Raw genomic sequence first — 55050 nt, 5'->3', positions numbered from 1 at the left:
CCGAATGAGGTTTAAAAACTGGCTGCATAATCGCTGATTTTGGTACTTAAAAATACGAAGAATCAAAGTAATAAACAAAAAAAACTGCCCGAAAATTACTTTTCGGACAGCCTCTTTGAATTTGTCAGTTATAGATTATTTATCGAACAATTAATTTTCTTGTAGCAGATGCATCATTTTCATTGATTTTAATGATATAAACACCTGAAGTAAGATTTGAAACATTTAGTTCTCTTGAACTCAGCGTTGTTTGGAGTACTTTTTTTCCTAAAACATCAAAGATAATTATTTCTTTATCTAAGTCATTTTTTGAAGTAATGTAAACTTTGCCATTACTCACGGGGTTCGGGTACAAGCTTAAGCCTTCTATCGAAGCAGTTTCTTGTGTTCTTGGCTGTTGTTTGTTTTCCTGAGCGGAAAGGCTCACAGAAAAGAAAAAAACCAATAAGATAGTCATATAAAAGTAGTTTTTCGCCATGATTTCAGTTTGTTATGTAAATATATAAAAAATATTTCAAATATTGTACCACAAAAAAAAACGCCTCTTATAAAAAGAGGCGTTTTGATGCTATTTTTGTTTTTTTTAACTAAAAACTATTTAATTAAGCTAGTACCACCAACAGTTGCCCATGCACCAGCAGTTAATGAAGCACCGGTAGCAGTTGTAGTTGTTGCAAAATTTCCAACTGGGAAATTAACTACAATACTTGAAGTTGCTCCTACAGGTACAATCTGTGAAGTTGAAGAGATGGTCACATTAGTTAATTTTATTTTTGATCCATTAACTTGATTAGTGTTTGTCGTAGCATCTTGAATTTTTACTGCTGCACCTTTGTAAACAGTTGTCCCTTCAGTATAGTCTCCGTATCCTGAGATAATGATGTTACTGTAATCTCCATTTCCTTCTTTTTTGAATTGGAAAGCATCAACTTGAACATCACCAGCAACTTCTGGTACACATCCTGCTTCTCTTTTTAATGTGATATTAATAACTTTTGGCCAGAATGCATTGTTATTGTTAGAACATTCAATTTCCATTCCGTAATTTCCTTTACCCGTTTGGTAAGCATACCAGTTAGAGTTGTTTTGACCTTGCCATCCATCTTGCCAGTCAAAAGCGTCATCATAGTTACCATAAGAAATAGCGTTTGTCATACTTACAGTTCCTCCAAAAAATTCATATCCATCATCAGCACCTTTGTAAGAAACTAAGTGGTCTAATGTTGTTCCTGAACCCACTGAATAGAATGTAAATCCATTATTTTCTTTTGTTCCATCAGCTAATTTTGCTCCAGCATATTCAACTCTTGCATAGTTTAATGAACCTCCGTTGTGAGCAGCATTTGTTCCTCCGTAAGGTAATGCATTTCCATCTTCAGAAGTAGAAGTAGTTACACCACCAATTGCTTTAATTGGAGCATCACCATAGATGATAATTCCTCCCCAAGAACCTGGAGTTGCAGATGCTTCTGTAAATACAACTGGTTTGTCAGCTGTACCGTTAATGTTTAATTTTCCTCCGTTTAAAACAACAAATGCGTTGTCTCCTGTAGTTTTGTTTGCTGTAATTGTAGAACCTGCATCGAAAGTTACTGTTACTCCTGAAGCAACTTTAACAATACCTTTTAAAGTATAATTTCCGTATGCAAAAGTTTTATTTGCAGTTATTGTACCTGTGATTTCGCCTGTTGCCGGTGGTGTAACAGGAATTGGACTGTCACTACTTGAGCAAGAATTTAGAAATAACCCTGTAGCAAGTGCTAAAGCAAAAAATTTAGTTTTCATAGTTTATTGTATTATTTATTGTTTTTTTATTTTTGTCAAAATTATAGGATAACTTCATAAGGGGTGTTAGCTGAATATTACAATACGGTTACTAAAAAACCACCAAAATGTGAAGCGAATGTTAAGGGTGTTAGGTGAGTTTTAAGTATAAAAAAAGCCCTAAATAAATTAGAGCTTTTGGTATTAAATAGGGTATGTGTTAAAAAGTGTATCCTAAGTTTATAGAGAATCCTCTTCCTTTTTTATAACTGTTTGTTATAGTTGAATTTTCAACTATAATTGAAGTCCCGCTATTTCCTTGTTCGGATTTACGTATTGGATCAAGTAGATTGTCAGCACTGAATTTTAAATCAAAATGATCTGATAATTTGCTGCTCCAAATGAAATCCAACTGTTGCACCGGCAGTTCATAAATATGGTCTAATCCCCCTGTTCCAACAGCATAAATTCTTTTTCCAAATACAGAATAAACTAATGAAACCGTGTTGCTCCAAGATTCGCTTAAGTCAAATTGGTATTTTAAATCAGAGTTGATTAGCCATTTTGAAGCTCCTTGTAGTTCTCTATTTTTAAAGGTTTCGATTGATGTTGTTATATTACCGTCACTATCAGTAGTGGTTGGCTTCACGTCTACTTTCGTATGCATTAAAGAAGTGTTGAACCCAAAAGAGAAATCAGTTAAACTTTTGTCAATTCTTGCAAAATCGAATAGAAGTTCAATTTCTGCTCCATATAAAACTGCATTGTCTGAATTTAAATAAGTTGTGATAGTTGAGTTCGCAGCATTAGAGATGAATGTTCTTTCAATAGGCTGATCTATTTTTTTACCGAACAATCCAAGTACTAAAACTTCTTTTGATGTTGGGAATAATTCATATTTTAAATCAACATTGTAGTTGCTGCTATTTTTTAAAAATGGATTTCCTTTTGTCGAAGTTCCATCAGCATTGATGTACTCGATAGGATAAGATTCCATTACTACCGGTCTTGTATATGTTTTTCCAGTAGCAAAACGCAGATTCGAATTTTCATTCAAGCCATATTTCACATTTAAAGCGGGTAAAACATACAAGTTGTCATATTTTAAAGTTTTAAATGGGTCTGAGAAAGAACCTTGAGTTCTGTACTTTGTTTCTCTCATGGTGCTTTCTAAACGAATTCCACCATTTAATTCCCATTTTTCTCCAAGCTTGTAAAGCAAGTTAGCATAACCTGCATTGGCAGTTTCCTTTAATTTTGCCTGATATGTTGCATTTGAGCTTTCTCTAAAACTAATAGCATTTGAAGCTAAATAACCATTTAGTTGCGTATCCAATGAATTTAACGGTGCTGTAAAACTGTTTGGGGCGCTATTATTTACCGGTGTAATAAAACGATAGGATGAGGTCATATCAGACATGTTTCCATTGTATCCAGCCGTGAAAATATTATTTTTTTCAGTTTTACCAAATTTCAACGTGTATTCTCCTAATCCTGAGAAATAAGAATCACCAGAAATATCCAAATACTGTTTGATAAAGTTATTTCCGGCAACAGAAACTAAAATATCGTCTGTTCCTGATCTTGTTCCTGAAAAGAATTTTCTGTCCGGTTGCGCATACTTAGTAATCGCATACGAAACTGCTGCTTTTACATTTTGAGTTTTATCTTCATTCAATGCATATTCACCCAATAACTGGTTGTTTAAATAATTAGATTCGTCTAATTGATTGGTTCTAATTAAAGTGTTATTGTTACTTGAGTTTGAATCCGCTACTCCAAATTGGTCTTTAACCAAATTTTCTGTAGTTCTGATGAAAAGGGTATTGTAAGAAAGTTTCAGTCTATCTGTAGTATAGTTTAATCCTACTAAAGAAGACAGTGATGTTTTATATCGGTATTCTGTATTTTCGAAGTCATTTCTATAAGTGAAGCCAGAAGGATTGTTAGTAAAAGTTCTTTCCACCCCGTTTCTAATCGAATAATTATTGTCAAAATTAATCGAAAGTAAATAAGAAAAAGTCTTGTCATCTTTCAGGTTAAATTTTTCGGAATGAAGAAAACCAATGCTTGAATTCAAAGGACTGTTTATTTTTGAAACATCAAATCCACTTTTAAAAGATCTCAAAGATTCATCTGCAGTAAGCGTGTAACTTGAAGGTGTATTTCCAAGTAATCCTGGAAGTTTTCTATCGTTTCCGGTCAAGCCAAATAATCCTTTGGTAGAATTAGCGTCTTTAGAAATTAAAAACTGTTCTAAATTGTTGTTTACAGTATAGCCAACTCCAACATTCAATTTGGTTACACTTTTCGAGCCTTTAGAAGTTTGTATATTAAAAGTACCTCCGGCAAAATCTCCATAAATGTTTGGGTTAAACGTTTTGTATACTTCAATAACCCCTACAATGTCAGTAGAAAATAAGTCTAACGGGATGATTTTTTTGAAAGGATTATTAGTAGGAGCAGCAAGATCGTTTATCAATAAATTGTTGTATCGATCTTCCAGTCCGCGTACAAATAAACCTCTTGAGCCTACTTTTGTAATTCCGGTTATTTTAGTAAGTCCTTCCTCTACATCGCTAACTCCTTTACGAGCCATTTCTTGTGCGCCAATACTTTGTTTTATTACAACTGCTTTCTTTTGGTCAAGTAATAATACCGTTTCTTTTTCTCTGCTTGCCGTGTTTTTTATAACAACATCTTCCAGTTTGTAACTTCCTGAACCAATCGCTTGATTTAGATTTACAGTCTCATTAGCTACTACAGTTACAGGAATTTCTACAGATTCATAACCTACGAAACTGAATTGTACCGTATAATTCCCAGGCGCCATAGCGATAGTATATTTCCCGTCAATATCAGTATTGGTTCCTATAGTGGTCCCTTTTATAAGTACATTAGCAAAAGGCAAGGATTGATTGTTCGCATCTCTATCAGTCAGGATTCCAGAAACGGTACCTTTATTCTGTGAAAAAGAAAAAGTTGTAATTAACAATACTATAAACAATATTCTAAATTTCATTTTTGTTTGTTTTATTTTTATGCAAAGTAATGCCCGTTTTGTAAAGTAAAAGTTACTTGATTATTACCATTTAGTTTCGTGAATATTAATAAATCGTTAACATATTAAATTACGGTTAATGTGATTTTTAAACGGTTCTTTTATTGTTATATTTACAATCGGAATTGAAAATCACTGAGCATTTCAGGCGTAAATTCCATCAGATTAATATAATTTTTCTATTATGAAAAAAAGAAACACAAAGATTTTACTAGTTGATGATGAGCCGGATATTTTGGAAATTGTAGGGTATAATCTTACTCAGGAAGGATATCAAATATTTACCGCAGCAAACGGAAAAGAAGCTATTATAAAAGCCAAAAAAGAATTGCCGGATCTTATTATCATGGATGTAATGATGCCGGAGATGGATGGAATGGAAGCGTGTGAAAATATTAGAAAAATACCAGAACTAAATAATGTAATTATTACTTTCCTGACAGCAAGAAGTGAAGATTATTCTCAAGTGGCCGGTTTTGATGCGGGTGCCGATGATTATATTACAAAGCCCATCAAGCCAAAACTATTAGTCAGTAAAGTAAAAGCATTGTTAAGACGCTTGAAAGAGCAAGAACAAAATAGCGAAACACTCAACGTAGGAGGAATCGAAATCAATCGGGAAGAATATAAAATAAGAAAAGACAATGTGGAGATTGCCTTGCCTCGAAAAGAATTTGAATTGTTTTACTTATTGGCTTCTAAGCCTGGAAAAGTATTCAAACGCGATGAGATTTTAGATAAAGTCTGGGGAAATGAAGTCGTAGTTGGCGGAAGAACCATAGATGTTCATATTAGAAAATTAAGAGAAAAAATTGGTGAAGATTTATTCAAAACCATTAAAGGAGTAGGGTATAAATTTGAAGTGTAATTACACCCACTTTTTTATAAGAATAACAAATTGCAAAATTCAAATCGCTTTAAAAGCGAGGTGTGAAATCGATGAAAATAAATTTTAAGAAAACCTATAAGTTCGCCATAAAATCTGCTTTATTCATTAGCCTTTTTGCTACTGGATTCGTCATGCTAATGGTGTTATTATTCTTTGGTTCCAAAGTAAATAATTTGCTGTTTTTTGGAATCGTTTGTCTCTTAATTATTTATTTGTTTTCTTTTATTGTTTTACAATATCGAGTTGAACGATTTATTTACAGACGTGTAAAAAAAATATACGATGACGTTTCGCTGTTGGAATCCAGTACTTTTATAAATCAGCCCATTACTACTGATATGGAAACCTTGACGCGAGAAGTCAAGAAGTTTGCCACCGATAAAAAACTGGAAATTGAAATGCTGCAGATTCGGGAAGAATATCGAAGAGAATTTCTTGGCAATGTTTCACATGAACTTAAAACACCTTTATTTACAGTTCAAGGTTACATTTCGACTTTGCTGGACGGAGCGATGGATGATAAAAACATCAGGAAGAAGTATTTAAAACGTGCCGAGAAAGGTGTAGAACGATTAATATATATCGTCGAAGATTTAGATATGATTACAAAGTTAGAATCGGGTGATTTAAATCTGGAGTTTTCTGAATTTGACATTGTAGAATTGATACAAAATGTTTTCGACCTATTGGAAATGAAAGCCGATAAAAAGAAAATCACCTTAGCTTTCGAAAATTATCACATACAGCCTATTATCGTGCATGGAGATAAAGACAAGATTCAACAAGTTGTTGAGAATCTAATTGTAAACTCCATAAAGTATGGTAGAGAAGGTGGTTTTACTGAAGTAGCCGTTGTCAATTTGACTAAGAAAAAAGTCCTGGTTCGAATAACTGATAATGGAGAAGGAATTGAAAAACAAAATATACCAAGGCTTTTTGAACGTTTTTATAGAGTAGACAAAAGCGGGTCACGTTCAGAAGGCGGGTCAGGTTTAGGATTAGCAATTGTAAAACATATTATAGAAGCGCATAAAGAGAAAATATATGTAGAAAGTGAATTTGGAATTGGATCTGAATTCTCTTTTACAATTGAAAAGGCCAGATTGAAAAAACCAGAATTAGATGCGGAGCAAATTTATAGTAAAAGTCTTAAAATCAATAAACTAAAAAAACAGTAAGTCTGGAAATAATTATAAATAAATCCTATAAAATAGGATTGGAGACCTTAACGAAACAATAATTTATCATCAACATAATATTGTGTTAACATTAGCTTAACATAACTGATTCACCTTTGCAAAAAAATTAATCATATAACAACGATGAAAAAAATTTTATTTGCAGTTTTAGTTATGACTTCAGTTTTGGTCAATGCACAAGATGTTAAGAGTGATACTATTAAAGCAGTACCTGTTGATTCTTTAGAAACAACTAGTATTGATTCAGTTAAGACGGTAAGCGTAGAATCTTTGAAAGAATCCCTTGATGAGCATTCCATGAAATTTTCAGGTTTAGAAGAAAGACTTTCGACTATGGACAGTGATTTAGCAAAATTAACCAAAATTAAATTTTCTGGATACCTACAAGCGCAATACGAAATGTATAATTATCAAGATAATATAGGTCCAGGGCCATCTACAACTGCTGTGCCAATAACAAATACTTTTTTTATCAGAAGAGCACGTGTAAAATTGACTTATGAGCCAGTTACTGGTGCGGTATTTGTAATTCAACCGGATTATGCGTTTGATAAAGTTACTTTAAGAGATGCTTATGTGCAGTTAAATGATAAGTGGTTGCAGACATTTAAGTTATTTTTAGGACAGTTCAACAGAACGAGTTATGAAGTTGAGTTTTCTTCTCGCTCAAGAGAATTGTTAGAAAGAAGTAGAATGTCTGGAATTTTGTATCCGCAAGAAAGAGACTTAGGAGCAAAAATCGAAATGGATTTAGAGACTAAATATGAGATTCCGTTTAAGTTTCAGTTAGCAGTTTTTAACGGAAATTATGGAGAAGGTTCTTTGACAAATAATCTTAGAGATGTCGATAATAAGAAAGACGTCATGATGAGAGGTGTTTATTCTTTCAAGTTTCCATCTAAAGGATTGGGAGTTGATATAGGAGCTCATACTTATTTAGGTAATACGGCTGTTTTACAGGCTGGAACTTTCAGCGATGCAAATAATAATAATTTCACGGCTAAAGTAGGGGATAGTTTTCAAAAAAGATGGTTTGGTGGAGAGATGAGGGTTTACTATGATTTTCTTGGTGGAATGTCTCTTAAAGGAGAATATATTTCTGGAACAATATCAGGCGAAAAATCAACGATACTATCGCCAGTAGCTAATAGTAACCCTAGTTTTAATTTTAATGGTATAAGAGATTTTTCAGGATATTATGCCACTTTGGTGAAAAACATCGGAAAAAGCAATCAAATCGCAGTTCGATATGACAGTTGGGATCCAAACAGACATTTAGCAGGAAATGCAGTGACTATTAAAGAAGATTTAAAGTATAATAACTGGTCATTTTCTTGGCAATATTTTTATGATGATAATGTAAAAATTGTTGCAGGATATAGTTTACCAATTAATGAAAAAAGTACCACAGTTGGTGGAGATTATATAAAAGATAAATTAGATAACACGTTTACAATTAGAATTCAAGCAGGATTTTAATACAATAAATTAGATTTAAATACAATAAAAAAAATAAAAATGAAAACAACAAAAATTAAATTAGCAGCTATTCTATTAGTTGTTATGGCAGTAGGATTTTCTTTTACTTCATTGGATAAAATAACAGTTAAAGGTTCTGATACCATGGTTATTTTATCTCAGAAATGGGCTGAAGTGTACATGCAAAAACATCCAGGAACAACTATTCAGGTTACTGGTGGTGGGTCTGGAGTAGGTCTTGCAGCTTTAATAAATGGATCAACTGATATTGCAAATTCAAGTCGCCCTATCAAAGCTACCGAAGTAGAAAAATTAAAAGCACGATACAGTACATTAGGAGTTGAGATTCCTTGTGCAAAAGATGGTTTGTCCGTTTATTTGAATAAAGCAAATGGTGTTTCGGAACTTACAATCAAACAAATTGGTCAAATTTTTTCTGGAAAAATTACAAACTGGAAAGAAGTAGGCGGAGCAGATGCTGGGATAAAATTGTACGGTAGAGAGAATAGTTCAGGAACTTTTGGATTTTTTAAAGACAATGTAGTGAAAACTGATTTTTCTCCAAGCTGTCAAACTTTACCAGGAACTGCTGCTATTGTAAATGCTGTGAAAAAAGATAAATACAGTATTGGTTACGGTGGAGCTGCGTATGCTGAGGGTGTTAAGGATTGTAAAGTTAAGAAAGACGATAAAAGCCCAGGGGTTTATCCAACGGCTGAGACTATAAAAAACAAAACGTATCCAATTACAAGATACTTGTACATGTATTTGAAATCTAGGCCAACAGGCGAAACTAAAGCCTTTATTGATTGGATTTTAAGCCCAGAAGGACAAAAAATCATAACATCAGTTGGTTATTTTCCTTTAAAATAAAAATATATAAAAATATCCCTCTCTTTAATTATAGAGGGATTTTTTTTAAAATATATGAATTCTTAAATAAATCAAATGAATTCCCAATTTCCAAGAAATCAAAGTTTCACAAAAGAAAGTTTGAAAAAGCAATTCAGGCTTTCGGAGTTTTTAGCCGAAAAAATTATTTCAAGTGTTGCTTTTTTATCCATCGCAATAATTTTTTTAATCTTCATTTTTGTTTTTAAAGAATCACTTCCGATTTTTAATTTTGGTAAGGACAATAAAGCAAAAACGGAAATAGGAACAACTTCTGATTCTGGTTCAAAACCAGAATCTTACGGTGCTGCACCTACTGAAGATTTAAAACCGGAATCCTATGGTAGTGAACCTACAGAGGAATTGAAGCCTGAAACCTATGGATCAGAGCCAGTAACTCAGGAAGATTTAAAGCCAGAAACTTACGGTTCAGAGCCAGTAACCCAGCAGGACCTAAAACCGGAAACCTATGGTGATGTAAAAGCAGATCCTGCTATTGCATCCTCAGAAGAAAAACCAGAAACGGTTGCGGCAGAAAATGATGGCGCTGATAAAACATGGAATACTTTCTTTACAACAGAATGGGTTCCAGTTTCGGAAAATCCTAGATTTGGTCTTTTAGGGTTGTTGATAGGAACATTAAAAGTTACGATAATAGCCATGCTTATCGCAGGTCCTATAGCAGTATTGGCGGCACTTTATACTTCTTGTTTTGCATCCAAAAGAGCAAAGGAAATTATAAAACCTATTATAGAAATGCTTGCTGCTTTTCCATCAGTGGTTATTGGGTTTTTTGCTTTGATGGTTTTGGCAACTTTTTTCCAAGACGTTTTTGGTTATGATTCAAGATTAAATGCTTTTGTAGGTGGAGTTGCTATGGCATTAGCCGCTATACCAATTATTTATACCATTTCAGAAGATGCACTTTCTGCAATACCTAAAACATTTACTGAAGCAAGTTTAGCATTAGGAGCGAGTAAATGGCAAACGGCTTTTTTCGTGATATTACCGGCAGCTACACCTGGAATCTTCGCTGCCTTACTCTTAGGTATTGGAAGAGTTTTTGGAGAAACCATGATTGCACTTATGGCAACTGGAAATGCGGCCTTATTGTCTGCAAATCCTTTTGAAAGTGTACGAACTTTTGCTGCTACGATTGGAGCTGAAATGGCGGAAACTGTTTTTGGAGAAACTCATTACAGTGTGCTATTTTTTATTGGGTCATTGCTTTTCATTTTTTCTTTTGCATTAAATGCTGTTGCAGAGTTTTATGTTAAAGGTAAATTAATCAAAAAATTTCAAGGTAAATAAATCATGGACACAACTATAAACGAAACAGAAAACTCTTTTTTTGCAAGTAAGAAAAAGGGTTCTGATATAAAAGGAAAATTTATTATTGGGATTACTCAATTAGCGGTTGTTCTAATTATTGCCGTTCTTTTTATTATACTAGGAATTATTGTTTATGAAGGGCGTGAAAAATTTTCATGGGAATTCATCAGTTCATTTCCAACAAATGGAATGACTGAAGGAGGAATATTTCCTGCATTAATAGGAACCTTTATATTGGTAATCGTCATGTCAATTGCTGCGGTGCCTTTCGGGACGATTACAGCGATTTATTTGACGGAATATGCCAAGGAAAATTCAAAATTTGCAGCCGCAGTTCGGTTTTCTGTTAGAACATTGGCCGTTGTACCTTCCATAATATTTGGTCTTTTTGGTCTTGGATTTTTCATCCAATTTGTAGGAGGTGGAGTTGATAAAGCTTTTAATGGGGGAGAACTACATTGGGGGCAACCTAATATTCTCTGGGCAAGTCTTACCATGGCGTTACTTACTTTACCTGTAATTATTGTTTCGGTAGAAGAAGCGTTAAAAACCATTCCCCGTGAATTGCGTGAGGCAAGTTTAGCGTTAGGGGCAACAAAATGGCAAACGATAAAAAATGTGGTACTTCCGGGATCTATTTCTGGTATTATGACAGGGACAATTCTGGCGGTAAGTAGAGGTGCTGGTGAAGTGGCTCCAATTTTATTTACAGGAGCAGCTTATTATTTGGCTACCTTACCAGGCTCTTTGAGTGATCAATTCATGAATTTGGGGTACCATATTTATATCATGGCTACTCAATCTTCGGATGTAGAAAAAACAATGCCAATACAGTTTGCTACAACATTAGTGTTGTTAATCCTTACTTTATCCTTAAACTTAGTTGCAGTAATTATTAGATCTAGAATTAGAAGAAGAGCAAAATAATTTTTGAAATCTACCTAATAAATTATATTTTAGACATAACAAAAAAGACATGAAAGACATAAAAATACAAGTAAATGATTTGTCATTGTACTATGGAGAAAAAAAAGCACTAAAGGAGATTTCAATGCATATTCCGGCTAACAAAGTAACTGCTTTGATTGGACCATCCGGTTGTGGTAAATCTACTTTTCTTAGATGTATTAACAGAATGAATGACCTTATTCCAGATGTTACAATAACGGGAAGTATGCTAGTGGAAGGCGTTGATATTTATAATAAAGATGTCGATGTTGTTAATATCAGAAAAAAAATCGGTATGGTTTTTCAAAAATCCAATCCATTTCCAAAATCCATTTATGAGAACATTACTTATGGCCCCAAAATTAATGGAATAAAAGACAAAACTCAATTGGACGAAATAGTAGAAACTTCATTGAAACAAGCTGCTATTTGGGAAGAAGTAAAAGACAGATTGGGAGATTCAGCTTTAGGTCTTTCGGGAGGACAACAACAACGACTTTGTATTGCAAGAACATTGGCTGTAAGCCCAGATATTATCCTTATGGATGAACCTGCAAGTGCATTGGATCCAATATCTACATCAAAGATAGAAGAGTTAGTTCATGAATTGAAAGAGCAGTACACTATAATTATTGTTACCCATAACATGCAACAAGCAGCCAGAACGAGTGATTATACTGCATTCTTTTACATGGGAGAATTGATCGAAATTGGTAAAACTAATGCTATATTTACTAAACCAGAGCAAAAACAAACCGAAGATTATATCACAGGAAGATTTGGATAAAAAACAGCAAGTTGGAACAAGCTTTTTAGTCTTGTTTTAATTTAGTAATTTATGTAAATCTTTAATTTTAAATAAAAAAATATGGCATCACACTTTGAAATAGAATTAGAAAAACTTAAAAATGTTATCCAGAAAATAGGTGTTTTAGCTGAGGGTCAAGTAGGAGAATCAGTGAATGCTTTACTTTCAGAACCTTTTGCGGAAGGTAAAGAAGTAAAAAAAACAGAAAATAAGATTGATAAATTAGATGTGAAGATTGATGAAATTTGCCAAAGTATTTTTGCTTTGCAACAGCCAGTCGCTTCTGATTTACGCTTTATTATGTCAGCGATGCAAATTAGCAATGAGATAGAAAGAATTGGTGATTTGGCGATAAGCATCATAAAAAAGTCTAAGAATATTAAAGATAAACATGACTTAATTGTTAAGTTTAATATTACGGATATAGCCAGACATGTTGAGGTGATTACTATAAAAACGAATGAATGTTTCTTGACTCGTAATGAAAGTACGATTGGGGAGATTTTCGTTTTGAACAATACCATAAAAAATGAATGTGATGAAGCGATACATAATATCATCAATGAAATGAAGTCAAATTCTAAGACGGTAGTTTCAGGAACAAATCTTGTGATTGTTTTAAAACATTTGGAACGTATTTCTGAACATTGTACAAATATTGCTGAGTATGTTTATTTTATGATTAATGCCAAAATCATCAAACACGAAAAATTTGGAGAGAAAAAATCAGAGGATTAATCCAATACTTGATAATCTTTAAGTTATAGATTTTTTATAAAAACACCCTAATTACATCCTCTCAAAGTATGTAATTAGGGTGTTTTTTGATTGAAAAATAAATTGAATTTATTGATTCTATTCAAAAATCTGAAACAATGCTTTCCAGTCTAATGTAGTATCTAATTGTGGTAATCCTTTGTATGACTTAATTTCGTCAAGGTTTTCTATTTTAAAATCATTTTGCTCCGCATATGGTACTAGTCCTTCTTTTTTTAGTTTTTTTGCGAGATATTCTTGTTCGTATTGGCCGGGAGTAGGAATGAAGAAGGCTTTTTTATCCAGTTTTGCCAAGTCCATAATGGTTGTATATCCTGACCTGCATAATACGGTCTCACTTTCGTTAAAAGTTTGTTCAAGTTGTCTCGTATTCATAAAATTATAATAGGTGACATGGTCAATTTGTTCCTTTATTTGGTCTTTTTCTATAATCCCTTTTATAAAAACCACATTCCCATTATATTTCAATACTTCTGTCTTTAGTTTATCTTCCAGCATGCCACGTTGCGGTTCTGGCCCGGATAAAATAACCATCAAATCATATTTTTTTTGGGTCTCGCGTTTGTGTAATCGACTTAATGGTCCAATGTATCTTGTCACAAAATCAGCCTTTTTTATATGCCCTAATTTGCCTGTCAAATTTGAAGTTCCTTCCAAATCCGGGATCCAACATTCGGCATATTTTTTTATAATGTGTTGGTGTAGCATACTGGTAATCCAAGTGGTATTCCCGGTCATCACATTCAATTGATGCGTCATAAATACCGAAGGCACTTTTTTACTAAATACGCCAAGCCTATTATCAGATAGTACGCCATCAATAGAATACTTCTTAATCCATTTCTTTACTAATTTTTTTTCAGCCCAAATGGCTTCAATCATTTTTGGACAATTTTGTAATAATTTCCATTTGAAATTTTTACCATTTTTGGAATATTCTATTTCGTATGAGGGTAATTCAAGTGTTTTTAAATACGGGAATTCTTTTCGCAATAATTCAAGCGCAATACCATCGGATGCGATTATTGGGATGTAATTATTGTCTTGTAGAGCCTTAATAATAGGAATGCAACGCGTGGCATGTCCCAGACCCCAATTTAATGGAGCAATCAAAATAGTCTTGTTAGTATTCAAATCCATTTGGCGATATAAGTTCGTTATTTAAATTTGAAAGTTACTCATTGAAGTGGTTTTTTATATTTCGAACGTATTACCAAACTATTAATTTATTCTGGTAAATATACTTTACTATTTGTTAAATAGAAAGAGGCTGTTCGTTTTTGAACAGCCTCTTTCTATTTATATTGAATTGGAAAATATTACTCTTGAATATAAGTCTTGTTTCCGTTAGAGTTAATATAATATTTTCCACCTCTAGGACCGGTATATACTTTTTTTCCGTTGTATTCTCCGGTAATTTTATCTGCTACTTTAGGTGCTTTTTCATTGGTTTCTTTAACTTTTGAAGCGGCCTTTTTAGTTGCTATTTTTGCAGAAGAGGTTTCTTTCTTAGCCTTTTCTATTTTTTTATTGGTCTCTGTGACTTTGTTTTTAATGTCTTTTTCTGTTTTAGTAGCTTTCGCTTCACTTTTTACTTTAGTGGCTTTTTCTTTAGCTTCTGTTTCAGTTTTTGCTGCTTTAGATTTCGCATCGCTTTTTACTTTAACTGCTTTGTCTTTAGCATCTGTTTCAGTTTTAGTTGCTTTAGCTTTCGCCATTTTTTCTTGGGCTTCCTTTTTTGCTTTTACACCTTTCTCAGTTTTTGCTTTTGTAATTTTCTTTTCAGCAGCAGTTTCTTGCGCATAAAAGTTTCCAGATAGAATAAATACTAAACAGAATAACACTAATTTTTTCATGATGTTGTTGTTTTAAAGTTTGGATTGTTAAATGAAAATTCAGAATAAATTTAATGATTTTATTCTGAATAATTGAGGTAAATGCTTAAAAATAAGCTCTCAGTTGTATATTTCCTGTGTGGATGGTTTGGCTGGACTCACTTTTTCTTCCTTGGTAATTTAAATTTATATCTAAAAATTGCGTCAGGTTTTTTTGCAACAATAATCTCCAAGTCATATTTTGCCCCGTTTGTAACCCTTCTAGCATCTGGAAACCAACCGAAGAGAATTCATTTCCGGTGAATTTATTCTGATAAAAAGAAATCTCTCCATTCATGGTGAATTTTTTATCACTCGAATAAGAAAATGAAGTTCCAAAACGATTTTGTACTAATTTCTCTAAAACCCCAATCTGATTTTCTTTGTTTTGCAATTCATAAAATAAATCCCAACTGGTGTTTTTGGAGAATAAATAGCTGATTTTTGGAGACAATTGATAGCCGCTAATGCTATAGTTTTTTTCTGTAAAATTTTCAGATTCAATAGCGGTTTGGATTGTTTTTGCAAAAAAATTGAACAACCAACTTTTCTTGTATAAGTTGGTATATTGTAGTTGATGTGAACTATTTTTTGCTTCTTGAGTTCCTATTGATAATAAATTTTTCGTTTGATTTTGCAAATAAGTATAGGTTACGGAATGTTTTTGTTTTCCTCGATTATAAAACAAACTATTTCTGAAACTGGAATTTAGTCCCAGCACATTTTCTTTGGAGGCACTAAAAGGATTTAATTCAAAATTATCGCCTTCACTTTTTATTTTTCGATCAATTATAAAAGAGGTTTGATTATAAAAATAGGACAGTAATTTTTTTAATCCAAGTTCATTTTGCCATTGATTCGGATTTATAGTTACAGACTGTGAGAACTTATTTTGATGTGTTTTTATGTAAATTCGGTTCGGTAAGAATATCCGAATGTATTTTGCCTGATCAATAAATGGAGCGATTTCAAATTCTTGTAACTCTTGAATTCCATTACTATTGTAGTCATTCCAGGTATAAACACCTTGCCCAGCCGCAACTTCAAGATAGGTGAATTCCTGTTGCGGAATACTTCCAGAATTAGTTTCATAAACAGTCGTGCTTTGAATTAATTGATTGAAAAAACGATCTGAATATACTATTCTGGAATTCAATGAGGATTCTTTTTTCTTTGTTATATCAGTAAAATCAAGCACTCTATAATTCACATAAGCGGTTAAATCACTTTTCTTTGTTTGAATTAATTTCGATTTTAAGAAATACGTTTGGGATGCATTTACACGTTGTATGAATCCATTTTGTAAACTATCATTCGCTCTTTTAAAATAGCCTAATTCTACATAAACTTTGGTGCTGTCACCTCGTCCGGTAAAAAAGCCATATTCAGTGAATCTTTGGCTTAAAGCCGAAAACTGATTGGTAGTTTTAAACTTTTCCTGATTGTCTTCTAATCTAAGATGCGTCCCAATCCAGTTTTTATTAAAATGAAATCGAGCTTGAGTTTGGTTTCTATAGAATTTAGAAGCCAATTCAATTCCATCACTTTTTAAGAAACTGCCATGATTTTGAATCGTCCAATTTTTCAGTTGAAATGCTCCGTCAATACTATGTCTGCTTCCCGAAAAGCTTTCCGAGAAATCCAGTTTTTCAAATTGATAGTTTAGCAATCCTTTGCTCTGAGGATTTTTTTTTGGATTTAATTCGAAATGTAGACCAGAGACCAACAAACTTTGATTTCCTATTGCTGCTGTGCTTAAATTCCAATCGCGATCAAATTCAATACTGTAAAGTCGTTCCACAGATTTAAAATTTTTCTGAATAAATTGATAACTGGCAAAAGCATCAACATTCCATTTTTTTGAAAACAAGCGTTGTTTGGCATTTATTTTGGTAGCCAAGCCACGGTTATCGGAATCATTTATTGAAGAGAAAAGATTTTTATCATTGTTGCTAAATCCTATTTCATAATCAAAAGCTGTTTTTTCTGTGGGTTTATATTTTCCTAAAAATGTTGCTACCTGAATTTTTGTTGGAGAAACTAGTTGTATAATCGGCTCATAATTTCCTTGGGGAACAGTATTAATTGGTTGAACAAATTCATAAATCCGACCATTAGCCGATGAGTTTTTTAAGATGTAATTTCCTTTATTTGTTCCCACTAAACTAAACCGAACATTGAAAAGTTCGTCATCTGGATTGTTCGAATATTCGAAAATTGCTGTCGAATTAAGAGTTGTTTTTCGATACAACACTTTGTTATCCGAATAAGAATCCGCATAAGCGGAAGGCGCCGTCATCAAATCGGGGTTGTCACCGGCATTGATTAAAATACGGGCTTGTTCTGGAGAAAGATTTTGTTGTAAAGGTTGGTTTTTCAAATCACTTTCGGAGTATAAATATCCTCCAAAACTCCATTTTTCATTTTCGTGTGAAGCTCCGGCATAGGTGACAAATCGAGAGTAATTTCGATCCGAATATTGGTATTCTATAGCGATTCGCATTTCGGAAGTAATAGTGAAAAGCGGTGTAAAAACAATTTCACCGGCATTATAATCAATGGTGTAATCATTATTTTCACCTCGTTTCAATAAAACCCCGTTCACATAAACCCGTTCTGAGCCTGAAATCACAAGAACATACAATTCACCATTTTGACCTTTTAATTTATAAGGTCCCTGATTGCCTTCCTGACCAACAAAATTGCTTTTGGCATATTGTCCTTTCACTAAAGCTACTGATGCAAAAACATTGGTTTTACTGTCTTCTGTTCCAAAATTGAAGTTAGTGGCAAGTCCCTGTACTTTTTTATTGAAATTAAGGAACTGTGTTTTTTTGTTTTCAAGAAAGACATCGCCGGCCCTAATATTCCATTTGTCACTAAAAAGTTCCATGAAAATATTGTCAAACTGATCTAACTTTTGAGAATAACCTCCATCCTGCAACGGAATATTGCTGTCTTGTAATGAAGCCCTGAGACTCACTTTCTCGGATAGTTTTCCTGTGATTTGTAAATCCAGATTTGAATTTAATACCGTGTTCTGATTGTTGCCAATAGTAACTCCACGCGTGATACTTCCGGAAGTGTTTAATCCGTCAAAAGGGATGTTTTTTTTGACTGGATCCGTTTCAATTTTATATAAATTTCCTGAAGCGGCTTCGTTGCTTACAATTCGGCTTGAATCATAAATATGATATTCTTTGGTTAAAATCTCAGGAAGTTTGAGATAGTGAATCGTTACAGAATCCGATGGTTGAGTGAAATTCTCATTAAAAATCAAGATTGCTTTTTGAAAATTTATTTTATAAAAAACGGTATCAATAGGTTTTTCATTGGCGTCAAGCAGCTTGAAGAAACTTGAATTGATACTTTCATTTTCAAGATGAATAGTGTCTCGGGTAGCGGGGATTTTTTTGGTTTTGTATAACGAGTTAGTTTCCTGGGCTTGCAGTCCGGAAAAACACATCATTAGAAACAAAAACACTACTTTTTTCAACATAGATAGTATAACGTCTATGCATCAAAAGTAGTGTATTCTGTAAAACAATAAGTACAAGTCGAGACTTTACGATGAAAAGATTTTCTAACTTTCTTTCGTTACAACCTGCATGGTCTCGCGACTCACTTGCTTCAATAAAACGGTTTTATTTTCTTCAACAGTTTGTGCTGCTTTATCATTGAAATGTCGAATGGTGTATAAAGTAACATTTTCATCAAAATCAACTTTGAATTTTTTCGAAAGAATGGCGTTCAAATCTTTGAAATTTTCAAATTTGTCCTCAACGCAAACAGAGAAACTAATCGCAGAATTTTGAATCAAATTCACTTTTATTTTAAATTGGTGAAACAAAGCAAAAATTTCGCTGATGTTTTCTTCCATGATAAAAGAGAAATCTATTGACGAAAGCGAAATCAGGAGTTGGTTTCTTTTGACAATAAAACAAGGTAAATAAGGTTCTAAATCGGCACCTTTGGCAACACGAGTTCCCGGTAGCAAAGGATTAATAAACGATTTTACAAACAAAGGAATTTCCTTTTTTTGCAAAGGCTGTAAGGTTTTCGGGTGAATAACCGTAGCGCCATAAAAAGCTAATTCAATTGCTTCACGATATGAAATTTGGTTTAACAAACTTGCATTTTCAAAATATCTAGGATCGGCATTCATAACTCCAGGAACATCTTTCCAGATGGTTACACTTTCCGCATTTAGGCAATAGGCAAAAATAGCGGCAGTATAATCAGAACCTTCACGACCTAAAGTAGTGGTGAAGTTATTTTCGTCAGAACCCAAAAATCCTTGAGTAATGTTTAATATTTTTCTTTTTACGTTTTTGGCAATATTCTTTTGGGTCAATTCCCAATCTACTTCTGCATCTCTATAGGTAGCATCCGTTTTTATAAAATTCCGCACATCTAACCATTGTGTTTTTATTCCCATAAAGCTCATAAAATTGCTCAGGATAGTGGTAGATATCAATTCACCATAACTTACGATTTGATCGTAAACGAAATTATAATTTGGTGATTTATTATGCGCTAAAAAATATTCTAAGTCAGAAAATTGATTGTTTACTGCAGTAAAAACTTCGTGCTTTTCTTCTTCAAACAAATCCATCAGAATTTGATTGTGGTATTTTTTTACCTCTTGAACGGATGAATTTAATTCAGCCGATTTATCAAAATAATTTTTTATAACGGTTTCAAGTGCGTTAGTGGTTTTTCCCATTGCAGAAACAACCAATAATACATCCTCATAACCTACTTTTTGCAAAACGTCATATACGTTTTTTATTCCTTCGGCATCTTTTACAGAAGCACCACCAAATTTGAATACTCTCATACTTTTTAAACAAAAAAATTTGTAATTTTATTTCAATCTATTATCTACAAAATTGTTGATTCCTGCTTCATCCATTTGTGTCACGTACCAATCTCTAAGCACTTTTGCCCCTGATTTTTCATAAAAATCGATAGCTGGAGTGTTCCAGTCCAAAACATGCCAGTCAATTCTTCGAACATTATCTCTTTTGCCTTGTTTAATAATTTCAGAATACAATGCATAGCCTAATCCAGTTCCGCGCATTTTATCTTTTACCACTAAATCTTCCAGATGAATTATTTTCCCTTTCCACGTAGAATAGCGATAATAATACAAAGCGATACCTACAATTTCCGATTCCACTTCGGCAACAAAAACATGAAATAAAGGAGTTGTACCAAAACCATCACGAACTAAATCATCAACCGTGATAAGAACTGCATCAGGCTCTTTTTCAAAGTCTGCTAATTCTTGAATTAGTCCTAAAACCGCTTCCATGTCTTCGGGATTACCTTTTCTAATATTCATATATTCTTATTTTAGATGATTGAATTGCTCAAAATAAAGCATTTTTCATTCATTATTCAACTATTTTATAAGCAAATATACAATAGTGGTAAACTAAGTAAATATTATTCAAATCATTTTCACAAAAAGAGCGATATTTGTGACTTCAAACTAACTACAACGATTTCGTAATGGAAGAACGCAACAGAACACTAGGTGAATTTATCATCGAAAACCAAAATGCTTTTCAATATTCGTCAGGCGAATTATCCCGGATTATCAACTCAATTCGGTTGGCAGCAAAAGTAGTCAACTACAAAGTAAACAAAGCTGGACTAGTAGACATAATTGGTGCCGCAGGAGAACAAAATATACAAGGGGAAGACCAACAAAAACTCGATGTATATGCTAACGACATTTTTATTCAAACTTTAATCAATCGTGAAATTGTATGTGGAATCGCTTCAGAAGAAAATGATGACTTTATTACAGTGGAAGGAAGTGACAAGAGCCACAACAATAAATATGTGGTTTTGATGGATCCGCTAGATGGATCTTCTAATATTGATGTAAATGTTTCTGTAGGAACAATATTCTCTGTATACAGACGCGTTACACCAATAGGTACTCCGGTAACAATCGAAGATTTTTTGCAGTCTGGAACGAATCAGGTAGCTGCGGGTTATGTGATTTACGGTACATCAACAATGCTGGTTTATACTACAGGGCATGGTGTCAATGGATTTACATTAAATCCGGCAATTGGAACTTTTTATTTATCGCATCCCAACATGCAGTTTTCTAAGGATGGAAATATTTATTCCATCAATGAAGGAAACTATGTTCATTTTCCACAAGGAGTAAAAGACTATATTAAATATTGCCAACTCGAAGAGGAAGACAGACCTTATACTTCGCGTTACATAGGAAGTTTAGTTTCGGATATTCATAGAAATATGATTAAAGGCGGAATTTATATTTATCCAACAAGTTCTAAAGCTCCAAAAGGAAAATTACGTTTGTTGTATGAATGTAATCCAATGGCATTCATTGTAGAGCAAGCGGGCGGTAAAGCCTCTGATGGTTTTGGAAGTATAATGGAAATTGTGCCTACTGAATTACACCAACGCGTTCCTTTTTTCTGCGGAAGTTATAATATGGTAGAGAAGGCCGAAGATTTTATGCACAAAGCAAAATTGAGCAAGTACTAAAAAACAACTATAAAAAAGCTCCCGATTTGGGAGCTTTTTTATGATTTTATTATTTATGCATATTTTGCATTTCGAAAAGGAAAGTATCTAAATCTACTTTTTTATCTACTAATGATAATGCTTTAGATATAATATAATTTACGTTATCGGCATTAAAGCCTAATGCTACTCCAATTTTTCCTAACAATAATTCTTGTTTATCTCCTAAATGATGATCAACATGAACCATTCTGGCTAAATCATACAAACGTTCCAATCTTTGCTCATGTAAATAAGGAGCATTAATAGGATATTTTAATGGGTTTTCTAAAATTTCGGTATATTCTTCTGGAGAAATTTCTAGTCTAATGGCCAGTTTGTCTAAAAATAATTTTTCTTCTGGAACAAACTTTTCATCGGCAAGTGCTACACGAACTATGGCTGAAAAATGACCTTTATTTCTTTGTTTGAATTCGCTATCAAATAAATCTGAAAATGACATAATTATTAATTTTTTATCTTACAAAGATAAATCTATTTTTAAATTATTGATTTTAATTTTATTTAAAATTATGATTTGTTAATCAAAGTATTTTAAATCCTTTTTTAAGGAATGATTTATATTTTGAAATCAATCATTTTCAAAATTAATCGTAAGTTTACAACCCCATATCAATTTAATAAATAACCTATGTCAGATTTTTGGATTTACTTTCAAATAGGATTAAAACACGTTTTGGATATTCATGCTTATGACCATGTTTTGTTTTTAATAGCATTAGCCGTTCCTTTCTCTTTCAAGGATTGGCAGCGAATAGTACTCTTGATAACACTGTTTACAATTGGACATACGTTGGCTTTAGTACTTTCCGTTTTTGGAATAATTGCCATAAAAGTGAATGTTGTTGAGTTGTTAATACCAATAACGATATTAATAACGGCACTATTTAATCTTTTTACGGCTGGTAAATCCAGTAAAAAAGAAAGTATAAATTTGGTGTTTTTTATAACACTTTTCTTTGGGATTATTCATGGTTTGGGTTTTTCAAACTATTTTAAATCAATTCTGGGAGGAAGTGCAACCTCTAAATTATTGCCTTTGGGTGAATTTGCCTTGGGGATAGAAGCAGCTCAGATTATTGTAGTTTTTGTTGTTTTGGTATTGTCCTATATTGTTCAAACGGTTTTTAGATTCTCTAAACGCGATTGGACTTTGGTGATGTCAGCATTTATAATAGGGGTAGTCTTGCCAATGATTATTGAAAATGAAATCTGGATTAGATAAAAAATAATGGAATCAAAAAAATTGAATAAGTACGATAAAGCGTATCTTAGGATTGCCACTGAATGGGGACTTTTGTCTTATTGTAAAAGAAAACAAGTAGGTGCTATCATTGTAAGAGACCGAATGATTATTTCTGATGGTTACAACGGAACGCCAACTGGATTTGAAAACTGTTGTGAAGATGAAGAAGGGTTAACGCGTTGGGATGTGTTGCACGCTGAGGCGAATGCTATTCTCAAAGTGGCGCGATCAACACAGTCTTGCGAAGGGGCTACGTTATACATTACACTTTCGCCTTGTAAAGAATGCAGTAAATTAATCCATCAATCAGGGATAAAAAGAGTAGTGTATCACAATGGATACCGCGATGACTCGGGAATTCAGTTTTTGATAAAAGCGGGAGTAGAAGTAGAGCATATTCCAGTATTAGAAGAATAAAATGAAAATCGACAATAAATACCTGCCTATAATTATTAGTGTGGCTCTTGGTCTAGGAGTTGTTGTGGGCGGTTTATTGAATGCTCCAAATCAAAGCCCATTTTTTGCTAAAAATAATTCGAAGAATAAACTCAATAAACTGATTGATTTTATTGATAACGAATATGTCGATAATGTCAATACGGATTCTATTGTAAATCTGACAGTTGATAATATTCTGGCAAAATTAGATCCGCATTCTGTATATATTCCACCAAGTGAGCAGGCTGAAGTTGTTGAAAGCATGAAAGGAGATTTTGTTGGTATAGGCGTCAATTTCTATATGTACAATGATTCAGTGGCGATAATAAAACCAGTTGAAAATGGCCCTTCGGCAAAAGCTGGAATAAAAGCGGGCGACCGAATTTTGTATGCCGATAAAACCAAATTATTTGGACGTAAATTACCTAATGACAGTTTGTTTTCTAAACTAAAAGGCACTGTGGGTTCTGAAATTGAACTTACCGTTTACAGAAAATCAGAACGTAAAAAGATTAAATTAAAAGTAAAGCGAGATATTATTCCTTTAAAAAGTGTCGATATTTCCATGCTTTTGAAAAATGATACCGGTTATATAAAAATAAATCGTTTTGCCGAAACCACTTACGGCGAGTTTAAAAGAGGTTTGGATGCATTAAAAAAGCAAGGAGCCAAATCATTAATTATCGATCTTCGGGATAATGGTGGCGGTTATATGGAAGAAGCCATTGCAATTGCCGATGAATTACTAAAAGACAAGCAACTAATTGTTTTTACCAAAAATAAAAAAGGGAATATAGATAAAACTTTTGCAACTGAAAGAGGAAGTTTCGAAAGCGGAAATGTGTTTGTTTTAATTAATGAAAATAGTGCGTCTGCAAGTGAAATTCTGGCGGGAGCAATACAAGATAATGACAGAGGGACAATCGTAGGCCGACGTTCTTTTGGCAAAGGATTGGTACAACGCGAAATGGATTTTGATGATGGCTCAGCTGTTCGATTGACTATCGCTAGATACTATACTCCAACCGGTCGTTCGATTCAAAAGCCCTATTCCAAAGGGAATGAGGCGTATTTTAAAGAATCAGACACTCGTTTTGTAAATGGGGAATTGTATGAAAAAGACAGTATAAAAGTTTCGAATGCTTTAAAATTTAAAACCAAAAAAGGTAAAATTGTTTACGGTGGCGGCGGAATTGTTCCTGATGTTTTTGTACCACTTGAAGTAGAACATGGAAATGAAAGCACGGCTTATTTGTTGCAATCGGGTGTTGTTGGGCACTTTGTATTCGAACAATTAGACAAAAATAGAAATGCATTCAATGGATTGAATTTCCAGCAATTTCTAACTAAAATGAATGAAACCGATAAGTATTTTGATTCTTTCCAAAAGTATATTTTCGAAAACGGATTGGATCTGAAATTTGGAAAAAGCAAGTCGTTAGTAAAACGTTATGTAGCTGCAGAATTCGCCAGACAATTGTATGGTGAAAAGTATTATTATGAAATTGTATTGAAAGAAGATGCAATGATTAAAGCGGTTTTAAAGAATCAATAGTAAAGAATTGACCCTATTTTTACACAGATTAAATTTATAAAATGACAGCTAATTTTCACTGTCCCAATCTTTTCTATAACGAATGAGTTCTTTGTCTATAATGTCTTTGGATGTGTTCAATAGATAGGTTGCATCTTCAGAATAAATAGGAGGGAAGAAAGTTATTTTAATCTCGGTGGTAGGTTTTCCAAAACATTTTAAAAAATGTGGAATAAAAGTGTCGTTCCCAATGAAGGCATCCGTTTTTTCTTTATAATCAATAGCAATTGGTATTACTGCAGATTCTATTTTAGTAGCCATGACAAATGAGCCATAATTGAAAGCTACAGTTGTAGGCAAATCATGAGTTGTACCTTCGGGAAAATTTATGATTGAGTATCCTTTGCTCAGCACTTCTCGAATATTTTCGGCAGTATTTTGTCTGCTTTTCGAACACTTTCTGTCCACAAATAACACCCCTGATATTTTACAGATGTATCCAATAAGTGGCCATGAAGCAACTTCTATTTTTCCAACAGGATAAGCATGGATTAAATTTACAATTACGATTGGGTCAAAATAAGACCGATGATTGGCTACAATTAATCCTTGTGCTGTGGGTTTTTCGCCATAAAAAATGGTGCGTATGCCTAAAATTGCATTGGATACTTTTATTAGAAAATCGCGTAATACGAGTGCTTTTTTAGAATTAGTTTCTTCACTCCTAAAGAAACTCATGAAATAGAAAATAATCGAGAAAAAGGAAATGAATACTATAAAAACGATGAGTCTTGTGAAGCTCAATAAAAGTGATAACATAAAAGTAGATTAATGAAAGTGTAAACCTAGCATTATTTTTCTAGAGATTTTTCACAATGAAATTCTATTTATCTTATACTATCATGACAATGCGTTTGTACGCCACCATTCCATAAAGTAAGAATATCAGTGGCAACGGCAGCGCCGCTTCCGGCAGCAATGGCCAGTTGGCTTCTCCACCCCGCTAAAGTTCCTATTGCATAAATCCCGTCAGTAACTTTGTGGTCACTATTTTTGAGTTGGATTCTTTGTTTTTCAGGAAGTGCTTTTTGGTGTGGTTCTACATAATGCATTAATCCATCTATTGCAAAAGTGTTTGCAGACCCAATGCCTATGACGATTATTTTAGTTTTGTAAGCGCTCTTGTTTGTAGTTACGGTGAATTCAGGAAAAATGCCTTCAATTTTTAGCATTTTTTCATTCGGAATTTGTGTAATGTGTGGATAGGTTTCTGAAAGATGTTGAATGCTTTCCGTTAATAATTCGGAACCTAATTTGCCTGGAATTATTCCGTAGGCATTATTAAACAATGCGTCTTGAAGTGCCGATGCTTTTTGATGGGTGAAAATACCAATTTTTTTATCAATGGCAAAGGGTTTGTTTTTTGCAGAACCCAATACAAGTGCACATGACATTCCGGAAACGCCACCGCCAATAATTAGAACATCAAGCATGTTAGAACTTATCGTTTGATTTTTCTTCTATTTTTTTTGACATTCTAAAGATAAGAAGAATCAAAACAGCACAAAAAGAGGCTGCAATCCCAATAAAAGCGACAACGCTGTCTCCTTTAAATGGATTTCTGAAATCAAGCAAAGTAACATTAAATATGATTAAAGCTATTGCTAAAAACACCAGTATGTTAGTAAAGATTTTCATGATATTTTTTTGTTTTTAATATAAAAAAAATGAGGTTTTGAACTATTTCTTTTAGAAATTCAAGACTCAAATAAAATCAAATTATTTATATTATTGCGTTATGGTGTAAATTTATGTAAATTTATTTTAGACAAACAAATCTTTAACATTCGCAGCGAATAATTTAACAGCAATCGCAAGAAGTACCACTCCAAAAGTCTTGCGGATGACTCCAAGCCCATTTTCTCCTAACATTCGTTCGATTTTTGCGGATGATTTTAGAACGATATAAACCAGAATAATATTTAGAATAATAGCAACAATAATATTGACCGTTTGAAATTCAGCTTTCAAGGATAATAAAGTTGTCATGGTTCCTGCGCCTGCAACTAGCGGGAATGCAATAGGAACAATTGAAGCGGAACTGGCGGCCTCATCACGATACAATCGAATGCCTAAAATCATTTCCAATGCTAAAAAAAACAAGACAAAAGATCCCGCTACAGCAAAAGAATGAACGTCAATTCCAATCAAATTTAAAAATTCTTCCCCTATAAAAAGAAAAACAATCATAATTGCTCCAGAAGCCAACGATGCTTTTTCGGATTCAATATGGCCAAATTTTGCTCTTAAATCGATGATAATAGGAATAGTACCGATGATGTCAATTACTGCAAAAAGAACCATACTTACGGTAACAATTTCTCTGATGTCAAATCCTATCATAGCTTTTTTTATTTACAAAGTTAAACTTTTCGTCCTATTATTGGATAAAATAGAGGGGTATTGCAATTTTTTCAAGCTATTTTTTAAGGTTGTAAAAAACAATACTTTTTTCAATGGATGTTTTATGTAAATCACTTAATTTTAGTTTGTTATTGGTAATTTAACAATCCGTTTGACTGGAAAGTTAAAGTTGGTTTTTATCTAAAAAAATACAATTTACTTTGACTATCTTTGCGCTTTATAATCACAGTACCAAAAAATAATGTTTCAATTAGGAAAAACCATCGTCTCAGAAGACATACTCAAAAAAGATTTTGTTTGCAATTTATCAGCTTGTAAAGGGGCTTGTTGTGTAGATGGCGATGCCGGGGCTCCATTGAGCGTTGAGGAAACGAAGATATTAGAAGCAATTTATCCTAAAGTAAAACCGTTTCTTCGGAAACAAGGAATTGCCGCAATTGAAGCGCAAGGAACTTGGGTAACAGGAACGGATGGTGATCTTGAAACACCACTAATTGACAATAAAGATTGTGCTTATGTGATGTTTGACGGTAAAACAGCACTTTGTGGTATCGAGCAAGCGTACAATCAGGGGATAATTGACTGGAAAAAACCAGTTTCTTGCCATCTATATCCTATTCGTGTGAAAGATTTTACCGAGTTTGCCGCGGTCAATTATGACAAGTGGGATATTTGTGACGCGGCCTGTTCTTTAGGTCAGGAACTTGAAGTTCCTGTTTACAAATTCGTTAAAGAAGCATTGGTTAGAAAGTTTGGAGAAGACTGGTATGCAGAGCTTGAAAAAGTGGCTCTGGACATGAAAAAATAAATCCAAAAAAAATTAAATTTTTCTTGTTTCCTGTTTTTAAAATCCTATATTTTACGGTGTTTCATGTTCTTTTTGTATTTTTAAAATTCTGATTTACAGTTTTTTATATTTTAAGTAAAAGATGTCCTGATTTTTCCCTTTGTTAAAAACTAACTGCTTTTGTGGATAAGTTTGGCTTTTAATTTCGGCAATATTTCACAATCTTTGTAATCCACGAAATACATAAAATTTCGTTAAATTTTCAAAAAAATAAACAATTATAATGGCGCAAGTTGAACCAATTTTACAAGAAAATAAAAATCGTTTCGTGATTTTTCCTATCAAACACCATGATATTTGGGAATTTTATAAAAGTATGGAGGCCAGTTTCTGGACTGCTGAAGAAATTGATTTGTCACAGGATTTAAATGACTGGAATAACAAACTTTCGGACGATGAACGTTATTTTGTAAAACACATTCTTGCTTTTTTTGCTGCTTCTGACGGGATTGTAAACGAGAATCTAGCGGAGAATTTTGTCAACGAAGTACAATATGCTGAAGCAAAATTCTTTTATGGTTTTCAAATCATGATGGAAAACATTCACAGCGAAACGTATTCTTTACTGATTGATACCTATGTAAAGGATGAAGCGGAGAAAGATGAATTGTTCAATGCTTTAGAAGTTTTTCCGGCGATTAAGAAAAAAGCAGACTGGGCTTTGCAATGGATTGAATCCGATTCGTTTGCGGAGCGATTGATCGCTTTTGCAGCCGTGGAAGGAATTTTCTTTTCGGGAGCATTTTGTTCTATTTATTGGTTGAAAAAACGGGGATTAATGCCAGGATTGACATTTTCTAACGAATTGATTTCTCGTGATGAAGGCGTTCATTGTGATTTTGCGGTGCATTTACACAACCACCACTTGGTTAATAAAGTTCCAAAAGAAAGAATTAGAAGTATTATTGTTGATGCTTTGAATATTGAAAGAGAATTTATCACCGAATCACTTCCTGTGAGTTTAATAGGAATGAATGCGGTATTGATGACGCAATATTTAGAATTTGTTGCAGACAGACTATTAGTGGAATTAGGTTGCGAGAGAGAATACAATACTTCAAATCCTTTTGATTTTATGGATATGATTTCGCTTCAAGGGAAAACAAATTTCTTTGAAAAGAAAGTGGCCGAATATCAAAAAGCAGGTGTTATGAATACAGATGAAGATGCTCAGAAAATTAGTTTTGATGCTGATTTTTAGAAAGTAGTTATCGCATCAGCGGGTTTTTAGCCCCGATGGAAGGGAATATCCTTTCTAGTCCTGAACTTGTTTCAGGATCCTGAAACAAGTTCAGGACTAGAAAGATTGGAATGACAGCGGGATTAGCTTCCCAAAAAAATGAAACAAATACTCAAAAACGGGAAAGGGATTTTCTGTTTTTTAAAACAATTAAGCGTATGTATGTAGTTAAAAGAGATGGCCATAAAGAGCCGGTAATGTTCGACAAAATCACAGATAGAATTAAAAAACTATGTTATGGCTTGAATGATTTGGTTGATGCCGTAAAAGTGGCAATGCGCGTAATTGAAGGACTTTATGATGGTGTTTCGACATCTGAATTGGATAATCTTGCTGCCGAAACTGCTGCGTCAATGACTATTGCGCATCCTGATTATGCTCAATTAGCCGCTCGTATTGCAATCTCAAATTTACATTCGAATACAAAAAAATCCTTCTCGGAAACGATGAATGATATGTTCAATTATGTAAATCCAAGAAACGGTCAATATGCTCCGTTACTTTCTGAGGAAGTACATAAAGTAATTATGGACAATGCGGAGTTTCTTGACTCACATATTATATACAACAGAGATTTCAACTACGATTATTTTGGTTTTAAAACCTTGGAACGATCGTATTTGCTAAAAATAAACGGTAAAATCGTAGAGCGTCCGCAACACATGTTGATGCGTGTGTCTGTTGGGATTCACTTGGACGATTTGAAATCGGTGATAGAAACCTACGACTTAATGTCGAAAAAGTTCTTTACGCATGCAACGCCAACGTTGTTTAACGCCGGAACGCCAAAACCTCAGATGTCTTCTTGTTTCCTTTTGGCCATGCAAGACGATAGTATTGACGGGATTTATGATACGTTGAAACAAACGGCCAAAATCTCCCAATCAGCAGGTGGTGTTGGACTTTCTATTCATAATGTAAGAGCTACAGGTTCTTACATCCGTGGGACAAACGGAACGTCAAACGGAATTGTTCCGATGTTGCGTGTTTTCAATGATACCGCTCGTTATGTGGATCAAGGTGGAGGAAAACGTAAAGGTAGTTTTGCTATTTATATCGAAACTTGGCATGCGGATATCTTTGAATTCCTAGACTTGAAAAAGAATACCGGAAAAGAAGAAATGCGTGCAAGAGATTTGTTTTTTGCAATGTGGACTTCAGATTTGTTCATGAAAAGGGTACAGGAAGACAGTTATTGGACGTTGATGTGTCCTAATGAATGTCCGGGATTGTATGATGTGTATGGCGAAGAATTTGAGGCGATGTACATTGATTACGAGAAACGTGGAAAAGGTAGAAAAACCATCAAAGCGCATGAATTGTGGGAGAAAATTCTAGAATCGCAAATCGAAACTGGAACGCCTTACATGTTGTATAAAGATGCAGCCAACAGAAAATCAAACCAAAAAAATCTAGGTACTATTCGTTCTTCGAATTTGTGTACCGAGATTATGGAATACACTTCGAAAGATGAAATTGCGGTTTGTAACCTGGCTTCACTTTCGTTGCCCATGTTTGTGGAAAACAAAAAATTCAATCATGATTTGTTGTACACCGTTACCAAACGCGTGACCAGAAACTTGAATAAAGTTATTGACAGAAATTATTATCCGGTAATAGAAGCGGAAAACTCGAATATGCGTCACCGACCAGTTGGTCTTGGTGTGCAAGGATTGGCCGATGCTTTCATCATGTTGCGTTTGCCATTTACGAGTGACGAAGCGAAGAAACTGAACCAAGAAATTTTCGAAACTTTATATTTTGCAGCCGTTACCGCTTCAATGGAAATGGCCAAAGAGGAAGGACCTTATTCTACTTTCGAAGGTTCGCCAATGTCACAAGGAGAATTCCAGTACAATTTGTGGGGAATGAAAGATGAGGAATTATCCGGTCGTTGGGACTGGGCATCCTTGCGAAAAGAAGTAATGGAACACGGGGTGAGAAACTCCTTGTTAGTAGCGCCAATGCCAACTGCTTCGACTTCTCAAATCTTGGGGAACAACGAAGCATTCGAACCCTATACGTCTAATATTTACACCAGAAGAGTACTTTCGGGAGAATTTATTGTGGTGAACAAACACTTGTTACACGATTTAGTGGAACGTGGTTTGTGGAACGAAACATTGAAACAAGAATTAATGCGAAATAACGGTTCGGTTCAAGACCTGAACATTCCGCAAGATTTGAAAGAATTGTACAAAACAGTTTGGGAAATGTCCATGAAAGACATTATCGACATGTCACGTCAACGGGGTTATTTTGTGGATCAATCACAATCGTTGAACTTATTTATGCAAAATGCCAATTATTCTAAATTGACATCGATGCATTTCTACGCTTGGCAATCCGGATTGAAAACGGGAATGTATTATTTAAGAACAAAAGCTGCGGTGGATGCGATTAAATTTACATTGAACAACGACAAGAAAGTGGAACCGATAGAAATTAAAGAGCAGCCTATCGCTGTTCCTGTAGTTGCGGAACAAGTAGAGATGACTACCGAAGAATACAGAGCAATGATCGAATTGTCTAAAAATGCAGGTCCAGACGATTGTGAAATGTGTGGGAGTTAATAAAAAAATGAAATGATAAAGGCCTCTTAATGGAGGCCTTTTATAAGAATACTAACTTTAAATCGAGCGCTGAGGTAAAGAAAAAAACTAATACGCATAAAAAAAGGGACATCTGTGATATCCCTAACTTGTAAAACTTAATCATTTTGGTTCCGAGGCCTAAATATTAAATTAAGATATAAGACAATGAGATTACCTCATCCGCTTATTTTATATATCAAAAGTATATAAATAGTACTGTCTTTCCAAGTTAAATATACACAGAATTTAATTTTTTATCTAAACTCCAGTAAAGCAAAGGCTTGGAGTAAAATGAATTTTAAGAAAATTCTTAACAACAAAAAAAGACAATATGGTAAATTTAAGCATTTACAGATTTACACTTGTAAATAAAGTAAAAGAACAACAAGTTTTAAGTTTTTACAATGAAGAAGAAGACTTGTTAGAAACAATGAATGACTTTTGTAGTCATATACACAGAAATGTTAAATCTTACACTGATGTTCAAGGTAAGTATAGAACCTTTTCACTTGCAAATAATCAACTTAAAGATGTTGAGAAAAGGATAATCACAGGCTATTTTGATTCTGGATATACTGGGGAATATGGGCAAATAAAGGACGGGAAAACTTCTAATCTCAAATATGACATTTTAAAAGGGGATTTATTTAGTAAAGATTTTTTCTATCTAATTCATGTTCCTAAAAATTCAAAATTTGGGTTTTTTATTTTTCAGAAAAAAGAGAATCATGGTGTGAAAGTAATATTTGAAAATGCTTTCAATTCTTTTATAAGATTGAAAGGAGTTTCAAATTATTTTCTTCAATTAAAACAGGCGCCAGCGAGATATCTGATTAATAATTTTTTAAAATTTGGAAAGCTAAAAGAATTTAGATTAATTGATGGTACAATTTCTACTATAGAAACATTAGCTGTAAATTTAGGTAGAGAGGAACGTGTAATAAAGTTGAATAGTTCAATAAATAATCAAAGTGTAAAAAATGTTTTGGTTGAATTGTTTGATAATTTTTCATCCCAAGATAAAATACCTTTTATGAATCAAGGTGCTTATGATGAGATAAGTTTTGTGATTGGCCATAATGGTGTTTCGAAAACCTTTTACATTAAAGATAAGGAGAAAATTAGGACCAGCTTTAATGTTACTTCAATGCTTGAATTTGAGGACGGAGAGGCCACATTCGAATCACTAATAAGGATTTCTTTAGAATTAATAAATTCAGCAGCTTAGCTTCTGATTTTTTATTGTTAACGGAGTATTTGAGTTTTCAAGTACTCCCTTTTTTATTTATATTCATCTATATTTTGATTAATAATATAAGAATAATTCACTATATTTGAGATAGTAATCATTTTTTATATTAACTACTATGGAAAATAAAAAATTTACTGTTACAGATGATTTATTAGCTTCCAAAAGCCAGCGTCTCCTGAATTTCCTTATCGATTTCCTGATTATATATATTATTGAGATTAGCATTGGCACTACCATAACTATAATTGGAGATTTGACCCATAGTTATGCTGCCTCGAATTGGGTTAAAGCATTGAGTCCAATTGAAAATTTCTTTTTTGGACTTATTATCCTGTTTTTTTACTACGGACTTACTGAAATGTATTTCTCGAGAACCTTCGCAAAGTATTTTACGGAAACACTAGTTGTAAAGCACGATGGTTCAAAACCTAATATGAAAAGTGTAATGATACGAACCGTATCCAGATTAATCCCTTTCGAGCCTTTTTCTTTTTTAGCCGGTGATTCGCGAGGATGGCACGATACTTTATCCGTTACGTATGTAGTCAAAAAGCATGAGTTTATTGCGAGAAAGAAATTGCTTGATCCATCCGGTGAAATTGTAATTTAAGGATAGTTTCCCTTAAAAAGAAAACCCAATAGATTTTTAAATCTACTGGGTTTTTTCAATTGGAATTATAATGTCACTATCTTATTTACAGCAATTCTCATCTCTTGAGCTGCGGCCACCATTTCGATTAAAGCTTTTTTGGTTTCGTCCCAATGACGGGTTTTTAAACCGCAATCCGGATTGACCCAAAGCTGGTCTACAGGAATCACCGCCGACGCTTTTTCTAATAATTTAACCATCTCGGAACTAGAAGGAACGCGAGGCGAGTGGATGTCATATACTCCAGGTCCTATTTCGTTTGGATAATTGAAATCGGCAAAAGCATCCAGTAATTCCATTTGCGAACGCGAACATTCTATGGTGATTACATCGGCATCCATATCAGCAATATTTTGGATGATATCGTTGAATTCGCTGTAACACATGTGCGTGTGAATTTGCGTGTCATCTTTTACGCCACTGGCCGAAATTCTAAACGCTTTTACTGCCCAATCTAAATAGGTTGCCCATTCTTCTTTGCGTAATGGCAATCCTTCTCGAATAGCAGGTTCATCAATTTGAATAATCTTAATTCCTGCGTTTTCTAAATCAATAACTTCATCTCTAATCGCCAGTGCAATTTGAGTACAGGTTTCAGAACGTGCTTGATCGTTACGGACAAATGACCATTGCAAAATAGTTACGGGACCAGTTAGCATTCCTTTTACCCATTTTGGCGTAAGCGACTGTGCAAAAGCCGACCATTTCACAGTCATTGGATTTGGGCGCGATACATCACCATAAATAACAGGAGGTTTCACGCAACGGCTGCCGTAACTTTGTACCCAACCGTTTTTGGTAAACGTAAATCCGTCGAGTTGTTCCCCAAAATATTCCACCATATCGTTGCGTTCAAATTCTCCGTGAACCAATACATCAATACCAGTTTCTTCTTGAAAACGAATCGTTTCTTCGGTTTCTTTTTGGAGTAAATCATCATATTGTTGTTGGTTTAATTCGCCTTTTTTGAACTTGGCTCTCCAGCTGCGCACTTCGGTAGTTTGCGGAAAAGAACCAATAGTTGTAGTTGGGAATAAAGGAAGATTTAATACGTCTATTTGTTTTTTTCTTCGAATGGAAAACGGATTTTGTCTTTGATCATCACCACTTGTAATGCTGGCAACCCGATTTTTCACCGCATCATTATGGATTAATTTAGATGTTTTTCGGTTTTCGTTGGCGATAGTGTTTTCTTGAAATAGAACTGATTCATGTTGAGTTATCTCATTTAAAGCAAAACTTTGAAGCAGTACTACTTCATCGATTTTTTGTTTGGCGAAAGCCAGCCATTGTTTGATTTCGGGAGTTAGTGTTGTGTCATTAGTCTCTAATTCTAAATCACATGGCGAGTGAATCAGAGAGCACGATGGCGCAATTAGGATTCTGTTTTCGCCAAGTGCATCAGCCGCTTTCTGAATAAGGGCTAAAGATTTTTTGAAATCATTTTTCCAAATATTTCTTCCATCTACAACCCCAAGCGAAAGACTTACGGTACTAGATAATTGTCCTGATTCCAGAATATCATCCAATTGGGAATGACAACGCACCAAATCCAAATGTAAAGTATGAACGGGCAAGGCAAGAACAGTTTCAAGATTTTCGCCAAAGCAATCAAAATAATTAGCAAGAATTAATTTGATTTTAGGGAAGCGTTTGTTGATTTCGTTGTAAACATAGGTTATGGCATTTCTTTCTTTATCAGTTAAATTCAAAGCCAAAAATGGTTCGTCAAATTGAATCCATTCTACTTTTTGATCCTCTAATTTTTGAATAATTTCAAAATATACCGGAAGCAATTTATCAACAAGGTCAATTCTATGGAAACCTTCTTCCTTTTCTTTTCCAAGGAGTAAATACGTTACAGGTCCTATAAGAACTGGTTTTGTTTTAATTCCTAAAGCGCTGGCTTCTTTGAATTCATCGATTATTTTTTCGGAGAATAATTTAAATTCTTGATCTTTTGTAAATTCCGGTACGATATAATGGTAATTGGTATCAAACCATTTTGTCATTTCCATGGCAACCACATCTTGTCCGTCTTTTTGCGAACCTCTGGCCATGGCAAAATACAAATCGATAGTGGAGTTTGTTTTGGCTAATTCTTGATAACGTTTTGGAATAACACCCAATGTAAGCGATAAATCCAGTACCTGATCGTAAAATGAAAAGTCGTTTGAAGGGATTAAATCGATTCCGGCCTCGGCTTGTAATTTCCAGTTTTCCTTGCGGATAGTTGCGCCTACAGTTAAAAGTTCTTCTGCGGAAATTTTTCCTGCCCAATACGATTCACAGGCTTTTTTTAATTCTCTGTTGCTACCAATTCTTGGATAACCTAGATTATTTGTTTTCATTATTTACAGTATTTTTTACTGGGCAAAGTTATTGTATTGGATATTTAAACTTAAATTAGCTTGTTATTTCAGTGAATAAAAGTATTATATGTATGTATGGTAGGTTTTAGTACTGAATGAAACTTTAAAAATGATTTTTAACAGTAAAAAATACTATGGAAAATATTGACAACATTGATTTACAAATCTTAAAACACCTGCAAGAAAACTCGAATATCAATACTAAAGAGCTAGCAAGTAAATTATTTCTGACGGTTACACCAGTTTATGAACGTATAAAAAGACTGGAACGAGATGGCTATATTATGAAATATGTTGCCTTGCTAGATAAGAAAAAATTAAATCTTGGAATGACCGTTTTCTGTAATGTTCGGCTAAAGGAACATGCTAAAAATGTGGGGAGTAATTTTGTAAAAGATATTGTTGCTCTTCCTGAAATTATAGAATGCTACAATATAGCAGGAGATTATGATTTTATGCTGAAAATTTTGGTGGAAGATATGTCCAGTTATCAAGATTTTGTAATGAATAAATTATCAACTATTGAGAATATCGGGAATACTCAAAGTGTTTTTGTGATGGGAGAAATCAAGCATAGTACCGCATTATCCATTTGATTATTTACATTTTTGATTTGTCTTTCTGTATCTTTGAAACCAAAAGCTAAAAACAAATCATGAACTGGGAACAACTTTTATCATTAAGAAGACAAGGCGACAAAGGCAAAAGATTACGTGTAGAACAAGACGATACCCGTTTGGGTTTTGAAGTTGATTATGACCGTATAATCTTCTCGTCCGCTTTTAGAAGTTTACAGGATAAAACACAAGTTATTCCCTTGTCAAAAACTGATTTTGTGCATACCAGATTGACCCACAGTTTGGAAGTTTCGGTTGTTGGTCGTTCTTTAGGGCGATTGGTTGGTAAAAAAATCATAGAAAAATATCCACATTTGAAAGAGGTTCATGGGTATCACATGAATGATTTTGGTGCTATTGTTGCCGCAGCATCATTGGCTCATGATATTGGGAATCCACCTTTTGGGCATTCCGGTGAAAAGGCGATTGGAGAATATTTTTCCATTGGTAAAGGACAGCAATATAAAGACCAACTTACCGCAAAAGAATGGCAGGATTTAATTGATTTTGAAGGCAATGCCAATGGATTTTCGGTTCTTACGGCCAGTCGTCCCGGAATAGAAGGCGGACTTAGAATTTCGTATGCCACTCTTGGTGCTTTTATGAAATATCCAAAGGAAAGTTTGCCAAAAAAACCAACCGCAGCTATTGCCGATAAAAAATACGGTTTCTTTCAAACTGACAAAGCCTTTTTTCAAGATGTGGCTTCTGATATGGGTTTGATTCCAAATAAATCAGGAGATAATATAGGTTTCGAAAGACATCCTTTGGCGTACCTTGTAGAAGCGGCAGACGATATTTGTTATACCATTATTGATTTTGAAGACGGAATTAATTTAGGTTTGGTTTCCGAAGATTTTGCTTTGGAATATTTGATAAAATTGGTAAAAGATAGCATTGATACTTCCAAATATAAGACTTTAGAAACCAAAGAAGACAGGATTAGCTATTTACGCGCTTTGGCAATTGGTAGTTTAATCAATGATGCGGTCAAAGTTTTTATCGAAAATGAAGCGTTAATTCTGGAAGGGAAATTCCCTTTTGCAATTATGGATAAAAGCAAGTACAAAGCACAAATGGATGATATTATAAAAATTAGTGTCAAAAATATTTACCAAAGCCGAGAAGTCATAGAAAAAGAAATCGTCGGTTACCAGATTATACAAACACTATTGGATAAATTTATAACTGCTTTCAATAATAAATTCAACGGAGAAGCATCTAATTATGATGCTTTAATCATGAAAATGTTACCTGAGAAACACCATTTAGAAAAAGAAAATCTTTATGGAAGATTACTTCATATTTGTCATTATGTGTCTCTTTTGACTGATGGGAATGCACTTGAATTATTTGAAACTATTAATGGAAGAAAGAAGGCTTAATGTTAAAAAACATATACGATTCCAACTCCTAGCAGTTGTTTTAGTTGTGCTTTAGCACCTTGGGTAACTTGAGTGCCGTCAACTTCTTTTTTTGATTTTATGTCGTCATCATAAACGATTCGTGTTCCTATATTTGCTTTTACATATTGGTTTACAACTAAGTCTAATAATAAATCGCAATCCACATCGACATTGCCAAAGTTATTGATGTAATCAGAGTACAAACTCAAGCGGTTTTCTAAATTAATGTTTTTAAAAATTTCTTTCTTATAAGAGCTAGTCATTAAAAAACCAAGTTCTGTTTTAGATTTTTTACCTTCAGTAATTAAAACACCGTTTGCGTCATAGATAGCTTTTGTAACTCCAAAAGCCCCTTGATTTGCCAATATTTGATCTAAAACTAATGTTGTTTTAAATGTAAATGGGGAAACATAAAAGGTTCTTTTCTTTTCTTTGTTGATATTTTCGGCTCCTATCCCCATGAAAATATAAGCTGGTGCAAATGGTTTTGAAATAGCAATTTCCTTGTTAGGGTAGGAATAACCATTGGTAAACTGGCTGTTGAAATTAAATTTTGCTGAGTGGTACCAGTTAGATAGGGTGTCTTGGCGATAACCAAATGTAGAATTGAATTGAAGTGCATCGTCAGTTTTTCTGACTTCAATTCCGTCTTGCTTATTTAAGCCATAGCGAACAATAAGCTCATTGGACCATTTGTAATTGTCTCGATTATAAACCCTTAAAAAATTGCCCTTAAAAAGTCCTGATATTGAACTTGTACCACCGGCACTCCAATTGACAAAAGCAATTTCTGAAATGTCAAAGCCCAAAGTATTTTTTTTTATCCAATGCGATAAAGGAAGGTAATATGTTTTCGTTTGTATTTTTAGTGCGACAGCCAACGGTTCGTATGAAGTCACTTTTACGAGCGTTGAAACAGGTGTAAGTTCTAGTATTGTTTTTTCTTGGGAAAAACTATTGATAGATATTGTAAGTATAAAGAAAAGAATAGCGTACGACAGTAATTTCATTATAATGTGTTTAAATTTAAGGCTGTAAAATAATTATTTTAATAGCTTGAAAAAAGTATTTCTAGACTTTTAACGTCAATTTTGCAATATTGTTGTAATTCGGTAACAGTTCCCTGTTCTATAAATTCATCTGGAATACCAAGAACAGTTATTTTTGAAGTATAATTATTCTCGGATGCAAACTCAAGAATTCCACTTCCAAAACCGCCTTTGACAACGCCATCTTCTATTGTGATTATAGTTTTAAATTCAGTAAAAATAGAGTGTAATTCATTTTTATCTAATGGTTTAACAAAAGGAAAGTCGTAATGTGAAATGCTTGTTGTATCTTTCATTTTGGCTATAGCCAAAGTAACAGTATTACCAATCGTTCCATTGGATAAAACCGCTACTTTCGAGCCTTTTTGGATGCAAATACTTTTCCCGATTTCTATTTTTTTATAGGTTCCAAGATGTTGCGTTTGCCAATTTGCGATGACACCACGACCACGTGGATAACGAATGGCTATAGGATAGTTTAATCCTAATTGTGCCGTAAATAGAATGTTTTGTAACGCTATTTCGTTCATTGGAGCATAAACAATCATATTGGGAATGCAACGTAAATAAGCCAAATCGAAAACGCCGTGATGCGTTGCGCCGTCTTCCCCCACTAATCCCGCTCTGTCTAAACAAAAAATGACCGGTAGATTCTGTATGGCCACATCATGAATCAGTTGATCGTACCCTCTTTGTAAAAAAGTAGAGTAAATATTGCAAAAAACTACCATGCCTTGAGTCGCCATTCCAGCTGCTAGAGTCACTGCGTGTTGTTCAGCAATTCCCACATCAAAAGCACGTTTTGGAAAAGCGTCCATCATAAATTTCAAGGAGCTCCCTGACGGCATTGCAGGTGTGATTCCAATAATTTTTTCGTTCTTTTTGGCTAAATCTAAAATGGTCAAACCAAAAACATCTTGGTATTTTGGGGGTAAATTTTCTTCTGATTTTATATGAATTTCGCCTGTGTTGGCATCAAATTTTCCGGGCGCATGGTATTTCACCTGGTCGTCTTCGGCTTGTCGTAATCCTTTTCCTTTAGTGGTAATAACATGGAGGAATTTTGGACCTTTTATTTTTTGCAAACGTTTTAATTCTTTAACAACGGCAAAAATATCGTGACCGTCTATTGGACCTGAATAATTAAAATTCAGGGACTTAATCATATTGTTTTGTCTTGGGTTCTTTCCTTCTTTTACGGCAGTGAGGTATTTTTTCAACGCGCCTACGCTTGGGTCAATTCCAATAGCATTATCATTGAGAATTACCAATAAATTAGCATCAGTAACTCCAGCGTGATTTAGGCCTTCAAAAGCCATTCCTGATGCTATGGAAGCATCTCCAATCACCGCAATGTGTTGTTTGTTATAATCGCCTTTCAAATTAGAAGCAATAGCCATTCCTAAAGCTGCCGAAATTGAAGTAGAGGAGTGGCCTACGCCAAAAGCATCATAAATACTCTCACTCCTTTTTGGGAAACCGGAAATACCGCCCAATTGTCTGTTGGTATGAAAATTTTCTCTTCTACCCGTCAGTATTTTATGTCCATAGGCTTGATGTCCTACATCCCATATCAATAAATCGTTCGGTGTGTCAAAAACATAATGTAAAGCAATGGTAAGTTCTACAACACCAAGACTTGCGCCCAAATGACCTTCCTTTACAGAGACGATATCAATAATGAAATCACGTAGTTCCTGAGCGACTTGCGGAAGTTGGGCCTCATCAAGCAAGCGTAAATCGGTTGGGTTATTGATGTTTGAAAGTAAATTATCTGACATGAAGCAAATGTACGAATTGAATTCTTATTTTTGTAACTATGATAAATCCTTTCACCGACGAATATTTTATGAAAAAAGCTTTGCACGAAGCCGAAAAGGCTTTTGAAAAAGGCGAAATTCCTGTTGGCGCTCTTATTGTTGTTGATAATAAAGTGATAGCACGAGGTCATAACCTTACTGAAATGCTAGTTGATGTAACGGCTCATGCCGAAATGCAGGCTATTACAGCTGCTGCGAATTATCTCGGTGGTAAATATTTAATTGGATGTACGCTTTATGTTACGTTGGAACCTTGCCAAATGTGTGCTGGCGCTTTGTATTGGAGTCAGATTTCGAAAATTGTTTTTGGTGCCAGCGATGAAAATCGCGGTTTTGTAAAAATGGGAACGCAATTGCATCCTAAAACTACTGTTGTTTCTGGAATTATGGCAAATGAAGCTTCAGAGTTGATGAAGCGATTTTTTGCCGAAAGAAGGAAATAAAAAAGTAATCTCGTTTAAAAAATCACAGTTTCTTAAAGTCGCTAGGCTTCATGTTTTTTTGTTTTTTAAAGTAATTCGACAGATGACTTTCGTCCGTAAAGCCAAATTCATAAGCAATTTGTTTGATGGACATTTGGTTGTTGGCAATTCTTTTTTCGATTAATTTGGTTCGTAAAGTATTGATGTAATCTCTATAAGTTATCGAAAAACTTCGTTTGAAATAAGTACCGAAGTAGGTGTGGGAGATATTAAAATGTCTCGAAATTGCTTTGATTTGAATCAGTTTTGGATTGTAAATGTTTTGATGGATATAAGAGGTAATCTGTTCGTTGTCAATATTTTTCCCTGTAACTTGCATATTCATGCAACGCATTGTTTCTTTGATTAATCCGAAAATTGATAAAACTTGGTAAAAAACAATTGGCGATGTTGAGACATTCGTTTTGCTTTTGTAAGCAGTAATGTTTTCTACTGTATTTTTTAAAATTGTCTTACAAGGTTCATCCAGCTTTAAAACGTTTTCTTTTAGTGATTTATCTCGCATAAAATTTTCCGGTGTATTCAATAAAAATTCATCACAAGACAGCTTTTTATTTGAATTGAAATAATTATCCGTAAATTTTATAAAGACAAACCGCGTACTTTTTTTAATATCAAAGTAGTGCTCATCGTCAGGTGAAATTACAAATAAATCTCCTGTTTTATAAGATAATAAATTGTTATTCAAGTGATGAGCCCCATTGCCTTTCATGATGTAAATGATTTCATAATACGTATGACTATGGGTTGGAAGATGAAATTTGTCTTCTTCAAATTCATCAATGACTAATGTTTCAAATTGATTTAATTTTGGCATAGCGTATAATTACAATTTTATATTGCAAATATACAACTTGTTTGAAATTGTTATAAATAAATTTGTCCTATGAAAAAACAATCGATTATTGAACACATATTAATATTTTATAAAACAAAATGAAAAAAAGTCTCATCGCACTCTCATTGGGTGGTTTAACTATAGGAATAACTGAATTTGTGATGATGGGTTTATTGCCGGACATTGCTTCAGATTTAAAGATTACAATACCAGTCGCTGGATATTTAATTTCTGCATATGCTTTGGGAGTGGTAATTGGTGCGCCCTTATTGGTTATTATTGCAAGAAATTATCCTCCTAAAAAAATACTTTTGATTTTGGCAGCAATGCTTACTTTTTTTAATGCACTTTCGATTATTGCACCAAATTATGAATTCTTATTTGCTTCAAGATTTCTTTCCGGATTGCCACATGGAGCTTTTTTTGGAGTTGGAGCTGTTGTTGCCAGCAGTCTGGCTGATAAAGGAAAAGAAGCACAGGCTATATCCATTATGTTTTCGGGATTGACAATCGCGAACCTTGCGGGAGTCCCAATTGGAACCTACATTGGACATCATTATACGTGGCGTTATACGTTTATTATAATTGCAATTGTTGGGTTCTTAACTTTTGTTTCTCTTTATTTTTGGATGCCTAACCTGAAAGCAGGCGCAAAAGAAACTATTAAAAGCCAGTTGCAGTTTTTTAAGCAAACTGAAGCCTGGTTGATCATTTCAATTACCGCTTTTGGTTGTGGTGGATTATTTTGCTGGATTAGCTATATTGCTCCACTACTGACAGATGTTTCTAAGTTTTCTGCGGAAGATGTGCCTTATATCTTAATCTTAGCAGGCTTAGGAATGGTTTTTGGTAATTTTATCGGAGGAAAATTAGCCGATAGATTTTCTCCTGCAAAAACAATTATATTACTACTTTTTATAATGGCCTTGGATTTATTGTTAGTGTATTTCTTTTCTTCAAGTCAGTATGTGACTTTAGCCTTAGTGTTTTCTACGGGTTGTATTTCTTTTGCAATTGTGGCACCAATTCAGATGCTTATGATTCAGACAGCCGTTGGTGCTGAAATGATTGCTTCGGCCGCAATTCAGGCTGCATTTAATGTCGGAAATGCTTTGGGGGCTTTCCTCGGCGGATTGCCTTTAGTGCTTGGTTTTAGTTATGCATCTCCCAATTTAATTGGTGTTGGGATGTCACTTGTGGGAGTTCTTATTGCCTTTGTGTTTCTTCAAAGAAAGAGAAGTGTCTTGAAGTTGCAAGCTGTTTAAATATTTAAAGGGACGCCTTTTATTAGTAAAAAAAAGACATAAAAAAACCACCAATCTCACGAAAGGCGGTTTTAATTTATTCTATAATAACATTTTCTTTTTTATCGAAGAAATGATATTCTAAATACGTGTAAGCGTCACGAGGTATGATTTTCACCCACTTTTTATGTTCAAGAAACCATTTTGAACGTAATGATGGAAAACCTTTGGTAAGGTATGCTGCCACAAATGGATGTACATTAAGTACGACTTCTTTGTGATTTTTTAAAACTCTTTCTAAATCGGAAGCAATTTTATCAATGATTAATATTGGAGCTTCAATTTCTCCATTTTCATTGTTTGGATCTTCTTCTCTAGTTTTAATGTTTACTTCTGGTCTTACTCTTTGTCTTGTAATTTGAACTAATCCAAATTTACTCGGAGGTAAGATTTTATGTTTTGCTTTATCGTCGCTCATTTCTTCCCTTAGGAATTCGAACAAAACTTTACGATTTTCTGGATTAGACATGTCGATAAAATCTACTACGATTATTCCACCCATATCACGAAGACGCAATTGTCTTGCAATTTCAGCAGCAGCAATCATATTCACTTCCATGGCCGTATCTTCTTGGTTGGTAGCTTTATTAGAACGATTTCCGCTATTTACGTCTATAACGTGCAAAGCTTCAGTATGTTCGATAATAAGATAAGCTCCTTTACTCATGGAAACGGTTTTTCCAAAGGATGTTTTGATTTGTCTCTCTATGTTATATTTCTCAAAAATTGGTGTATCATTTGATTGATAAAACTTAACAATTGATTGTTTGGATGGTGCAATTTCTTGCAAGTAATCCTTCGTTTGGTTGTACAACTCTTCGTCATCAATTTGAATGCCACTAAAGGTATCATTAAATACGTCTCTTAATATAGAAGAAGCTCTGTTGAGTTCTCCTAATACTTTGGACGGATGATGAGCAGTTGGTAATTTTTTACACATTGCAGTCCATCTGCTAAGCAGGTTCTGCAAATCTTTTTCTAATTCGGCTGTATTTTTGCCTTCGGCTACTGTGCGAACAATAACACCAAATCCTTTTGGTTTGATGGATTGTACCAATCGTTTCAAGCGTTCTTTTTCTTTTTTGTCTTCTATTTTTTGAGAAATAGAAACGCGGTCAGAAAACGGAACTAAAACTATAAATCTTCCGGCAAGAGAAAGCTCAGCGCTAATTCTTGGACCTTTAGTAGATATAGGTTCTTTGACGACTTGTACTAAAACAGATTGATTGGCACTTAATACATCAGTAATGGTACCATCTTTATCTATTTCTTTTTCAAACTGAAAGGTTTTTAGGGAGAAATCTTTTAATTTACCTGCGCTTACAAGTTTTATGAATTTCAGTTGGGAAGATAAATTAGGACCTAAATCGTGATAATGTAAAAAAGCATCTTTTTCGAAGCCTACATTTACAAAAGCAGCATTAAGTCCGGCAACTGGTTTCCTGATTTTAGCAATAAAAATATCACCTACCTGGAAGTTGCTTTTTTCTTCTTCTTTGTGTAATTCAATTAGTTTTCCATCTTTTAATAAGGCAAAATCTACGGCTTCAGAACTAGATCTAATGATTAATTCTTTATTCACGCTGTAAATTTTTTATCTATTCGCCGAGGCGAACAAATGGATTAAACAATATTTTAACAGGTATTGAACCCGGGGAAAATTAGCTGGCAGTTTGCAGTCTTAAGTTCGCAGTTGACTGAATACTAAAAACTGAATACTGATTACTAACTTTCAATTTCAATGAACGTTTAAAAAGAAAAAAGTAGTTTAAAACTACTTTTTCTTTTTGTGACGGTTAGCTCTCGCTCTTTTTTTACGTTTGTGAGTCGCTACCTTATGTCTCTTTCTTTTTTTACCGCTTGGCATATCTTGAAGATTTATGATTAATTAATTTATTATTTTGCTTCGTTATTTATTTTTACTCCTTCTACAAAAACTTTTGCAGGTTTGAATGCAGGAATATTGTGTGCAGGAATTTTTATTGTTGTATTTTTTGAGATATTTCTACCAGTTTTCTCCGCTCTAGTTTTTACGATAAAACTTCCAAAACCTCTTAAATAAACATTGTCTCCAGTTTCTAATGAATTTTTTACTTCATTCATAAAAGTCTCTACAGTTGCTTGCACATCTCCTTTTTCAAGACCTAATTTTTCTGAAATTTTTGCTACGATATCTGCTTTCGTCATTTTCTTTCCTATTTATTATGTTGTACTATTTTTTTGAGTTTGCAAATATAGGAATTTAAAAAACAATTATTCAAGCTAATTCATTAAATTTTAATAACATAAACTTTTACTTTTGCCAACAAATAATTAAAACATGACTTTTTCTAACTTGCTAATACAATGGTATTTACGTAATAAGCGTGATTTGCCTTGGCGGAATACTACAAATCCTTACCCTATTTGGCTCTCGGAAATTATGTTGCAACAGACAAGAGTCGCCCAGGGGATGCCTTATTTTCTGTCTTTTACGGCAGCATTTCCTACTGTTTTTGATTTGGCGAAAGCCGATGAAGAGCAAGTTTTGAAACTTTGGCAAGGTTTGGGATATTATTCTCGTGCTCGAAATTTACACAAAACGGCTCAATACGTAGCGGACGAATTATCAGGAGTTTTTCCTGCTACCTATAAAGAGTTGTTGCAATTGAAAGGAGTTGGAGAATATACCGCGGCGGCAATTGCTTCTTTTTCTTATAATGAAGTGGTTCCTGTTGTTGATGGAAATGTGTTTCGGGTTTTGTCGCGCTATTTTGATGTTGAAACTGATATTGCTGCGGCTTCCGCCAAAAAGGAATTCGCCGCTTTGGCTTTTGAGCTAATGCCAAAAGACAATCCTGCTATTTTTAACCAAGCCATCATGGAATTTGGTGCTTTGCAATGTGTTCCTAAAAGTCCCAATTGCGGCATTTGTGTTTTTAACGAAAGTTGTGCCGCTTTGCAAAAAAACAAAGTAGATCAATTGCCTATAAAATCTAAGAAACTGAAAGTGAGGAATCGTTTTTTTAATTATTTGGTTGTCAATGATGAGAATGAAAACACGATAATTCAAAAGCGAACTGATAAAGGAATTTGGCATAATTTATATGAGTTTCCTTTGATAGAAACTGAAAAAGTAGAAGATTTTGATTGTATTACGGAGCGTATTCAAAAAGAATTTTTTACTAATAATGGGATTGTTAGTATAATGGAGTGTAATGAAAAGAGTATCATTCATAAACTGTCGCACCAACATTTGCATATCAAGTTTTGGAAAGTAAATATAAAAGGTACAATTGAAAACGGAGTAGATGCTGCAGCTTTAATTACATTTCCTTTCCCAATTGTGATTCATAATTTTATTGAAAAGGATTTATAAAGTTTCTAAAAAAATGTATCTTTGAGAGAAATACGATTTAAATACCATGAACGGAACATTAAATAAGGTTATGCTAATTGGTCATCTGGGAGATGATGTTAAAATGCATTATTTTGATGGAGGAAATTGTATCGGTAGATTTCAATTGGCTACAAATGAAGTTTATATCAACAAAACAACCAACGAAAAAATTACTTCCACCGAATGGCATAATTTGGTTGTCCGTAATAAAGCAGCCGAGCTTTGTGAAAAGTACCTTTCAAAAGGAGATAAAATATATGTAGAAGGTCGATTGAAATCGCGTCAGTGGCAAGCGGAAGACGGTTCTACAAAACACACTGTCGAAATTCAGGTTACCGAGTTTACTTTTTTATCTACCAAAAAAGGAAATGAAGACAACAAATCTATTCAAAGTCCAGAATCCGTAAAAAACACTAACTTTGACCCGAAAAATAACGGTTTGCCAGTCAATGATTTACCGTTTTGATTGTTTAACTAATCTTTTTTAATTTGGACCCAGAGCCCAGTTTATTTTTTGCTTACGCCATAGACACTGACTTAGTGTTTGGTTTTGTTGGGATATTTGCCTTACTTTTTTGTTCTGCAATTGTTTCAGGAGCAGAAGTAGCATTGTTTTCGTTATCTCAAAAAGACATCGACGAAACGTTGAACGAAAATGTTTCAAAAGGAAAAATTATCTCGAATCTTTTAGAAAAACCCAAAAAGCTTTTAGCTACACTTCTTGTCGCTAATAATTTCATCAACATTGGAGTTGTAATCTTATTTTCATTTGTTGGAAAAAACCTGTTTGCAGCGGTAACTTCACCTATTTTAAAATTCATTCTTGAAGTAATTGTGGTTACTTTTCTATTGTTGCTATTTGGAGAGGTTTTGCCAAAAGTGTATGCGAGTAGAAATAATATTAAGTTTGCCAAGTTGATTGCGTATCCTGTTGCAGCACTAGATAGATTGCTTTCGCCAATAAGTTTGCCGATGCGCAAAATCACTATTTATTTGCACAATAAACTAGGAAAACAAAAGACAAATTTTTCCGTAAATCAATTGTCACAGGCACTTGAACTGACAGATTCAGACGAAACAACTTCAGATGAGCAAAAAATATTAGAGGGAATTGTAAGTTTTGGGAATACGGATACAAAACAGGTGATGAGCCCCAGAATTGATATTTTTGCTTTGGAAATTGACGAGTCATTTTCAGTTATTTGTCCAAAAATTATAGAAAAAGGATATTCAAGAATTCCTGTTTACCGAGACAATATAGATCAGATAGAAGGCGTTTTGTTTGTGAAAGATTTATTGCCATACATTAATACGAGTGAATTTGATTGGAAGTCATTAGTAAGAGAACCGTTTTTTGTTCCTGAAAATAAAAAATTAGATAATTTGCTGAAAGATTTTCAAAGTATGAAAAGCCATTTGGCCATTGTGGTTGATGAATACGGAGGAACTTCCGGTCTAGTTTCTTTGGAAGATGTAATCGAAGAAATCGTTGGTGATATCAGTGATGAGTTTGATGATGATAACATCAATTTTTCTCAAATTGATGATAAAAATTATCTTTTCGAAGGTAAAATAAATCTCAAAGATTTCTACAGAATAATCGATGTAGACGAAGAATTATTCGAAATTAAAAAAGGGGAGGCCGAAACGTTGGCTGGATTTATACTTGAGATTTTAGGAAATTTCCCCAAAAAAGATCAAAAAATTGCATTTGAAAACTGCCAGTTTACGGTAGAGGCAGTAGACAAAAAACGAATTAAACAAATAAAAGTAACGATTGAATAATCCTCCCCCTAGCCCCCTCCGAAGGAAGGGGAATCATTGTGGAATGTGTTTCTTTTGAAAAATAAAAGATTAAATAAATTTAGAATACAAATGTTAAAAAAAATGATCGCTTTTTCGGTAATAATTGCAGTCTCATTGCTGATTTTTAGTTGTAAAGAAGATGTCTTGCCAAAACCATCCAGTTATTTGCGATTGGATTATCCGGAAGCAAAATATGTAAATTTCGAAAATGAATGTCCATTTGCTTTCGAGATGAATTCGGAGGCTGTTATCAAAGGGGAGAAAGATTGCGGATTCACCATTACGTATCCAAAAATGAAAGCCACGATTTATCTGACTTATAAACCAGTAAATAATAATATCGCGAAATTATTGAAAGATGCTCAAAAATTGACTTATGAGCATGTGATAAAAGCAGATGATATATTGGAACAACCGTATTTAAATCCTCAAAAAAAGGTATATGGCATGTTTTATCAAGTGGATGGGAATGCGGCAACAAACTCTCAATTCTACGCAACAGATAGTACTAAACATTTTGTAACGGGGTCTGTTTATTTCTATGCAAAACCTAATTTTGACTCTATTATGCCAGCCGCACGCTATGTCAAAAATGATATGCAAAGGCTGATGGAGACCTTGAAGTGGAAATGATTTTCAGGAAAAATTTTAATAAAAAAATAACCATATAAGGCATTTAAGAACAAATATTATTATGCCGTCCTTAAATGGCCTTTAATTTCTGAGATGGTTCAATAAAAAAAAGCATTCGCCGATAACGAATGCTTTTTTCATGAAAATTGAATAGTCTAATTACGACTTCATATTCGAAACTTTATAGGTTTTTCCGTCAGCCGTAGCTTCGACAACTTTAGTCAGGCTCTCAGGATTTTGAACAGTTTTATCAAAAGTTACAGTTGCCAGTTTTTTATCAAAATCTACGGTAGCTTTTTGTACGCCATCTAGATCGGATAATTCGCTTTCTATAGTTTTTGCACAACCAATAGCACAAGTCATTCCGTCTACTTTGAAACTGGCTGTTTGCAAATTAGCGGCTGCGATTTCTTTTTTAACTTTTGGAGTAGTAGTTTCTGTTGAAGTCACCTTAGTCGACGGAGTTTCTTCAGTGTTTTTTTTGCAACTTATAAATAAAAGACCTGCAAGGGCTATCGCTGCTATTGATTTTGTGAAATTCATTTTTATTTAGATTTAAATTAAAGGTCTAATTATCAGCTGCAAAATTAATGAAAAAAAGAAGTCGTATTTCATAAAATTATTACAATTTTGGGGCAAAATTAGATTTATGAATGCAAGACAATTGAAATGGGTTTACTTGATGATTCTTGCCTTGATTTGGGGAAGTTCGTTTATATTAATAAAAAAGGGATTGGTTGGTTTAACGGCTTTGCAATTAGGTTCTTTGAGAATCCTGTTTGCAGCGGTTTTTTTGTTATTGATCGGTTTTAAAAGTTTAATGAAAATTCCAAAAGAAAAATGGAAATATATCGCACTTACTTCGTTTTTTGGGACATTCACTCCTGCATATCTTTTTGCCATTGCCGAAACTGAAATTGACAGTTCCATAACCGCGATTCTTAATTCCTTGACTCCATTAAATACTTTGATTTTGGGAGCGATGGCTTTTGGAATAAATTTCAAAAGAAGTCAGGTTTGGGGCGTTTTTATTGGTCTTGTTGGAAGTCTGCTTTTAGTTTTTAATGGTGCCATAAATCATCCGGAACAAAATTATTATTACGCTATTTTGGTTATAGTCGCTTCTGTTTGTTATGCGATAAATGTCAATTTATTGAAAAAATATTTGCATGATTTGAGTCCGTTGAGTATTACTACCGGGAATTTCGCATTTCTGTTGGTACCAACATTGCTTATTTTATTTTTCTCTGGTTTTTTTGAGGTAATTGATGTTGATGCCGTACAACATTCGGTTTTGTTTATCATGATTTTAGGAGTGGTAGGAACTGGAATCGCTAATATTCTTTTCTTTAAATTAATCCAAATGTCTTCTCCGGTTTTTGCTACTTCGGTAACGTATTTAATTCCAATAGTTGCTTTCTTCTGGGGATTATTAGACAATGAAATGTTGACGTCAGTTCAGTTTTTTGGCGCTTTTATTATTTTGATAGGGGTTTATTTATCGGCAAAAAAGTAGTTTTCAGGGTGCAAATTATAGGTCATGCAATTAGTAAAAAAAAAGGCTATCTTATAAAGACAGCCTTTGTAGGTTTTTAAAATAAAACGATTGATTTTATTTGTAAACGGGTTTCGCTACAGGATTTCCATAATTGTCAAAATAAAATATTGGAATGTTTAGTTTTTCCAATCCTGGAATCACTTCCGATCCTTTGCCGGCAATTATAATTCGGGTGTTGTCTAAAAGGAAATACTTGTTAGCAGCATGAAGAATATCATCTGGCGTTACGGCGTTTATGGTTTTGATGTAATTTTCATAGAAATCAGCTGGAAGATCTTCGGTTTCTATGTTTAAAGCGTATCGTGCGATTGCCTGAGGTTTTTCCACCTGCATTACAAAGCGGCCTATATATCCTGCTTTTACACTTTTAAGTAATTCAGGAGATACTTTCTCGGTTCTTATTTTTTTAATTTCTTTGATGAATTCCACAACGGCACTATCGGTAACGGTACTTTTTACTGCAGAGGCTGATCTTATTTTTGTTACGTATTTTCCGGAGCCAATAATTGCATTTGCACCGTAAGTCCAACCATTCTTTTCTCTTAAATTCATATTAAGGTAACTGTTGAAATCTCCGCCAAGAATATAAGTGGCAATTACAGCTGGGAAGAAGTCAGGATCATTCATTTTTAAATTCACGGTATTCACTAGCGAAATCTCTGATTGAACAGCATTAGGGATATCAACAAAATTGATTTGGGTAAAGGGTACATTTTGCGGTGCAGCATAGGTTAACTTTGGTGTGGGTCTTTTTTTCCATGAACCAAAAAGCTTTTCAACAATAGGTTTTACATCGTCATATTTAATATCTCCAATAATTACTAAATATCCGTTTTCGGGAACGAAATAGTTTTGATAATTGGATTCTACATCCGCAAGCGTGACGTTTTTAATGGTTTCTTCGGTCATGTATTCGCCGGAAGGATGGTTTTTTCCAAAGGCAAGCGCATCAACCACTCTGTTGGCAATTGCAGGAACGCTTTTTTCCTGTGCTTTAAGGCCTTCCAGTAATTTGGCTTTTTCTTTATCGAATTCTTCTTGGGTAAATTTTGGATGCAAGGCTCCGGAAGCCATGAGTTCTAATATTCTCCCTGAATATTTAGAAAGGGAACTGGCATAAGCGCCTTGTGAACTAAAGTTGATATTGGCGCCCAAGAAATCAATTTCTTCGTTGAAAGCATCTTTTGCAATTTTTACACTTCCGTTTCCGATCAGGTTATTGCATAATTCATCAACACCTTTTTTATTGCCTTCTGCAAATGGAGCGTTGTCTAATGCAAGATTAAAAGTTACTCGGGGTAGTTTGTGATTTTCTACAATCATTACTTTTAAACCATTCTCCAAAGTAAAGGTTTGCGGTTTTTTTATATTTACGACTGGAGAAGCTCCAGGTTTTGGTTGTGGACGATTTTGTGCTTGCATGATTCCTGTTATGAACAAAATGAATAATAGAATAGTTGTTTTTTTCATGATTGAAAAGGGCTTAATTTCGAGCCTCCGCTTTTGAAGGAATATAATCCAAAATAAGTCTTTGATTTGGATTTAAATATTTGTTGGCTACATCTCTAATTTCTTCACGTGTTATGGAATGAAATAAATCAATCTCTGTGTTAATCAAATTCACATCGCCATAAAGCAAATAGTAAGTCGCTAGATTTTCGGCAATTCCTTCCAGGTTTCCATTCTTATTCACAAAACGATTGTCAAACGTATTTTTTAATTTTTGAAAATCTTTCTCCGAAATCAATTCGGTCTGGATTTTTACAATTTCCTCATCAACCTCTTTTATTAAATCAGCTGAAGTGTGTGTTCCCATTGGTAGGCCATACAAAATATACATACCGTAATCTTCCTGACTAAAGCCAACAGCATCAATTTGTAAAGCCATTTTTTTCTCGTCAACAATTTTCTTGTATAGTTTAGAACTTTTCCCGTCACTTAAATAGGAAGAAATCAAATCCAATACTCTGGCGTCTCTTGTTTTCATCGAAGGAGTTCTGTAAGTAGCTACAACCATTGGAATCTGAATATTTGAATCCTCGTAGGTTGCTCTTATAGTTTGTGTAATAGGTTCTTCGGTGAAAATTTGTTTTTTTATTTCCTTCCCTTTTTGGATTGATCCAAAATATTTCTGAATCCATTCTTTAGCTTTGTTTTTTTCGAAATCTCCTGCAACAACTAGTACGGCATTATTGGGGATATAAAACTTTTTATTAAAGGCCTGAAATTCTTCTAAAGTGGCAGCGTCTAAATGCTCCATGGAACCAATAGTAGTCCATCGATACGGATGGTTTTTGAACATGTTTTCTTTTACAGCTCCAATAATATTTCCATACGGCTGATTATCATAACGACTTCTTTTCTCTTCTTTAATCACTCCGTTTTGAGTATCAATGCCAATTTTATTGATTACCGGATGCATTAATCTCTCGGATTCCATCCAAAGTGCCAGTTCTAAATTGTTCGATGGAAATACTTCGTAATAATAGGTACGATCATCCGAAGTATTCGCGTTGTTTACTCCGCCATTTGACGTGACGATTTTGAACCATTCGCCACGTTTAATGTTTTCCGTTCCTTCGAATAAAAGATGTTCAAAAAAATGGGCAAATCCTGTTCGGTCCGGTGTCTCATCTTTCGAGCCAACATGGTACATAACAGAAGTTACTACCACTGGCGCCGATGGATCGTTATGTAATATGACATGCATGCCATTATCTAAATCATATTCTTCGAAAGCTATTTTTTGAGCCGAAGCTATTCCTCCCAGCATAAGTGCAGTGCTTAACATTATTATTAATTTTTTCATATGGATTAATACATTTCTATTTACAATAGATAAAAACGAAAAATATTTATACTTCAAAAATACCTTTTTTTAATGATGATTGTCCGGTGATTTAAAGTTTCGGTTAATTTTAACAAATTTTGACTGGACGAATATTGTTTAGGAATGTATAAAGTATTGAAAAACAAACTTTAAAACAGATGGAGTGTTTTTTTTGCTTGAGGGATTGCGGGATAAATATTTAATTGTATATTTGCAACCTTAAAAATTATTAAAACAATTCAGTATGTATGCAATCGTAGAGATAGCAGGGCAACAGTTCAAAGTAAGCAAAGACCTAAAGGTTTACGTTAACCGTTTGACAAATGAAGAAGGTTCGAAAGTTTCTTTCGACAAAGTTTATTTGTTAGATGATAACGGTACAATCACAATAGGCGCCCCAGCTATAGAAGGTGCTTCAGTAGAAGCTAAAGTGTTACAACACTTAAAAGGAGATAAAGTTATCGTTTTCAAAAAGAAAAGAAGAAAAGGATACAAAAAGAGAAACGGTCACAGACAATATCTTACTCAAATTGTAATTGAAGGTATTACTGGTGTTGGTGTTAAGCAAGCAGCTCCTAAAAAAGCAGCAGTTGAAGCAACTACAGAAGAAGTAGAAGCTCCTAAGAAAAAAGTAGCTAAAGCTAAAAAAGAAGATACACAAGAATAATAACAATATAAAACTAATACGTCATGGCTCACAAGAAAGGTGTCGGTAGTTCTAAGAATGGTAGAGAATCAGAATCAAAACGTTTAGGTGTTAAGATTTTTGGTGGTCAAGCTGCTATTGCTGGGAACATCATCGTAAGACAAAGAGGTTCAAAACATAACCCAGGTGCAAATGTTTACATCAGTAAAGATCACACCCTACACGCAAGAGTAGATGGAGTTGTTTTCTTCCAAAAGAAAAGAGATAACAAATCTTATGTTTCTATCCTTCCATTCGAAGTTGAAGCATAATTGATTTGCTCAATTATTTAAAAACCCGTTTCGAAAGAAACGGGTTTTTTGTTTTTAATATTTGTCCCGTCCTGAAATAGCGATACACAAAAAAGATCGTTATGGAAGAAAACATAAATTATGTAAAACGCACCCAACGCGATTACAGTATGTCTTTAAAGCTTCAAATTGTTAGAG

The 55050-nt window shown here is 33.9% G+C and carries 50 protein-coding genes; 28 read left to right on the top strand and 22 right to left on the bottom strand.

Going from position 1 to position 55050, the window contains the following annotated elements; all coding sequences use genetic code 11:
- Positions 1 to 139: 139 nt before the first annotated feature.
- The 3 genes from ACM55I_RS12360 to ACM55I_RS12350 form a co-directional block, all read right to left on the bottom strand.
- Complete coding sequence (locus tag ACM55I_RS12360) at positions 140 to 478, bottom strand: T9SS type A sorting domain-containing protein (RefSeq protein WP_416847113.1); 339 nt, start codon at positions 476 to 478, stop codon at positions 140 to 142.
- Positions 479 to 594: 116 nt separating this feature from the next.
- On the bottom strand, positions 595 to 1785 hold the full coding sequence (locus ACM55I_RS12355) for a hypothetical protein (protein ID WP_416847112.1): 1191 nt from the start codon (positions 1783 to 1785) through the stop codon (positions 595 to 597).
- Positions 1786 to 1984: 199 nt separating this feature from the next.
- Positions 1985 to 4786, bottom strand: a complete 2802-nt coding sequence (locus tag ACM55I_RS12350) for a TonB-dependent receptor (protein ID WP_416847111.1) — start codon at positions 4784 to 4786, stop codon at positions 1985 to 1987.
- A gap of 223 nt (positions 4787 to 5009) precedes the next feature.
- Here ACM55I_RS12350 and ACM55I_RS12345 point away from each other — a divergent pair, with 223 nt between their 5' ends.
- The 8 genes from ACM55I_RS12345 to phoU all read left to right on the top strand — a co-directional run bounded on the left by ACM55I_RS12345 (position 5010) and on the right by phoU (position 13109).
- Entirely contained in the window at positions 5010 to 5693 is a 684-nt protein-coding gene (locus ACM55I_RS12345) for a response regulator transcription factor (RefSeq protein WP_035669540.1), read from the top strand.
- A gap of 71 nt (positions 5694 to 5764) precedes the next feature.
- On the top strand, positions 5765 to 6892 hold the full coding sequence (locus ACM55I_RS12340; RefSeq protein WP_416847109.1) for an ATP-binding protein: 1128 nt from the start codon (positions 5765 to 5767) through the stop codon (positions 6890 to 6892).
- A 144-nt stretch (positions 6893 to 7036) separates the two neighbouring features.
- The gene (locus ACM55I_RS12335) at positions 7037 to 8392 is read left to right on the top strand and encodes a porin family protein (protein WP_416847108.1); all 1356 of its coding nucleotides are present in this window, start codon (positions 7037 to 7039) and stop codon (positions 8390 to 8392) included.
- A 39-nt stretch (positions 8393 to 8431) separates the two neighbouring features.
- Complete coding sequence (locus ACM55I_RS12330; protein ID WP_416835903.1) at positions 8432 to 9265, top strand: phosphate ABC transporter substrate-binding protein; 834 nt, start codon at positions 8432 to 8434, stop codon at positions 9263 to 9265.
- Between the two features lie 75 nt (positions 9266 to 9340).
- The gene (gene pstC, locus ACM55I_RS12325) at positions 9341 to 10594 is read left to right on the top strand and encodes a phosphate ABC transporter permease subunit PstC (RefSeq protein WP_416847107.1); all 1254 of its coding nucleotides are present in this window, start codon (positions 9341 to 9343) and stop codon (positions 10592 to 10594) included.
- Between the two features lie 3 nt (positions 10595 to 10597).
- A complete protein-coding gene (pstA, locus tag ACM55I_RS12320) occupies positions 10598 to 11542 on the top strand; it encodes a phosphate ABC transporter permease PstA (protein ID WP_416847106.1) in 945 nt (314 codons plus the stop codon).
- Positions 11543 to 11591: 49 nt separating this feature from the next.
- On the top strand, positions 11592 to 12350 hold the full coding sequence (gene pstB / locus ACM55I_RS12315) for a phosphate ABC transporter ATP-binding protein PstB (protein WP_416847105.1): 759 nt from the start codon (positions 11592 to 11594) through the stop codon (positions 12348 to 12350).
- An 81-nt stretch (positions 12351 to 12431) separates the two neighbouring features.
- Positions 12432 to 13109, top strand: coding sequence for a phosphate signaling complex protein PhoU (gene phoU, locus ACM55I_RS12310; protein ID WP_416847104.1), 678 nt, complete (start codon positions 12432 to 12434; stop codon positions 13107 to 13109).
- A gap of 117 nt (positions 13110 to 13226) precedes the next feature.
- On the opposite strand, the gene ACM55I_RS12305 is transcribed toward phoU, so the two are convergent.
- The 5 genes from ACM55I_RS12305 to ACM55I_RS12285 all read right to left on the bottom strand — a co-directional run bounded on the left by ACM55I_RS12305 (position 13227) and on the right by ACM55I_RS12285 (position 20369).
- Positions 13227 to 14288, bottom strand: a complete 1062-nt coding sequence (locus tag ACM55I_RS12305) for a glycosyltransferase (RefSeq protein ID WP_416847103.1) — start codon at positions 14286 to 14288, stop codon at positions 13227 to 13229.
- Positions 14289 to 14467: 179 nt separating this feature from the next.
- Positions 14468 to 15004 (bottom strand): hypothetical protein, encoded by a 537-nt coding sequence (locus tag ACM55I_RS12300; RefSeq protein ID WP_416847102.1) that lies wholly within the window; start codon positions 15002 to 15004, stop codon positions 14468 to 14470.
- A gap of 85 nt (positions 15005 to 15089) precedes the next feature.
- The gene (locus tag ACM55I_RS12295) at positions 15090 to 18521 is read right to left on the bottom strand and encodes a hypothetical protein (protein WP_416847101.1); all 3432 of its coding nucleotides are present in this window, start codon (positions 18519 to 18521) and stop codon (positions 15090 to 15092) included.
- A gap of 84 nt (positions 18522 to 18605) precedes the next feature.
- Positions 18606 to 19862, bottom strand: coding sequence for an aspartate kinase (locus tag ACM55I_RS12290; RefSeq protein ID WP_416847100.1), 1257 nt, complete (start codon positions 19860 to 19862; stop codon positions 18606 to 18608).
- A 27-nt stretch (positions 19863 to 19889) separates the two neighbouring features.
- Positions 19890 to 20369 (bottom strand): GNAT family N-acetyltransferase, encoded by a 480-nt coding sequence (locus ACM55I_RS12285; RefSeq protein WP_416847099.1) that lies wholly within the window; start codon positions 20367 to 20369, stop codon positions 19890 to 19892.
- A gap of 170 nt (positions 20370 to 20539) precedes the next feature.
- Between ACM55I_RS12285 and fbp the strand changes: the two genes are divergently transcribed.
- Positions 20540 to 21559, top strand: a complete 1020-nt coding sequence (gene fbp, locus ACM55I_RS12280; RefSeq protein WP_416847098.1) for a class 1 fructose-bisphosphatase — start codon at positions 20540 to 20542, stop codon at positions 21557 to 21559.
- 49 nt (positions 21560 to 21608) lie between these two features.
- Here the strand turns inward: fbp and ACM55I_RS12275 are convergent, their stop codons facing one another.
- The gene (locus ACM55I_RS12275; RefSeq protein WP_039108652.1) at positions 21609 to 22040 is read right to left on the bottom strand and encodes a tellurite resistance TerB family protein; all 432 of its coding nucleotides are present in this window, start codon (positions 22038 to 22040) and stop codon (positions 21609 to 21611) included.
- A gap of 189 nt (positions 22041 to 22229) precedes the next feature.
- Between ACM55I_RS12275 and ACM55I_RS12270 the strand changes: the two genes are divergently transcribed.
- The 3 genes from ACM55I_RS12270 to ACM55I_RS12260 are packed head-to-tail and all read left to right on the top strand — an operon-like array spanning position 22230 to position 24837.
- On the top strand, positions 22230 to 22823 hold the full coding sequence (locus tag ACM55I_RS12270) for a HupE/UreJ family protein (protein WP_039108653.1): 594 nt from the start codon (positions 22230 to 22232) through the stop codon (positions 22821 to 22823).
- A 6-nt stretch (positions 22824 to 22829) separates the two neighbouring features.
- Positions 22830 to 23261 (top strand): deoxycytidylate deaminase, encoded by a 432-nt coding sequence (locus tag ACM55I_RS12265; protein WP_416835912.1) that lies wholly within the window; start codon positions 22830 to 22832, stop codon positions 23259 to 23261.
- Between the two features lies 1 nt (position 23262).
- Positions 23263 to 24837 (top strand): S41 family peptidase, encoded by a 1575-nt coding sequence (locus tag ACM55I_RS12260; RefSeq protein ID WP_416847096.1) that lies wholly within the window; start codon positions 23263 to 23265, stop codon positions 24835 to 24837.
- Positions 24838 to 24885: 48 nt separating this feature from the next.
- Here the strand turns inward: ACM55I_RS12260 and ACM55I_RS12255 are convergent, their stop codons facing one another.
- From ACM55I_RS12255 to ACM55I_RS12240, 4 genes are all read right to left on the bottom strand, one after another.
- A complete protein-coding gene (locus ACM55I_RS12255) occupies positions 24886 to 25554 on the bottom strand; it encodes a lysophospholipid acyltransferase family protein (protein WP_416847094.1) in 669 nt (222 codons plus the stop codon).
- Between the two features lie 149 nt (positions 25555 to 25703).
- Complete coding sequence (locus tag ACM55I_RS12250; protein ID WP_416847093.1) at positions 25704 to 26309, bottom strand: FAD-dependent oxidoreductase; 606 nt, start codon at positions 26307 to 26309, stop codon at positions 25704 to 25706.
- Position 26310: 1 nt separating this feature from the next.
- Positions 26311 to 26514, bottom strand: coding sequence for a hypothetical protein (locus ACM55I_RS12245; protein WP_035669579.1), 204 nt, complete (start codon positions 26512 to 26514; stop codon positions 26311 to 26313).
- Between the two features lie 126 nt (positions 26515 to 26640).
- Positions 26641 to 27219, bottom strand: a complete 579-nt coding sequence (locus ACM55I_RS12240) for a MarC family protein (RefSeq protein WP_416847092.1) — start codon at positions 27217 to 27219, stop codon at positions 26641 to 26643.
- A gap of 262 nt (positions 27220 to 27481) precedes the next feature.
- Here ACM55I_RS12240 and ACM55I_RS12235 point away from each other — a divergent pair, with 262 nt between their 5' ends.
- From ACM55I_RS12235 to ACM55I_RS12215, 5 genes are all read left to right on the top strand, one after another.
- Positions 27482 to 28048, top strand: a complete 567-nt coding sequence (locus tag ACM55I_RS12235) for a DUF3109 family protein (protein WP_416847091.1) — start codon at positions 27482 to 27484, stop codon at positions 28046 to 28048.
- Between the two features lie 262 nt (positions 28049 to 28310).
- Positions 28311 to 29288 (top strand): ribonucleotide-diphosphate reductase subunit beta, encoded by a 978-nt coding sequence (locus ACM55I_RS12230; protein ID WP_416847090.1) that lies wholly within the window; start codon positions 28311 to 28313, stop codon positions 29286 to 29288.
- A gap of 197 nt (positions 29289 to 29485) precedes the next feature.
- On the top strand, positions 29486 to 31900 hold the full coding sequence (locus ACM55I_RS12225) for a ribonucleoside-diphosphate reductase subunit alpha (RefSeq protein WP_416847088.1): 2415 nt from the start codon (positions 29486 to 29488) through the stop codon (positions 31898 to 31900).
- Between the two features lie 352 nt (positions 31901 to 32252).
- Complete coding sequence (locus ACM55I_RS12220; protein WP_416847087.1) at positions 32253 to 33149, top strand: hypothetical protein; 897 nt, start codon at positions 32253 to 32255, stop codon at positions 33147 to 33149.
- Between the two features lie 139 nt (positions 33150 to 33288).
- Positions 33289 to 33783 carry an RDD family protein gene (locus ACM55I_RS12215; protein WP_416847086.1) on the top strand — a complete coding sequence of 165 codons (495 nt, stop codon included), beginning with the start codon at positions 33289 to 33291 and terminating at the stop codon, positions 33781 to 33783.
- A gap of 65 nt (positions 33784 to 33848) precedes the next feature.
- Here ACM55I_RS12215 and metE read toward each other — a convergent pair whose 3' ends face one another.
- Positions 33849 to 36173: a 5-methyltetrahydropteroyltriglutamate--homocysteine S-methyltransferase gene (metE, locus tag ACM55I_RS12210; RefSeq protein WP_416847085.1), complete on the bottom strand. Its 2325-nt coding sequence runs from the start codon at positions 36171 to 36173 to the stop codon at positions 33849 to 33851.
- A gap of 155 nt (positions 36174 to 36328) precedes the next feature.
- Between metE and ACM55I_RS12205 the strand changes: the two genes are divergently transcribed.
- Together ACM55I_RS12205 and dgt are read left to right on the top strand one after the other, a co-directional pair.
- A complete protein-coding gene (locus ACM55I_RS12205; protein ID WP_416835920.1) occupies positions 36329 to 36790 on the top strand; it encodes an Lrp/AsnC family transcriptional regulator in 462 nt (153 codons plus the stop codon).
- Between the two features lie 59 nt (positions 36791 to 36849).
- A complete protein-coding gene (gene dgt, locus ACM55I_RS12200; RefSeq protein WP_416847084.1) occupies positions 36850 to 38196 on the top strand; it encodes a dGTP triphosphohydrolase in 1347 nt (448 codons plus the stop codon).
- A 2-nt stretch (positions 38197 to 38198) separates the two neighbouring features.
- On the opposite strand, the gene ACM55I_RS12195 is transcribed toward dgt, so the two are convergent.
- Together ACM55I_RS12195 and ACM55I_RS12190 are read right to left on the bottom strand one after the other, a co-directional pair.
- Positions 38199 to 39227, bottom strand: a complete 1029-nt coding sequence (locus tag ACM55I_RS12195; protein WP_416847083.1) for a DUF3078 domain-containing protein — start codon at positions 39225 to 39227, stop codon at positions 38199 to 38201.
- 38 nt (positions 39228 to 39265) lie between these two features.
- The gene (locus ACM55I_RS12190; RefSeq protein ID WP_416847082.1) at positions 39266 to 41047 is read right to left on the bottom strand and encodes a 1-deoxy-D-xylulose-5-phosphate synthase; all 1782 of its coding nucleotides are present in this window, start codon (positions 41045 to 41047) and stop codon (positions 39266 to 39268) included.
- A gap of 38 nt (positions 41048 to 41085) precedes the next feature.
- On the opposite strand from ACM55I_RS12190, the gene ACM55I_RS12185 reads away from it, so the two are divergent.
- Positions 41086 to 41529 carry a nucleoside deaminase gene (locus ACM55I_RS12185; protein ID WP_416847081.1) on the top strand — a complete coding sequence of 148 codons (444 nt, stop codon included), beginning with the start codon at positions 41086 to 41088 and terminating at the stop codon, positions 41527 to 41529.
- Positions 41530 to 41551: 22 nt separating this feature from the next.
- Here ACM55I_RS12185 and ACM55I_RS12180 read toward each other — a convergent pair whose 3' ends face one another.
- Positions 41552 to 42385: an AraC family transcriptional regulator gene (locus tag ACM55I_RS12180; RefSeq protein ID WP_416847080.1), complete on the bottom strand. Its 834-nt coding sequence runs from the start codon at positions 42383 to 42385 to the stop codon at positions 41552 to 41554.
- Between the two features lie 119 nt (positions 42386 to 42504).
- Here ACM55I_RS12180 and ACM55I_RS12175 point away from each other — a divergent pair, with 119 nt between their 5' ends.
- Complete coding sequence (locus ACM55I_RS12175; RefSeq protein ID WP_416847079.1) at positions 42505 to 43671, top strand: MFS transporter; 1167 nt, start codon at positions 42505 to 42507, stop codon at positions 43669 to 43671.
- A 76-nt stretch (positions 43672 to 43747) separates the two neighbouring features.
- On the opposite strand, the gene ACM55I_RS12170 is transcribed toward ACM55I_RS12175, so the two are convergent.
- The gene (locus tag ACM55I_RS12170; protein WP_039108670.1) at positions 43748 to 45292 is read right to left on the bottom strand and encodes an Rne/Rng family ribonuclease; all 1545 of its coding nucleotides are present in this window, start codon (positions 45290 to 45292) and stop codon (positions 43748 to 43750) included.
- A 314-nt stretch (positions 45293 to 45606) separates the two neighbouring features.
- The gene (locus tag ACM55I_RS12165; protein ID WP_016989051.1) at positions 45607 to 45897 is read right to left on the bottom strand and encodes an HU family DNA-binding protein; all 291 of its coding nucleotides are present in this window, start codon (positions 45895 to 45897) and stop codon (positions 45607 to 45609) included.
- A gap of 133 nt (positions 45898 to 46030) precedes the next feature.
- Here ACM55I_RS12165 and mutY point away from each other — a divergent pair, with 133 nt between their 5' ends.
- The 4 genes from mutY to gldD all read left to right on the top strand — a co-directional run bounded on the left by mutY (position 46031) and on the right by gldD (position 49528).
- On the top strand, positions 46031 to 47068 hold the full coding sequence (gene mutY / locus ACM55I_RS12160) for an A/G-specific adenine glycosylase (RefSeq protein WP_416847078.1): 1038 nt from the start codon (positions 46031 to 46033) through the stop codon (positions 47066 to 47068).
- Between the two features lie 46 nt (positions 47069 to 47114).
- A complete protein-coding gene (locus tag ACM55I_RS12155; RefSeq protein WP_416847077.1) occupies positions 47115 to 47555 on the top strand; it encodes a single-stranded DNA-binding protein in 441 nt (146 codons plus the stop codon).
- A 23-nt stretch (positions 47556 to 47578) separates the two neighbouring features.
- Positions 47579 to 48874: a gliding motility-associated protein GldE gene (locus tag ACM55I_RS12150; RefSeq protein WP_416847076.1), complete on the top strand. Its 1296-nt coding sequence runs from the start codon at positions 47579 to 47581 to the stop codon at positions 48872 to 48874.
- A gap of 102 nt (positions 48875 to 48976) precedes the next feature.
- Positions 48977 to 49528 carry a gliding motility lipoprotein GldD gene (gene gldD, locus ACM55I_RS12145; protein ID WP_465245411.1) on the top strand — a complete coding sequence of 184 codons (552 nt, stop codon included), beginning with the start codon at positions 48977 to 48979 and terminating at the stop codon, positions 49526 to 49528.
- A 159-nt stretch (positions 49529 to 49687) separates the two neighbouring features.
- Here the strand turns inward: gldD and ACM55I_RS12140 are convergent, their stop codons facing one another.
- Positions 49688 to 50071: a heavy-metal-associated domain-containing protein gene (locus tag ACM55I_RS12140; RefSeq protein ID WP_416847072.1), complete on the bottom strand. Its 384-nt coding sequence runs from the start codon at positions 50069 to 50071 to the stop codon at positions 49688 to 49690.
- Positions 50072 to 50177: 106 nt separating this feature from the next.
- Here ACM55I_RS12140 and ACM55I_RS12135 point away from each other — a divergent pair, with 106 nt between their 5' ends.
- On the top strand, positions 50178 to 51044 hold the full coding sequence (locus tag ACM55I_RS12135) for a DMT family transporter (RefSeq protein ID WP_416847071.1): 867 nt from the start codon (positions 50178 to 50180) through the stop codon (positions 51042 to 51044).
- Positions 51045 to 51140: 96 nt separating this feature from the next.
- Here the strand turns inward: ACM55I_RS12135 and ACM55I_RS12130 are convergent, their stop codons facing one another.
- Positions 51141 to 52556 (bottom strand): M16 family metallopeptidase, encoded by a 1416-nt coding sequence (locus ACM55I_RS12130; RefSeq protein WP_416847070.1) that lies wholly within the window; start codon positions 52554 to 52556, stop codon positions 51141 to 51143.
- 13 nt (positions 52557 to 52569) lie between these two features.
- Positions 52570 to 53895, bottom strand: a complete 1326-nt coding sequence (locus tag ACM55I_RS12125; RefSeq protein WP_416847069.1) for a M16 family metallopeptidase — start codon at positions 53893 to 53895, stop codon at positions 52570 to 52572.
- Between the two features lie 265 nt (positions 53896 to 54160).
- On the opposite strand from ACM55I_RS12125, the gene rplU reads away from it, so the two are divergent.
- Both rplU and rpmA read left to right on the top strand, forming a co-directional pair.
- A complete protein-coding gene (gene rplU, locus ACM55I_RS12120; protein ID WP_416847068.1) occupies positions 54161 to 54583 on the top strand; it encodes a 50S ribosomal protein L21 in 423 nt (140 codons plus the stop codon).
- A gap of 23 nt (positions 54584 to 54606) precedes the next feature.
- On the top strand, positions 54607 to 54873 hold the full coding sequence (rpmA, locus tag ACM55I_RS12115) for a 50S ribosomal protein L27 (protein WP_086453627.1): 267 nt from the start codon (positions 54607 to 54609) through the stop codon (positions 54871 to 54873).
- Positions 54874 to 55050: the final 177 nt, after the last annotated feature.

The sequence above is a fragment of the Flavobacterium algoris genome, from assembly GCF_048158525.1.
Lineage (GTDB): Bacteria > Bacteroidota > Bacteroidia > Flavobacteriales > Flavobacteriaceae > Flavobacterium > Flavobacterium algoris.
This window is presented reverse-complemented; position numbering and strand designations above follow the sequence as displayed.

Excerpts from the sequence above, each read along its gene's own strand:
- ACM55I_RS12360 (WP_416847113.1), bottom strand. The coding sequence starts at position 478 with ATGGCGAAAAACTACTTTTATATGACTATCTTATTGGTTTTTTTCTTT.
- ACM55I_RS12355 (WP_416847112.1), bottom strand. The coding sequence starts at position 1,785 with ATGAAAACTAAATTTTTTGCTTTAGCACTTGCTACAGGGTTATTTCTA.
- ACM55I_RS12350 (WP_416847111.1), bottom strand. The coding sequence starts at position 4,786 with ATGAAATTTAGAATATTGTTTATAGTATTGTTAATTACAACTTTTTCT.
- ACM55I_RS12345 (WP_035669540.1), top strand. The coding sequence starts at position 5,010 with ATGAAAAAAAGAAACACAAAGATTTTACTAGTTGATGATGAGCCGGAT.
- ACM55I_RS12340 (WP_416847109.1), top strand. The coding sequence starts at position 5,765 with ATGAAAATAAATTTTAAGAAAACCTATAAGTTCGCCATAAAATCTGCT.
- ACM55I_RS12335 (WP_416847108.1), top strand. The coding sequence starts at position 7,037 with ATGAAAAAAATTTTATTTGCAGTTTTAGTTATGACTTCAGTTTTGGTC.
- ACM55I_RS12330 (WP_416835903.1), top strand. The coding sequence starts at position 8,432 with ATGAAAACAACAAAAATTAAATTAGCAGCTATTCTATTAGTTGTTATG.
- pstC (WP_416847107.1), top strand. The coding sequence starts at position 9,341 with ATGAATTCCCAATTTCCAAGAAATCAAAGTTTCACAAAAGAAAGTTTG.
- pstA (WP_416847106.1), top strand. The coding sequence starts at position 10,598 with ATGGACACAACTATAAACGAAACAGAAAACTCTTTTTTTGCAAGTAAG.
- pstB (WP_416847105.1), top strand. The coding sequence starts at position 11,592 with ATGAAAGACATAAAAATACAAGTAAATGATTTGTCATTGTACTATGGA.
- phoU (WP_416847104.1), top strand. The coding sequence starts at position 12,432 with ATGGCATCACACTTTGAAATAGAATTAGAAAAACTTAAAAATGTTATC.
- ACM55I_RS12305 (WP_416847103.1), bottom strand. The coding sequence starts at position 14,288 with ATGGATTTGAATACTAACAAGACTATTTTGATTGCTCCATTAAATTGG.
- ACM55I_RS12300 (WP_416847102.1), bottom strand. The coding sequence starts at position 15,004 with ATGAAAAAATTAGTGTTATTCTGTTTAGTATTTATTCTATCTGGAAAC.
- ACM55I_RS12295 (WP_416847101.1), bottom strand. The coding sequence starts at position 18,521 with ATGTTGAAAAAAGTAGTGTTTTTGTTTCTAATGATGTGTTTTTCCGGA.
- ACM55I_RS12290 (WP_416847100.1), bottom strand. The coding sequence starts at position 19,862 with ATGAGAGTATTCAAATTTGGTGGTGCTTCTGTAAAAGATGCCGAAGGA.
- ACM55I_RS12285 (WP_416847099.1), bottom strand. The coding sequence starts at position 20,369 with ATGAATATTAGAAAAGGTAATCCCGAAGACATGGAAGCGGTTTTAGGA.
- fbp (WP_416847098.1), top strand. The coding sequence starts at position 20,540 with ATGGAAGAACGCAACAGAACACTAGGTGAATTTATCATCGAAAACCAA.
- ACM55I_RS12275 (WP_039108652.1), bottom strand. The coding sequence starts at position 22,040 with ATGTCATTTTCAGATTTATTTGATAGCGAATTCAAACAAAGAAATAAA.
- ACM55I_RS12270 (WP_039108653.1), top strand. The coding sequence starts at position 22,230 with ATGTCAGATTTTTGGATTTACTTTCAAATAGGATTAAAACACGTTTTG.
- ACM55I_RS12265 (WP_416835912.1), top strand. The coding sequence starts at position 22,830 with ATGGAATCAAAAAAATTGAATAAGTACGATAAAGCGTATCTTAGGATT.
- ACM55I_RS12260 (WP_416847096.1), top strand. The coding sequence starts at position 23,263 with ATGAAAATCGACAATAAATACCTGCCTATAATTATTAGTGTGGCTCTT.
- ACM55I_RS12255 (WP_416847094.1), bottom strand. The coding sequence starts at position 25,554 with ATGAGTTTCTTTAGGAGTGAAGAAACTAATTCTAAAAAAGCACTCGTA.
- ACM55I_RS12250 (WP_416847093.1), bottom strand. The coding sequence starts at position 26,309 with ATGCTTGATGTTCTAATTATTGGCGGTGGCGTTTCCGGAATGTCATGT.
- ACM55I_RS12245 (WP_035669579.1), bottom strand. The coding sequence starts at position 26,514 with ATGAAAATCTTTACTAACATACTGGTGTTTTTAGCAATAGCTTTAATC.
- ACM55I_RS12240 (WP_416847092.1), bottom strand. The coding sequence starts at position 27,219 with ATGATAGGATTTGACATCAGAGAAATTGTTACCGTAAGTATGGTTCTT.
- ACM55I_RS12235 (WP_416847091.1), top strand. The coding sequence starts at position 27,482 with ATGTTTCAATTAGGAAAAACCATCGTCTCAGAAGACATACTCAAAAAA.
- ACM55I_RS12230 (WP_416847090.1), top strand. The coding sequence starts at position 28,311 with ATGGCGCAAGTTGAACCAATTTTACAAGAAAATAAAAATCGTTTCGTG.
- ACM55I_RS12225 (WP_416847088.1), top strand. The coding sequence starts at position 29,486 with ATGTATGTAGTTAAAAGAGATGGCCATAAAGAGCCGGTAATGTTCGAC.
- ACM55I_RS12220 (WP_416847087.1), top strand. The coding sequence starts at position 32,253 with ATGGTAAATTTAAGCATTTACAGATTTACACTTGTAAATAAAGTAAAA.
- ACM55I_RS12215 (WP_416847086.1), top strand. The coding sequence starts at position 33,289 with ATGGAAAATAAAAAATTTACTGTTACAGATGATTTATTAGCTTCCAAA.
- metE (WP_416847085.1), bottom strand. The coding sequence starts at position 36,173 with ATGAAAACAAATAATCTAGGTTATCCAAGAATTGGTAGCAACAGAGAA.
- ACM55I_RS12205 (WP_416835920.1), top strand. The coding sequence starts at position 36,329 with ATGGAAAATATTGACAACATTGATTTACAAATCTTAAAACACCTGCAA.
- dgt (WP_416847084.1), top strand. The coding sequence starts at position 36,850 with ATGAACTGGGAACAACTTTTATCATTAAGAAGACAAGGCGACAAAGGC.
- ACM55I_RS12195 (WP_416847083.1), bottom strand. The coding sequence starts at position 39,227 with ATGAAATTACTGTCGTACGCTATTCTTTTCTTTATACTTACAATATCT.
- ACM55I_RS12190 (WP_416847082.1), bottom strand. The coding sequence starts at position 41,047 with ATGTCAGATAATTTACTTTCAAACATCAATAACCCAACCGATTTACGC.
- ACM55I_RS12185 (WP_416847081.1), top strand. The coding sequence starts at position 41,086 with ATGATAAATCCTTTCACCGACGAATATTTTATGAAAAAAGCTTTGCAC.
- ACM55I_RS12180 (WP_416847080.1), bottom strand. The coding sequence starts at position 42,385 with ATGCCAAAATTAAATCAATTTGAAACATTAGTCATTGATGAATTTGAA.
- ACM55I_RS12175 (WP_416847079.1), top strand. The coding sequence starts at position 42,505 with ATGAAAAAAAGTCTCATCGCACTCTCATTGGGTGGTTTAACTATAGGA.
- ACM55I_RS12165 (WP_016989051.1), bottom strand. The coding sequence starts at position 45,897 with ATGACGAAAGCAGATATCGTAGCAAAAATTTCAGAAAAATTAGGTCTT.
- mutY (WP_416847078.1), top strand. The coding sequence starts at position 46,031 with ATGACTTTTTCTAACTTGCTAATACAATGGTATTTACGTAATAAGCGT.
- ACM55I_RS12155 (WP_416847077.1), top strand. The coding sequence starts at position 47,115 with ATGAACGGAACATTAAATAAGGTTATGCTAATTGGTCATCTGGGAGAT.
- gldD (WP_465245411.1), top strand. The coding sequence starts at position 48,977 with ATGATCGCTTTTTCGGTAATAATTGCAGTCTCATTGCTGATTTTTAGT.
- ACM55I_RS12140 (WP_416847072.1), bottom strand. The coding sequence starts at position 50,071 with ATGAATTTCACAAAATCAATAGCAGCGATAGCCCTTGCAGGTCTTTTA.
- ACM55I_RS12135 (WP_416847071.1), top strand. The coding sequence starts at position 50,178 with ATGAATGCAAGACAATTGAAATGGGTTTACTTGATGATTCTTGCCTTG.
- ACM55I_RS12130 (WP_416847070.1), bottom strand. The coding sequence starts at position 52,556 with ATGAAAAAAACAACTATTCTATTATTCATTTTGTTCATAACAGGAATC.
- ACM55I_RS12125 (WP_416847069.1), bottom strand. The coding sequence starts at position 53,895 with ATGAAAAAATTAATAATAATGTTAAGCACTGCACTTATGCTGGGAGGA.
- rplU (WP_416847068.1), top strand. The coding sequence starts at position 54,161 with ATGTATGCAATCGTAGAGATAGCAGGGCAACAGTTCAAAGTAAGCAAA.
- rpmA (WP_086453627.1), top strand. The coding sequence starts at position 54,607 with ATGGCTCACAAGAAAGGTGTCGGTAGTTCTAAGAATGGTAGAGAATCA.